The following is a 57,671-nucleotide window of genomic DNA, read 5'->3' on the forward strand; positions in this document are numbered from 1 at the left end:
GAGGTTTCCAAACTCCCAGTTTATCATCTTTTGAAGCCGAAATAAGATAAGCCGTTTGTGCGGTGGAAATAATTCTCACATTTGGAAAAGCTTTCTTAATAACATCCAATCCGAAATAAAAATCAGGGTCGCTGTGCGAAATAAAAACCGTTTTCAGATTCTTTCCTGTCGCTTTTATTTCCTTAACAAGTTCCTCAGCATATTTCTTTTGAAACTGAGCATCAATGAGAATTGCATCTTTATCTCCGTAAATTATTGTTGAGGTAATGGGAAAAATCGCTTTTGAACCCGGATTGTAAACTTTAATCTTTAAATTTCCAGCAAATACAATGCTTACAAAACCCAATAAGATTATTAATGATAATAATTTCTTTCCTAACATTATTGTTTTTTTAATTAATAAGCAGCTGTAAAACGTTCGCGAATATGGTTATTTTGCTCTAATTCATCAACCAAAACTACCGCAACATCTTCTACAGAAAGGATACTTCTTCCCTCTTCATTTAAAACGGGTGTTTCCAAAGAAGTTCTGTATTTACCTGTTCTTGATCCTACATTTGCCTGATTCATTTCAATAGCAGGGCTAAAGAATGTCCAGTCTAATGTATTATTTTCTTTGATTTTATTTAAATAATCTCTTGCTGCAGTTGCTCCCGGCTTGTATGCCTCAGGAAAATCCGGAGTATCAACAATCTGAACGCCATCTGCAATATAAAGACTTCCTGCGCCACCAACTGTAATAAATCTTTTAACGCCAGCTTTTTCAACCGCTTTCTCGATGTTTTCAGAACCTGTAAGGAAATCGTTGTAAAGATTTGGGTTCGTCCAACCTGCATTGAATGTGCTGATAACCGCATCGCTTCCTTTTAACGCTTCAGATAGTTCATCTATGTTATTTACATCGATACTTTTTGCAGACACTTTATCGTTTTGCTCTACTTTAGAAGCATCTCTCACGATAGCTTCTACCGCATATCCTCTGTTTGCTAATTCATTTACGACTTGAGTTCCTACAAATCCTGTTGCACCAATTACTGCTACTTTTTTCATAATATTTTATTTTAAATTAATTGTAATAAAACTTGTTACATTTATAGATAAAAAATTTTAATCGAACTGATCAGTGAATTGCTTCAATGATTTATCTCCTAAAAATTTTACTACTAATTGATCTGTTTCTACAAACAAATCATTCAGATGATTATTGATTTCACGGCCGACGCTACAAATGGGATTCGGATTATTATTCTTCTTCCCTAACACTTCAGAATTTTTCACTGCTGAATAAATTTCAGAAATCGTTATAGAATCTGCACCTTTTGAAAGCTGGCTTCCACCCTCTTTGCCCTGTCTGCTCGTTATTAAACCCGCTTCCCTAAGAACGCTGATCTCTTTACGAACAACCGCCGGATTTATATTGATACTACCCGCCATCCACTCAGAAGTTAACCACTCCTGCGGACTTTTGGCCAGTAAGGTCATAATATGTATCGCCGTAGCAAATCTTGTATTGTTCATCTTAATTTCATGGCAAAGATAGACAAATTTTTCAAATGTAACAAATTTTATTACAGTTAAATTTTTCTTAAAGAATTAATTTATCTAAATCCAGCAATAAATAATTGATATTCTGATTAATCGTTCGTGTGGCCGATTGCATTTGATTCAACATGGCAGCCCGATTATGAAGATCATCCGCTCGGTAATATCCGCCATCACTGAAAATAACCGACTGATCAGCTTCTGTTTTACTGTCATCAAACTGATAATGCAACCATCTTTCTTTCATACTCTGAATAATAGAATGTGTTTCTTTATTCGAAAACTTTTTCTCAGTGTACATGTACCAAATGAATGGCGGAAAGTTCGGAGATTCCAATTTTTCTTTCCAAATATCTCTTAAAAGGTTTCTTGAATGTACGAATTCAACCTTTTTACCTTTCGGATTTAATGTTGCTAAACCAAAACCTGCTCCCAAAGCTCCACCACCAATATCAATTGCACTGCTCCATGCGTCATCCTTTACAATTCCTCCAGCGATAGATGCGGCCGCACCGGCAACAATTGAATATAAAATCAGTTTATTACTTTTTGAATCATTAAGATTATCAACATAATTTCCAATTTGGGCAACGCGCTCTCCTTCGCAGTCGAATTCTGCGGCTACAGCATCCAATTCGGTCAGCGAGATGGTTATTTTGCTATTAATCCTTGTTTTAAGCTGTAAAACTTTAACCTGAGAACTCAAAGAAGAATCTTTTTTAAGTTCCATAATTTGATGTACCTCATCAAGATTATCCAACGCATTTAAAATCAAAATACTTTGATCAGAAAACATAGGTTTAAGATCTTTATTCGCTAATAAAATAGAATCTGAATTATATGAAGGTAATTTATTAGGATAGTTATATTGAAAAGGAGCCTTGCAATAGCTGTCTTTCAAGGTAAGAATATTCTGCTTTATAGCCTGATTTTTCTTGGAAACACAGGAGGTGATTACACTAAGAACGGTTAAAAGGTAAAATATTTTTTTCATTCAGATTTGTTTTATTTGTGTAAAGGTTAGAATCACCTTTAATTGATTAACTCAATACGAATATAACAAAATAAAAAAATTTACCCGAAGTTCAGGTAAATTTTTAATTTATATGTAAGCTAGATTACTTAATTCCTAACAATTCTACAACAAAAACAAGGGTACTGTTTGGTCCAATCTCTTTGCTAACTTCTTGCTCTCCATACGCCAAATGTGCAGGAATAATCAATCTCCACTTGCTTCCTACAGGCATTAATTGTAATGCTTCCGTCCAACCCTTAATTACTTTGTTCAAAGGAAAAGAAGCTGGTGTTCCTCTTTTTACAGAGCTATCGAAAACTTTTCCGCCAATTGTAGTTCCGTGGTAGTGGCATTTTACCATAGATTTAGGCCCTGGCTTTGCACCGTCTCCTTCGGTAATGATCTCATATTGCAAACCACTTGGCAATTGCACTACGCTTTCTCTTTTACCGTATTCTTCCATGTATTCCTTACCATCGTTAAGGTTTTTCTCTGCTAATTCTTTTTTACGCTTAAATAACAAATCTGCTACTCCCATAATTTAATTTTTTACAAAGATAAGATTTTGGAGCGGGAAGAATGAAGCTGGAGGATGGAAGTTTTGGAAGCTCGTAATTACCTCAATTCTAAACATCTCCAAAAATTCAAATAAGATTAATATTATCTTAACGTATATCTCGAAACTTGGCGTTATAATTGGATTTTAAAACTAAATGCCAGATCCACTAAAATATAACAAGAAATTTGACCAATTGTCGGACGAGGAAAAAGAACTCCTCGAAATCAATAAAAAAAGCATTACCGATTTTGTTGAGCAGTCTCCATCAGTAAGCGATGTTGATTATGCTACCCGAAATGCTCACGCAAAAACCTATGCTGTTGCAAAAGGTGAATTTTTAATTGACCCCAATATTCCAAATGAACTGAAACAGTTTTTTGATAAAGAAAAATTTGATTTAACGATACGATTTTCCAATGCTCATTTAAAGGTTAAAAATAACAAAAAAGATATTCCGGCTTATGGATTTTCCGTGAAAATAAAAGATGAAAACGGACAGTTGCTTGCCAATTATCCTTTGGTGAATTTTCCGTTATTTCCTATTAATTCTGTAAGTACTTTTTTGAAATTATTTACTTCAGTTAATCGGTTTTTCATTAAAAAATGGAGTTCATTTTCATTAATGATACAAATATTGAAAGTGATTCCGTCTACTTTTACAGGCTCATTTTTAAAGAATATCATTAAGCTTTTACTTCATAAAAATGATTTTTTCCTTTCCTTCGATTATCATTCTGTGGGAGCTTACCGATTGGGAGAAAATATGATTAAAATAAAGCTGAGTCCAAGATATGTTGATAAAAATTTCGGAAAGAAATTAAAGGTTAAAGATGCTATTGAAAGTTATTTTAAATCTAACGAATTTGCAGCTGATATTTTAATTCAAATTTGTTATAATCTGGAGGATCAACCTATCAATAAACTCAATATTGAATGGAAAAATTCACCATTTATAAAAATTGGGGAAGTAAAAATTGAAAAAAATACTCTGCTTGATCCGCGTTCCTGTGAAAACGAAATGCTTTCTTTTAATCCTTTTGAAAGTAAAGCCTTCTTTCAGCCTGTCGGAAAAATACAGAAACTTCGGGATGAAGCCTATAAGGTTTCAATGCAGACGAGACTTAAGATTAATAAGTTATTGAAATATAAGTAGGTAAAGGGTAATTATGAATAGTAGGCATAGTATTTGTCATAGAAATCAGAATGACAAAATTTATGGATATTTTCAAATATTGAAAATAATGACTTCCACCCTAGCCCCGATTGTAACGACATCCTTTTTTGTTGCGGCGGAGCGAAGCGGAGCCGTAGCCAAAAAGATACAGTGGAAAGCGGGATTAAGCTTCTAAAAAAATTCAAATAAAAAAGGCTCTACAATTTGTAAAGCCTTTCTATTTTTAAATTTTAATTGATATTATTCTTCAATTTTATCTTTTTCCTCGTCTTTATCAGGGAATATGATTGATAAAAGAACCGAGATCACCAATACTCCACCCACAATTCCTAATGAAACTGGTGATGAAATGTGAATCCATGGTGCAATTAGCATTTTAACTCCAATGAAAGATAGGATAATTGCCAAACCATAAGGTAATTTGCTGAACATATGAATAAAATTCGCCAACAGGAAATACAATGATCTAAGACCTAAAATTGCAAAGATATTCGATGTATAAAGGATAAACGGATCATTTGAGATCGCAAAGATCGCAGGAATTGAATCCACTGCGAAAAGTACATCCGTAAACTCAATAACCGCAACTACAACCAAAAGTGGTGTTGCCATTTTGATTCCGTTTTGAACAGTGAAGAACTTGTCTTTGTCGTAATTATCAGAAACTTTCCAGAAGCTTTTGATCAATTTTGCACCTGCAGAATCGCCAAAATCTTCATCGTCTCCGTCATCTCCTCCACCCCAGGATTTTATTCCTGCGTAAATTAGGAAGATTCCAAAAAGGGTCATTACAACATTAATAGTTACCGCCTGACCAAAAATCGTCATCTCCGGTAAATACGTTAAGTTGATCAATCCAACACCTGCAAAAATGAAAATCGCCCTGAATATCAACGCTCCGATAATTCCCCAAAACAATACTTTATGATGAAGGTGTTTTGGAACTTTAAAGAATCCAAAAACAAGGATAAATACAAATAAATTATCTACCGACAAGGCTTTTTCAACCCAATAAGCGGCTTGATATTGTGTAAATTTTTCTACTGCTAATGCATGGCTCACCGGAGTTCCGTCTGTATTGAAAACCCAATACACCACTCCCGAGAAGATCATTGATAATGAAATCCACACTACAGACCAAATCGTAGCTTCTTTCGAAGAAACTTCATGGCTTTTTTTGTTGAAAACTCCTAAATCCAGAAGTAACATGATAACAACCGTTATCGCAAACCCCCACACCAAACCAGGGTGCAGTTCTAAAATACTTTGATGTTGTTCCACTATGTATGTGTTATTATATGATAAAAGCAATAACTGTATGATGTACAATTATTGCTAATAATTAATTTTAATATGTATAATTAATTTCTGCTCAATTAATAAGTTTTGGCTAAAGCCAAATTTGAAACTTATTTGTTGTAAACGGGCTAAAGCCCGTTCCTATTGAACTAAAACCAATAATTTATTTACAAATATTTCTGCTGAACAGTTTTAATAGTTTCTTCTAATTTTCTGTCTGCTGTAGGATCTCCGATTGCGTTGAATTTCCATTCTCCGTTTCTCTTGTAGAAAACTCCCATTACCATGGCAACGTGACCTTTGAAAGAAGCATCATTCGCGATATCATATTTAGCAAAAACTTCTCTTACATTGGTTGGAGTTCCTTCGTAAATTCTGATTGAAGCAAAAGGAATTGTTCCGAAATCCTGACCTCTATAACTGTTCAAAACCAATGCAACGTGCTCTACACTAGCATCTAACTGACTGAAATCAATAGTAATAACTTCGTTATCAAGACCATCGTCTCCATTTACGTCACCTGTTAAATCATCACCGCTGTGCTTTACAGAACCGTTTTTAGATTTTAGGTTTCCGAAATAAATTACTTCAGTAGAATTTTTATTAGAATCGTATAAAATACAGCTTCCGTCTAAGTCTACCGCCTCTCTTGTAACTCCTCCGAAGAACCCTTTTTTCTCAATTGCACCCCAGTTGATCCCAACACAAGCCTGCGTAAGAGCTGTACCGTTTTCCTTCGTAAGGTTTATTCTTTGACCTTTTTGTAAGTTAATAGCCATCTTTTTATGTTTAGTTGTTTATTATTTGTTTGGGCAAATTTTGCCTTAGCTTTTCAGCTTTTTATTAATTATTTAAATTTAAATTCAACATCGCGCGAAGAATATTTGTTTCTTCATTAATGTCGAATATTTTGCTCATAATATCTACACTTTCGAGATTTCGGAGATAGTCTTTCAAAACGTTTGTTACCGCCTCAGGTAATACACGCTTTCTTTCATTGATCGTATCTTCCAACTGTTCGTTTTTTCTTCTCAACTGATTAATAATTGAGCTTTGGTTTGATTCATTAGGCGTAACATCTATCTTTTCAAGTATTTTAGAATCAATCATATACATTTTCTTTTCTTCAATATTAAAAATGAAATGATCATCCGACTGAAAAACCTTAAAAAGTTCATACTCATTACCCGTAACAATGTAACCGCATATAAAACGAACTTTAAAACCTTGAATATTAAGCCTTCCCAGCAGTTTTCTTTCGATTGAATAATCCAAATACTGATACGATGGAACTATATTACATTTTAACAGCTCTTCATCAACACTGGATCTGTAAAACTCTGTTGCATATTTTTTATAAAAATACAGAACATTGTCCCACTGCACCCGAAATTTATCTTCCGTAAGATCTTTATAAAGGCTTTTTAACTGATTGGAAAATACACCGCTGTACATTTTCCTGTCGGTTTCAAAACTATCTGCTCTGCCCTCTTCAAAACCCGAAATATATTTATTATTAACATCAATTTCATTAATTACCGTTAACAGATCATTTTCTTTCTGACGTTTGATTTTTGTCAGCAATTCTATTAAACTGTCTGTATATTGGAGATGAAAAAGCTCAAGTTTACTATAATCCAATCCCTTATTTTCCCGAAATAGATTGTCGATAATATCTGTTTTAATATAAATCGATATGATATCAATATTTTCAAAAAAATTCGAAAGAAGTTTAAGCTTTGTTAATCTTCTTTTACTCTGAGATAATATGGTTATAGCTTCATCATCCACCTTTATACGGTATTAATTATCCTCTGACGTTTGCTTTTAGTTCGTGTTCCAATGTCTGTAGATCCTGATCCAGCTTTCTTCTGCCTTCTGCACCTTGCTTTTGGATTTGTTTCACCTCGTTCAAAGTACCGATAAGTTTCGCAGTTGTTTCTCTCAATGTTTCTACAGAAACGATCGTTTGCTCGTTTGCTCTTGCAACGTTTACTGAATTCTGACCCAGACGTTCTGCATTTTTTCTTAAAATTTCTTCTGTTGTAGCAGAAACTTTCTGTTGAATCTCAATATTCTGCTGCTGTCTGTACATCGCAACCGCCAATGAAAGTTGATTTTTCCAAAGTGGCAACGTTGTCGTCAAAATAGTTTGTGCTTTTTCAGCAATAGAAACGTTGTTATTCTGAACCAATCTGATCTGTGGAAGAGACTGCATCATAATCAAACGAACCACTTTAAGATCCGCCAATCTTCTATCTAATCTCGCGATAAAATCTCTCTTATCAGCAATTTGATAATCCTGATAAGTTTGTGGAGCAGCTTCCATTTGAGCTAATTCAACTCCAGCTTTTTCCATTCTCAGATTTCCGACGATTACCAATTCTTCGATTTGCTTGATGGCATTCACATTACTTTCAAAAATAGTCTGCAAAACAGCATTATCCTTTGTAGAAGTAATGATTCCGGCATTTACTTTATAAGCGATCTGATCGATATTATTAACGATCTTGTCATATTTTGTAAATAAATTCTCGATCTGCGCCACGATACTCTTCATGAACGGCAGTTTGCTTAAAAAGCTCTTGAATTTATTTTGATTTAATTCATCTACATCTACATAATTAAGCTCCAACAATAGATTATTGATAAGCTCTCCTACTTCTCCGGAATTTGATCTTCTTACATTTCCTAAGAAACTATCACTCTGATTAGAAAGTGTTCTTTGAAGGTCAGCCCCAAAATTGACGATAGATCCAGGGTTAGATTCATCGATAGAATCTGCAAGAGTCTCGTATTTTTTACGTTCTTCAATCTGTAACTGAGTCAAGTTTACATTTCCGTCTCTGTCTACAAGCGGAGCCGGAGGCATGCTTGGAGCTGCCGGCTGAACCGGTGTCGGAGGAGCCATTGGAGTAGGTTCGAATGTCTTTAGAGGTTCAATAGATCCAAGTGGATCAATCGGTTGATTTTCTTGATTATCCATGGTAAATTATTGATAGATTGATACAAACTTATCCAGACCGTCTCTTTGTCCGCTTCCTACAGCTTCAAATTTCCATTCTCCGTTTCTGTTGTAGATTCTTCCGAATTCTACGGCTGTTTCGATTGAGAAATCTTCGTCTAATTCATATTTTAAGATTTCTTCATTCGTTTCTGTGTTAAAAATTCTGATGAAAGAATTTCTTACTTGTCCGAAGTTTTGTTTTCTGGATTCAGCTTCGTGAATCGTTACGACTACTGTAATTTCTTTTACAGCATCATCAATTTTAGTTAAATCGATTTTAATTTGCTCATCATCCCCATTTCCGTCACCCGTCAAATTATCACCAGAGTGAATCACCGCTTTGTCCGGAGATTCAAGGTTGTTGTAAAAAATAAAATGATTATCAGAAACTAACTTTTTGTTCTCGTCCAATAAAAATAAAGACGCATCTAAGTCGAATCCTGTTCCGGTAGATGTATTATTGGTGTCCCAACCTAAACCTACAGTAAATTTAGGTGCGTTTATGTTTTCTCTTTGTCCTTTTTGTAAGTTAATAGCCATAATATAATTCAGTTTGCGTTAAAGTGTTTATATTGTTTTCGTATTCTTTTATTAAATGATAATTATTGCTGATCGCAAGTTCCAGCAGGTTATCCATATGTTCTTTTGTTACTTTAGACGTAAGATACTCAAAATTACTTGAATCCAGTCCTAAAATATATTTCACGATCCTTGTATTGAACTGGAAACTTGGCTTCACCATTACTTCTGCAACATGTTTTACATCTTTCACAGCGTAGTAATTGAAGAAGTTTTCAATTTTTGGATCTAACTCAAAATTCATCAATTCAGCATAATACATGAATAAAAAATCTGCTTTCACATCAAATTCATCCAAAATTTTATTCACTGTAAATTCATGACTTCCTGTAATTTTTATATCGTCTATAAAAATACAAAGTTTTCCTCTTAAAAAATCTTTATCAAGATAATAAGTATCATTGGCAATCAGATTTTTACGGTCTTCAAAACTTAAATTTCCGTAATCTGTTGTATAGGTATGATTTCTATTGATTTTTGATAAAATACTCGACTTTTTTCCTTTCTGAAATAAATAAAAATCAAGATATTTTTTGAAGTAAAAACATAAAAAATTAGAAGCCGTCGGAATTGCCATGTAAGGACTTGGCAACACCACGATTTCTTTATCTGTATTTAAAATTTCTTCGTGTGCAGAAAGAAATCCGTCAAATAATTCTTTTGCAAATTTTTCAGCATACGATTTATCGCCATACTTGAAATAGCTGTATTCTGCAGGCGAAAAAGTAAACTCATCCGCCGAATGAATGTGGTGTAAACTATACCTTTTATTCATTTCTATTAGTTTTTTAATAAATATGCATTAAATCCAAAATCCTTTGCTCCCTTGTAATCTGCAATCGGATTATCTCCGATATGCAAAATCTGATCCATCGGCAGATTCTGATTTTTAACTCTATTTTTTACCTCCTGAAAAATAAGAGGATTCGGTTTAGAAATATTCAGTTCATCAGAATAAATATGGAAATCAATGTACTGATCCAAATTTTCATTGATAAGAAATTTTCTCATCGTTTTTCCTTTGATAAATCCTGTATTGCTTAAAACATTAATCGTTTTTCCCTGATTTTTAATTTCGTCAAAAAACTGATGTAAATTTTCGAAAATAATAACAGGTTTATATTCTAAAAACAACTCTTCGCTTTTCAGATAAAAGTCATTTAGTTTTTCTTTATTTATCTGTTTTAAATCAATATTCAAAGATCCTAAGATCAATAAATAAATTTCAAAAGTATCAATATTCCCACCCAATACTTCATTGATATTATTACAAAGATCATCATAATATTTTACGACTTTCGCAACTTCTTCAATGGGTTTATTTACGTTAAAAAATGAGGAGAACAGCTCAACTCTTTTTGCTTTAAATTCAGGGTGAGATTTTATTAAGGTAAGCCACAAATCAAAAGAAAAATGTGAGTGATTGTGGATGTCTATATCTGTTTTCAAAATGGTTTAAGTTAAAAGTTTTTATTTAGCTTTTCTTGAAAAAGATGTTTTAAATGGTTACTATTTGCTGTCATCAATTCGTGTTTAAAATTTTCAGTTTTCCCAAAGATAGAATTTTTCTTATTAATGGATAAATGTACTTCTATGTTTTAAGATATTTTTATGATTTCCCGTAATTTGAATTTAATATTTGATCTAAGAAAATTCCTTTTTTTAACGCTATGATCGCTAGGTTTCGTTTAATTCTTTGAAAATATTTTTCGTTCGCAAAGGCACTTCGTTCAGCAAATGATAGCAGAACGGCTTGGCTGAGTGAAACGCCTTTGCGAACGAAAAATATTTTCAATCATTTCAAAAAAATCTTTGTGAGCTTTGCGTTAAAAATAATTTAACAAACCAAGCATTTTATTTCTTCAATTTTCTGTCGTTTGAAAAAAATTAAAAAAAGTTTTTGTGATTTAAATATTTTTTATAATTTCGCAACCGATTAACAATCAACAATGTCAACAAAAATGATAAATATTATAACTTTAAACAATCCTATCAGAGCTGTGTTCTTTGGTAGCACTGAATATTTATCTGAATAGTATCGACCTTTATAAAATCAAAATATAATTAAAGGCCTGTCTATCCAGATAGGTCTTTTTTGCTACCCAATTTCCAGCTTTCGAAAATTCAAGTTGGTCGTCTTAAATTTTTTAACGAAAAGAAAAATTTTCTTACTAAATAAAATGGTAAGACTAATAAATATTTACGTTTAAAATTCAAGTATAACCTTAAAAATCAACAATTTAAATTTAACAAAATGAAATACAACACACGAAATATAGGGATAATAGCGCACGTCGATGCCGGAAAAACAACACTCACGGAAAGATTGCTTTATTACACAGGAATGATCCACAAAATAGGAAACGTAGACGAAGGAAATACAACGATGGATAAAGATATTCAGGAAAAAAACCGAGGAATTACCATTTCATCTGCTGCCATTTCCACACAATGGAAAAAGGATGATACCATTTTTAATATCAACATCATTGATACTCCCGGACACATTGATTTCGCAGTGGAAGTTGAACGTTCTTTACGAGTTCTGGATAGCGTTGTCGCTGTTTTCTGTGCTTCTTCGGGAGTTCAGCCACAAACTGAGAATGTTTGGTTCCAGGCGGAGAAACATGGAATTTCTAAAATCTGTTTTATCAATAAAATGGATAGAATTGGAGCTGATTTCTTTGCTGTTTTAAACGAAATCAAGACTAAATTGAATGCAGCTCCCTTGGCCTTACAAATTCCAATTGGTTCTGAAGACAATTTTGAAGGAGTGATTGATTTAATCAAGCAAAAAGCTTTGTATTGGATGGATGAAAATGGTGAAACGATTATTGAAAAAGAAATTCCTGAAAATTATAAAGTAGAAGCTGATGAATTCAGATTAAAATTAATGGAAACATTGGTCGAATCTGACGAAACGTTCTTTGAAACTTTCATGAATTCTGAAACTCAAATTTCTGAGAACATGATGATTGAAGCGATAAAAAGGGCTTGTCAAACAAGAGCAATTGTTCCTGTTTTATGCGGTTCTGCTTTTAAGAATAAAGGAGTTCAGCCTTTACTCGATGCAATTGTAAGTTATCTTCCCGCTCCCAATCAATTGACTTCAATTAAAGGAAAAAATCCTGCAACAGAAGAAACTATTGAATTGGAAAGAAATGAAGAAGAAACTTTTTCAGGATTGGTGTTCAAGGTTGTGATTGATAAACATATGGGAAAACTAGCGATGGTAAGAATCTATTCAGGAAAGATAAAATCTGGTGATACTGTCCTCAATGTGAGAACTGATGAAAATTTCAGAATATCTAGGATTTTGCAAATGCAGTCGAATAAAACGTTAACCATTGAAGAAGCGAAAGATGGTGATATCATCGCTTTAACAGGAATAAAAGATGCTAAAACAGGAGATTCTTTATCTTCTCTTCAAAGGCCTGTAGTTTTGGAAGCGATCACGATTCCAGCTCCAGTTATCCGAGTTTCAATTGAACCTAAAACGAATGCTGACGAGAAATCTTTCGGTTTGGTTTTAGCTAAAATTCAGGAAGAGGATCCTTCGTTGGTTGTTGAAAGAGACAAACAAACTGGTGAAACTTTATTGAGTGGTTTGGGCGAATTACATCTTGAGGTTACTTTAGAAAAGATCAGATTGAATCACGGAATTGAGATCAATCAAGGAAAACCTAAAGTTTCGTACAAGGAAATTTTAACCGAAACTAGAATTCACAGAGAAAAATTAGTGAAACAAAACGGAGGAAACGGACAATTTGCGGATATTACTTTTGAAATCGGACCTAGAGATCATAATGAAATCGGGTTAGAATTCATTAATAAAATTAAAGGCGGAGTTATTCCTAGTGAATTTATTCCTTCCGTAGAAAAAGGTTTCAGAGAAGCAATGGAAAACGGAGCCATAAATGGATATCCTTTGGAAAGCATGAAAATTACACTTCTTGACGGTTCCACTCACTCCGAAGATTCGGGTGCTTATGATTTTGAAATTTCTGCAAGAGACGGTTTCAGAGCAATTGCAAAACAGTGCAAACCAAAATTATTGGAACCCATCATGCAAGTTGAGATTCAAAGTATTGAAGAATATACTGGGGCCGTGACTGCTGACATCAATAAAAGAAGAGGAATTATTACTTCAATTGATGAAAGATCAGGTAGAAAAATTTTCACTGCGGAAGTTCCTTTGGCTTCTACTTTCGGATATATTTCTGATCTGAGAACGCTGACGAGCGGTAGAGCTTCGATTAGTATGAAATTGTCGCACTATGCTTTAGTGCCTGATTTTATTTCAAATACATTAATAACTTAAAAAGCGAGGGCTGTGAATTTATTTTGCAGTCCTTGTTTGGGTTATAAAGTGAATGGTGAATTGTGAATTGTGAATTTTTTCTCTCGCGGATTTTGCTGATTACGCAGATTTTTTTCTTACGACAAATATATCTTTATTATATTCATAGATCGCATTTCATACGATCCTTTCCTAAGCCGTCCCTTCGGGACTACCCGCTCCAAAACTCTAAAAACACTCCCATTCTCAAACTCTAAAACCCTCAAACTCTACAACCCTCCTACTTCTCAGGCATTACCTTATAAGTCGGGTCATCCTGGATGTTGACTTCAATGATTGCTTCTGCGTTTTTCAGCATTTTTCTGCAGTCTTCGCTTAGGTATTTTAAATGTAATTTTTTGTTTTGCTGGGCGTATCTTTTCGATAATTTATCTAAAGCATCGAGGGCACTCATATCAACAATTCGACTTTCTTTGAAATCTATAATCACTTCATCAGGATCATTTGCGGGATCAAATTTATCCGTAAATGCTGTTACAGAACCGAAAAATAATGGTCCATATATTTCGTAATATTTTACTCCTTTTTCATCAACATATTTTTTTGCTTTGATTCTTTTCGCATTATCCCAAGCAAAAACTAAGGCAGAAATGATAACTCCAACCAGAACTGCTAACGCAAGATTATGTAAAACAATGGTTATTAAAGCAACCGTAATTCCTACAAAAATATCAGACTTTGGCATTTTATTGACGATTCTAATCGAAACCCATTGAAAAGTACTGATCGCAACCATCATCATTACTCCAACTAAAGCTGCCATTGGAATTTTTTCGATAAACGGAGCGCCAACTAAAATGATAATTAAAATAGTAATTGATGCAATAATTCCTGATAATCTCGCCCTTGAGCCTGCATTTAAATTGACTAAAGTCTGCGCTACCATTGCACAACCGCCCATTCCACCGAAAAATCCGTTGGTAATATTAGCGATACCCTGCGCAACCGATTCGCGGTTTGTACTTCCTTTGGAATCTGTGATCTCATCAACCATTGATAAGGTAAGAAGAGATTCAATCAACCCAACTCCTGCCATAATCATCGCATAGGGAAAGATAATTTCTAACGTTTTTAATGAAAAAGGAATCTGCGGAATATGAAAACTGGGAAGACTTCCGCTGATGCTGGCAATGTCTGCAACCGTTTTTGTATGAATATTAAAACCTAAAACTAATGCAAAAACAATTAAAATTGCGACCAGAGAAGCCGGAATAATCTTTGTGATTTTAGGAAAAATGTAAACAATGGCAATCGTTAAAGCAGTCAAACCCGCCATAATATATAAGGATGTACCTTGAAGCCAACCTACCACTCCGTTGCTGTCTGTGATTTTAAACTGTTCGATCTGAGCCATAAAAATAATGACTGCCAAACCATTCAGAAAGCCATACATTACAGGTTGTGGAATTAATCTTACAAATTTTCCGAGTTTGAAAACACCTACCAATAATTGAAAAATACCAGCGAGAACGACCGTTGCAAAAAGATATTCTATCCCATGAGTTTTAATTAAAGCAATCAAAACCACAATTGTTGCGCCTGCTCCGCCAGACACCATACCAGGGCGACCACCTAAAATTGCAGTTACCAATCCCATCATAAAAGCTGCGTATAAACCCGTCAATGGAGAAAGGCCTGCCAAAATTGCAAACGAAAGAGATTCCGGAATCATGGTCATGGCCACTGTAAAACCAGCCAATAACTCATTTTTGTAGTTTATTTTCTTTGAAAAATCGAAAATGTTGAGATAACTATTCATTTCGGTACAAAGGTATGAACTTGAAATAATTTATACAATTATAAAACTTTTACGCCACAACTTTATGTTAAAATATTCAATAATAATGGCGAAAAAATGGTATTATTTCACCAATAAGTGTATTTATTGAGTTTCTTTTTAATTGAATTTAAATTTTTAACAATATTTATTAATTCATTTTTTGGTTTGATTCTTAATTTTTATATATTTGAATACAAACTAATTGATCAATTTCTAAGAGTTATTATAGGAGTTATCCAACATATTTTTTTTGGAAAAAGGCCGAATAAATCAGGGAAAATCAAAGGTTTAAACTAGATAAATAAAATTGCATGAAAGAGCTTTAATAGGTGATATATTATTCATACTTATAAAAAAAAGGAAGTTTGAAATAGGTATATACGGTTTTTATTAAGCAAATGGAGTGAGAATTAAAAAAGAATCGTTGTACAAACTTTAAAGTACAAAGAATTCTTTACTATAAAAACTACCTGAAAACAAAAAATCATTAGCCAATAAATAATGATTTTAAGCAAACCATATATTAATTATATTTAATTTTTGTATTAGATAAAGCCCAAGTTGGTTTTATGTTATTTCACATAAATTATATTCAAATTGTTCTTCATTTTATAAATTTCAAGAAAGAAACAGAATGTAAAAATCTCTTTTCTGAAGAAAATAATAGACGCCTATTCATTCTTTTAATGCACATGTTTAATAAAGAAATATTTATTTAAATAAATGTTATACAAAGAGATACATATAGGAAAATTCATCAAAGAAAGAGTTATAGAAAAAGAAATTGCAATAGAGAGAATCTGTAATTTCTTGAACAAAGATGAAGATTTTGTTGAAGCCATCTACACAAGCAAGTCTGTGGATACGGATCTTCTTTTAAGATGGTGTAAATTATTGGAGTATGATTTTTTCAGGCTCTACAGCTCACACCTTATCTTATACGCTCCCCCATCTGCAGTAAATAAAAATGCTAATAAATCTGAAAAAATACCTTATTTCAGGAAAAACATTTATACTCAGGAGATTAAAGAATTTATTATTAAAAGAATTCTTTCCGGAGAAATGACTCAAAGTGAGGTAATTAGAGAATACTCAATTCCTAAGAGCACCCTTCACAGATGGTTACAGAAAAGTGATGATACTAACGAATAAAAAAGCCTGATGCGCCCAAATTACACAAAAATATACCAGGATATGCTAAGGCTTGAGCATCCTGAAAAGCTAAAAGATCCAAAAATACAACAGCTTATTAAAAATCTTAATACGAGTGAAGATGTATTAAATTTTAATGAAAGATTGTTTGAACAATCCAAAGAAGCTCAGAAAAATAATCAGAAATTAAAAACTTATGATAAGAAAACAATGCTGAAACTTTTGCAATATCAAAAGAAGCACGGTTTTTCTACCAGCTATATGTCTCGTAAATATAAAATAAGCAGAACCACATTAGCTAAATGGAAAATAACTTTTGAAGAAGAGTTTGAAGCTTTAAAATAAAAAAAACGGATGGATTAAATTTCATCCGTTTTTTATTTATTATTCATTATTTATTTCATTATAAGCATTTTAATAGTAAAAAATTTAAATCAAATGAAACATCAGTTATTATTATCTACACACAACAAACTATTCTTTACATAATAATCATAAAAATGGTAGTACTTTTGCTTCATTGAGAGTTTTAGTTTTAATAATTATAGACTTATAAAACCCGAAGTTAAAAACATCCCCCAATGATTAGTTTCATTAAGAAAAACATTTTATTATCCATACTCTTAATTTCAAGTTTAATAGCCTGCCAGAAAAAGGAGTTCCAAGAAATCGACGAATTATTTAAAGCCGCAGAAAAAAGCAATCTAGCATACAAAGATCTAGAAACATTTAAGTATTCAAAGAAGGCAAATATTTTAGCACTAAAAACCGGAGATTCTAAAATAATTGCAGAAAGTTACTATAAATTGGCACTTTCACTATCCAGTTTAGAACTGCAAAAAGAAAGTTTAACTTACATACAAAAAGCTTATACACAGGAATCTATAGAAAATAATATTCTTTTACAATCAAAATTAAAAGAACTAAAGTCCTATGATTATATTTCCTTAGGACTAAAGTCTGAGGGTTTACAGGAATTATTTGAAGCCAGACAAATTATTGAGAAACGGAATGATCCAGAATCTATAAAATTACTGGCAAGAATCTACGGACAAATCGGAAATTATTACTATTATGAAAATAATATAGACTCTGCTTTTGTTTATTATAGACTAAAATCTGATCAATTAAAAAAAATACCCGAAAAAGATATTTTTAAGAACAAAGCCTATCTCTACAACTATATAGCAAAAGCATTTTTGAAGAAAAAAAATGCAGACTCTTCTTTATATTATATTCAAAAAAGTTTCGATTTAAAGCAAAAATATAAAGATCCTTTACTTTTTGCAGAATATATTTCATTGGGAGACTATTATTCTGAACAAAAAAATTATCAAAAAGCACTGGAGTTCTATTTAAAATCAATTCAAAATATGAAGGAACACTCTGTTCTTCGTACATATTCCCCAGACATTTATAAAAAGATATCAGAAATGTATCATATGATGGGAAAAGAGACCCAGTATAAAGAATATGAGAAAATATTTTCTGAAAAAGAAAGTAAAATGCTTACTGAAAGAAATAAAAACACAGAATATGCGCTGAATATTATTTTAAAAGATAAAGCTGATGAATATAAGAAAGCCCAAGAAAAAAATTACGTATACATTTCTATTGTTATACTTTCATTACTTATTTTCTTTTTCTTCCTTTATAAATTACTTAATAAAGACATAAAACTGAAAGAAAGTCTAATCTCCGAAGCGACGAGTAGTTTGCAGAATAAAGAGGAAATTATTACCCAAAAAGATCACGAGACAAAACAACTTCAGCTAAAAGTAAATGATTCCTATCAAGAAGTAACATATTTAGCGAAAAACAATGATCCTTCATTTTATTTTCGTTTTCAGGAAGTATATCCGGAGTTTCAGAAAAAAATATTGGAAATCAATCCAAACTTTAGAACGACGGAACTTATACTTTGCGCTTATACATTTTTAGGATTCAATATTAAGGATATTGCCGATTATACATTTAAGTCTGTGAACACAGTTCGTAACCGAAAACAGAATTTAAGGAAAAAATTCAATTTACAAACAGAAGAAGATATGGGGATTTGGTTAAGAAATTTAATTGACCCAAATCCATAAATAAATTTAACACATTCATTATCAGTAAATTAAACGAAAGTAGTATACAAATGGTATACTACTTTTTTTGCTTTTTCATGAATTTTGTTTCTATTTGCATCAGTAAATCAATAGAGAGTACGATTAAAAAAAACTACAACACAAATGATGAAAAATAATTTTAAAAATTTAATCACATCAATCTAAGGATCTACTAAAAAGTAAAAATGAAAAAAAACTTATCGTATTAAGCCTCAAATAAAAACGGTAAGTATTAAAAACACAAATGATGAAAAAACGTATCAGTAAAATGCCCCTAATTTTTCTGATACAAAACAAAAACACACAATGATGAAAATTAATAGCTGAGAAAGGGTAATATTTCTCATCCAAGTATTTACCCTTCTGCTATTAATTTTCTTTTTTTTAACCTAAACTATTTAAATTCAGCTAAAATTTATCTTAACTCATTAATACTATTTCACAATTATTAAAAATATAATTAAAATGATTAAATTTTAATTATTATTCAAAATATCTATCTATTTTTGCCTTAATAAATAATAATCACACATTTTAAGGGCAAAAGTGACATGATCAAAGAAAAATCTTTCATAAAAAACAGTATACTTATTTTTTTTATTCTATTTTCGAATTTGGCAGCATGTCAGGATAGCCAATTAATAAAAATTGATAAATTACTAAAAAAAGCTCAGAAAAATCATACTGAATATCGTGATTTTGAAGAACTAAAATTAGCTAAAGAGGCTAATATTCTTGCAGAAAAAACCAATAATTCTAAACTGATATCTGAAAGTAGTTACGTACTAGCCCGTGCATTATGCTCTCTAGAACTACAAAAAGAGAGCTTATATTATATAGAAAAAGCTTCAAAACAAAAGTTTACGAAACAAACACCCGTTCTTCAAGCTAAACTAAACGAATTAAAATCATATAATTATTACGTTTTATCATTAAAATCTCAAGGCTCAGCGGAACTTTATAAAATTCTGGAACTTTTAAAAGGAAATAATGATTCTCCTTCTATTAAAATAATATCTAGAACATATGATAATATTGCCAATCACTACTTCGACGAAAACAAGATAGATTCCGCATTCATATATTACAGATTATCGGCCAAAGAATTAGAAAGATTACCTGTATCTAAATTCCACAATGCATTTTGTGAGCATTACATAAGCCTAGGAAATGCTTTCCTGAAAAAGGAAAATGCAGATTCTACATTGTACTATTTCAAAAAAAGCTATGAATTAAAACTAAAATACAAAGATCCAATACTCTTTACACAATATATGGTATTTGGAAGCTATTATGAAAACCAAAAACAATACGAAAAAGCTTTAGAATTATATCTAAAAGCAATTGAGAATATGAAAGAATATTCGGTAAACCAAATACCCTTTAATTATATAAACAAAAAAATCTCTGACTTATATGGTATTTTAGATAACAAAAAAAAGCAAGATGAGTTTGCAGAGATTTATTCCAAAAAGGAAAATCAACTTAGTTTGGAAAAGAGCAGAAACGTTGATTATGCATTAAACATCATTTTAATTGATAAAAAAAATGAATATAATTCTGCGCAAGAGAAAAAATACGCATGGATATTTATCGGAACTTCGATCTTTATAATCATATCATTATATGTTTATATTCTAATGAGAAAAAATTTAAAATATAAAGAATCTGCAATCTCAGAATTCACAAATACTTTACAGCGAAAAGAGGAAATAATTTCAAAAAAGAATGTTGAAGCAGAAGAACTTCAACAAAAAGTAAATAACGCCTATACTGAAATAATAGAACTCGCTAAAAATAATAGTCCTTCTTTTTATTTTCGCTTTCTGGAAGTGTATCCTGAATTTCAAAAAAAGTTATTAGAATATAGTCAAAACTTAAGGACAACCGAACTCATACTTTGCGCCTATACATTTCTAGGTTTTACAACTAAAGACATTGCAGAGTATACATTTAAATCTGTGAACACAATTCGTAACAGAAAACAAAACCTAAGAAAAAAATTCAGCATACAAACTGAAGAAGATATGGGGATTTGGTTAAGAAATTTAATAAGTGAAAAATTGTAAAATAAATTTAAAATGCTAATAGTCAAAATATTATACAAAAGTAGTATATAAATGGTATACTACTTTTTTTGCTTTTTCATGGATTTTGTTTCTATTTGCATCAGTAAATCAATTGGAAAGTTTGATTAAAAAAACTTTAAAACACAAATGATGAAAAAAACACAAACACAAAGAAAATTAATCTTATTAATCAAAAGATTTACTAGAAAGTAAAAATGAAAGAAAGATTACCGGATTGATCCCAAGCCAAGACGGTAATCTTAAAAACACACAAATGATGGAAAAAAAGTATCAGTAAAATGCCCCAATTTTTTCTGATGCAAACCAAAAACACACAATGATGAAAATTAATAGCAGATAAAGGATAATATTTCTCATCCAAATACTTATCCTTTTGCTATTAATTTTTTATTTTCAAGACCTTCTAAACTCCTCAAATATTCTAATTCATAGAATTTCATCCATCAGTTAAAAAAAATAATTAAAAAAAATATTATTTAATATATTTTCAATATAATTGTTTTATTTTTGCAATAATCCCAAAAATAATTATACAACTTTAGGGGGCGAAAGTTAGTATGATCAATAAAAATACTTTTATAAAAAACAGTATAGCATTTGTTGTTATCCTTATTTCAAATTTCATGTTCTGCCAAAATCAGTTCAAGGAAATAGATCAGTTATTACAACAAGCAGAGCAAAGTAGAAAAGAATTTAACAATCTGGATCAATTAAAATACGCTAAACAAGCCAGTATTTTAGCAGAACAAACAGAAGATTCGCAAAAAATAGCAGAGAGCTATTATAATATTGCGCGTGCTTTATCCTTTTTGGAACTGCAAAAAGAAAGTTTCTCTTATATAAATAAAGCATCTCAGCAGCCTTATACAAAAAAAAGCAAGCTCATACAGGCTCAGCTCAAGGAAATAAAAGCCTTTAATTATTACAGTTTAGGATTAAATTCGCAGTTTAATAAAGAATTGCCAGGCATTGTCAAACTTCTGAAAAATCAAAATAACAAAGACGCTATTATTTTACTCCAAAGAACTTACTTGAATATTGGCTCAACAAAGCCCGATTCTGCTAAATATTATTCTGAATTATGTTTTAAAGAGTTAAAAAAATTACCTGAAAAAGATACCCATTTAGAATTAGCCGATTTTTACAGATATAAAGGCACAGAATTTCAGGAGAAAATACCGGATTCTGCTCTTTATTATTATCAAAAAAGCATTCAGATAACTCAAAAATATCACGATCCCGTACTTTTCTTTAATTACACGGCATTTGGTGATTACTACTCTAGTCAAAAAAAATATAATTTAGCAATAGATTTTTATGATAAAGCGATTCAAAATATAAAAGAGCAAAATATCACTCCCTATCATTTCGTAAACAATGATCTTTATAACAAAATTTCAGACCTTTACGGGAAATTAGGAGACAAGGAAAAGCAGCATGAATATCTGGCCATCTATTCTGATCTTCAAAAAAAATTATTAACTGAAAGGAATAAAAATGTAGAATCTGCACTTAATATTCTTTTAAAAGACAAAGAAGAAGAATATAAATCTTCTGAACTTCAAAAATATATACTAATCTCCATTGGTATTTTAGCACTTCTTATCTTATTCTTTTTTATTTATAGGGTTTTAAGAAAAAACCTTAAGCATAAAGATACAATTATTCAAGAAGCCGCCACCACTTTACAAAATAAGGAAGAAATAATTGATCAGAAAAATTCTGAGACCCAAGAGCTGCAGCTAAAAATAAATGATGCTTATACCGATGTAGTAGAATTGGCAAAAAAGAATGACCCATCTTTCTATTTCCGTTTTCAGGAAGTCTATCCTGAATTTCAAAGAAAGTTATTAGAAACAAATCCAACTTTAAGAACTTCCGAACTTATACTTTGCGCTTATACATTTTTAGGGTTCAGTATTAAGGATATTGCAGAATATACTTTCAAATCTATCAACACAATACGCAACAGAAGACAAAATTTAAGGAAAAAATTCGGTATGCAAACTGAAGAAGATATGGGAATGTGGTTAAGAAATTTAACTTCCAAGCAAGAACAATAAAATTATACAGCTAACCTTCAAATAGTTAAGTGAAAATAGTATACAAATGGTATACTATTTTTTTTATGTTTTCATGATTTTTGCTTCTATTTGCATCAGTAAAATCAATCGGAGATCTGATCATAAAAACTTCCGAACACAAATGATGAAAAAATACTCCAAGTAAAATTGATGAGATCTAACCGATAGAAATTAACACAAATGAAAAAAACTACCGTATTAAAATTCCCAAGCTAAAACGGTAGATTAAACACACAATGATGAAAATCAATAGCTGAGAAAGGGTAATATTCTCATTTTATATTGCCCTTATGCTATTAAAAAATGAAAACTAGTATATCATAATAAGGTTTTGACAATAAGGTTCTAAATTATTTATTTAGAGCCTTTTTTATAATTAATATATCTACAGGTTATAAATTCGATCAGAAAAAAGAGTACAAACAAAAAGATTTATTTTTTTTAATTCTTACATAAAACATATATTTTATTTACTGTTCAATAAAGTTTATAAAATACATAATACCAATCAAATTAAAGAATACTCAATTACTTATGAATAATTTATTAAACTGATTACCAATACCATAACCTAAAATAGTATATAAATGGTATATCGATTTTTTTGATATTGAAGAAAATTTACTTCTATTTGCATCAGTAAAATTAATCAGACAGCAATAGTAAGATTTATTTAAAAAATACAAATGATGAAAAATTTATATCAATAGATAATGCCCCCATATTCTGTGATATAATTCAAAAAAAGATTAGTCGTAACAATTATTAAAAAACTCTGATTTTATTTTACTAAAACACAAGATGAAAAAACATTAGATGGAAAAGGGCAATATAAAACATATTGCCTTTTTATTTTCTTTTTCATTAATTACATTTGAAACATTCAATTTTTAATATATTTTCAAAAAAAACCGATAAAATAATTATTATCGGGTTTTTGTATTAAAAGGTAATTATCAAGAAAAGTACGGGGCATTCGTTTGCCGGAATCGAACCGGATAACCTTGTTGGATTTACCAACTTCGTTATTCCTCCCCTTTAAATGGTACGATGGAACTTTTCTCTACGACACTTTTATTTTAGAAAAAACAAGGCGATAAGCAAAAAGCGTAGTCGTGCTCTAACCAACTGAGCTACTCTTCCTATTTAGATTGTGTGTTTTAGATTGTGGAAGAGACGGGATTGTTCATTCTTTCTTATTTTTATTTTTGTATTCACGAATGCCTTGCATTTCGAACCCGTGACCCCATCGTAATGAGTGAAGTAACACTATTCTACGGCACTTGTTTTTATTTTTAAATTAAAAAAGAGGCAAAATACAAGAAAACTATAAAAATATAAACCATTTTCAGGTTTATTCTGGAGTCGAACCAAATTAACCGAAGTAAGTTTTCTCTAACGGCACTCTTTATTTTTAAATCAAGGTAATAATTGCAGAATCTTTCAGTTCATTTGCTCTACCAACTGAGCTACATTTCGTTTACAACAGAAAAGGCAGGAATCGAACCTGCGACCAAATGATTAAATATCGAAGTATGATTCCAAGACGACACTTGATTTGTATTTGTATGCTTTAATTTTAAAATCGAGCAAAAATTTGAAAGAGTTTTAAATTCAATGAAAAGTCGAAGGAACTCTTTCTTACGGCATCGACTATTTTTTTAAGTAAGGTAAAAAATCAAACAGAAACTTACTGACAGAGCGATACCATTTACGCCATCCCGAATTTTCGAGAACAGGATTCGAACCTGTATTGCTGTCCCTTAAACGAAGAAATTCTGTTTTACGACACTTACTTTTTATTTTTCCATTGGGTTTTTCTGTATTTTTTCCAATTTCTTTGAAACTTATCCTGCTTAGAATTTATGGTTTCAAAGCCATGTGGAAAACACCACGAGCACCCCATTTCATTTCCATTTAAAATTCTGGAAACCTGTACATTTGAAATTTTATTCGGGAAATCAATTAATCCATATTCATTGATTCCGAAAGATTGTCTTAATGCTTTTAATTTTTTCATAAGTATTGAGTATTAACCTCAATACACTGCTTCTTTAAGACATTTTTTATAATAATTCATGGTTATTGTTTTTTGTTGTTGCAAAGATATTGCTGTAATGCGCATTCTTTTTACGCAGTTAAAATTTCTTTTAAAATGTTTATAACTCTATTATTGAAATTTATTTGTCGTTCTTTCATTTTATTAATTTCAGTTTTTAAATCTGATTCATCAACTTCAAAAACAGATTCTATATTTTCCAATTCACTCAACATATACTCGGTATAATCTGAAAATTGAATTTTCCCATTTTCTTTTTTATAGAATATCCACGGATGCCCGATCCATAATTTTGACCATTCTGATGAATTATTTTCAAAAATATATTGCCAATCTTTTAAATTTTCAAGATCACTGCAGCAAGTAGGTTCAATTAAAACTTCATCGTTTTCCGTTAAAATAAGACCTCTATTAAATGAAGCTAGAAAATCATTTCCCTCTATCTCAATATCTTCAAAAATTACTTTTAAAATAATTTTTAAATTTTCATCATCTACAGTTTCAATATCCACAAAATAAGAACCTCTTTTAATTGGATTCAAGTCTAGATTCAATGTTGCAATAGCTTTTTGCCATCTTTCATATAAATCTTCAGAGCTTCGAGGATCTACTAGTTCTGGTAATTCATACTCTTCCTTCGAGTATTTAAAAGGACAGATTTCGATTACGTTAAAAAGTTTTATCATTTTATACAGTTTTTATTCCTAGCCCCGATTGCAACGACATCCTTTTGTGTAGCGAAGCGTAACAAAAGATACAGTGAAAAGCGGGATTAAGCTTCTAAAAAAATTGGTTATTAGTTTTTTATTTTTAAAAGCAGTGCCTTTTACAGCACTACTTTTTTTATCATTGCTACCGCTGATTTTCGGTCTTCCAAAGCATTCAATACATCGAAAATTTTGTCGGACCAACCTGCGATAAGGTATACATCATTTTTTCTGATATCCAGCGGTTGTTTTCCGTAACCTGCCAAATCAAAAATATACAATTTTGCATTTGGATTGAAACTTTTGTATTGATTCCATGAGTTTTCAAAGGAATTTCTACCACCGTTACTATCCCACAGCTGAGTATCCGTTAACAACATTACTTTATCTACTTTTTCTCTTTTTCTGATCAAATCTTCGATCACAAGATAACCGTTTGTAGAGTAACCAACCTCACCTTCTCGCTTATAGAATGTATCTACGTTTCTCAGGATACCATTTTTAGGCATCGGAACTCTCTTCCAAGTGTCACCAAACATACCTGAAACAACATTTTTGCACTGTGACTGCAACATCATCGACATCAACAAACCGATATCGTACAACAATACTTTAGATTTCGGAGAAACAGGTTGTTGCATCGAACCAGACACGTCTGCTGCGATCACCACCGAAGTATCGAAACCAAAACCTTTGATGTTTTTTGCACTTATCACCACCGCATCTTCCAATGCTTCCAAAATTGATGACAAGTAGGGTGAATCGATCATTTTCAATTCTCTATACGCTGACAGAAATCTAAATGGCAATTGTTTTGAATTTCTCACTGCTTTTTCATCCGACAAATAATTGCACACTTTGTACATTGCGTCTGATGAAACGTTCGCTTCTAGGATATTTCGCAAGTTTCTCAACGTTGCCATATAACCCAATTTGTTACTGAAAATCAATTCTTCCCATTTGTTTTTGAAAGCTGACTTTCTTTCTGCATCACTACTAAATTTTGTCTGACCCAACACCGAAAGTTCAACTTCCCAAGTATATGGAGCTTCCAACGAATCGTTAACAATTTTATTGAAAATTGCCTGTTGATTTTCGTCTTTTGCTTTTGGGTGAACCAAGAACAAAGCATCTTTCAAAGTAACTTCCGCTTTTCTGTTGTATTTTGCAAATTGGTATTCATCAAATTTATTGAAAGATTTTACCAAACCTTTTTGAATTTGTTTTGAAAGTTTGTTCAGCTTTTTAATATCCGTTCTTTCGTTGGCTAATTGGTAATAAGCCAACAATTCTGTGATTTCATCCGCTCTTTGGATAACTCCGTCAACGGTTCTGCTTACCAAGTCTGTACCTGAAGTCTGCTTCGCCAATTCGGTTGTCAAAACCAATGGAATTGAACGCAAATACATATCTTTTCTTGCATAAACCGCCAATTTTGCAACGAATTCCGGATCATTTTTCAGAATCAAAGCTTGGATTCTTGCCAATCTGTCATTTCCTTTTTCATAGGTTGCGTTTGATAATCCTGTTGTAACAACAGCACTGTATAGTTCTTCTGCAGGTGTCATTGTATAAGCTTTTGCACCTTCGTAGTTCATCACTACTCTATTCTCTTTTCTTAAAAAATTAAATTTCATGGTTACTGTTTTTTTTGTTAAACATTTGGAAGATTATCACTTCCTCTCTGATTTCTTATGCAAAGTAAGGGTTGTATTACGCAGTATTTTTGCGTAGTATAAGTTTTTGTGAAAAAGTTTTCATTTTTTTTGATTTAAACACTAATAACACAAATTTTTTGCACTAAAAACACGAATATTTGATTGTGATATTTGTGAAAATATTAGTGTGATTTGTGTTTAGATAAAATCTATCATTCGTTTTACATAAAGGAGTTGCTAATTTGGAGTTTTTGGAAATACGTTGTCTAGCTTTGTATACATTAAAATGTAAGCTATGATAAAAGGATTATATGAAACTCACGTACAGGTTAGCAGTTTAGAAAACTCGATAAAATTTTATACTGAAGTTTTAGGTTTGGAATTTGCTCATCATGATGGAAACCGTCCGATTGCATTTTTATGGATTGGAAAAAATAAAGAAGCCATGCTTGGTTTGTGGGAGCAAAAAGAAAATTTGCAGACAAGGCACTTTGCTTTTTCTGCCGATAAAGAAGATATTTTGAATTACTCTGTTGAGTTTTTAAAAAATAAAAATTTAAAGCCTTACAATTTCTTAAAAGACGGAATTGATGAACCAATGGTTTTCGCATGGATGCCGGCTTTGGCTATTTATTTTAATGATCCGGATGGAAATCAATTAGAATTTATTTCAATTTTGGAAGGTGATGGAAAACCAGAACTGGGTGTGATTTCTTATGAAGAATGGTTAGAAAACAAATAAAAACGACAAATCTAAAATTTAGATTTGTCATTTTTTTTGTAACCTTGATGAGATTCGAACTCACATTCCATATTGGCATTGCGGCTGTAAATACGCTTCCCTACTTCTCCGAAGATTTTCGGTGCTTCTGTAAACTCTACCCATTAGTCCGCGCAGGTCTAACCGGAATATACGCAAACTCTACGGTAAGCAATATTTTGCCGTAGGCTTTTCCCTTTAAGCTACAAGGCTGTTTGTAAAGCAGGCTTCTTTTTACAGAAACCCGCCTTTATAAAAATGGTTATTAGTTTTATTTTGCAAAGATCTCTTTCAGCTGAGAAAGAATATTACTGTTTCCGGAAACGGTAATATCTCCAATTTTGTCGGCGATTTTCTCCATATATTCCATTTCTTTCAGCTTCCATAGAACTTCGTTTTCTTCCATCAGTTTTGCGGTGTTGAGCAAACTTCTTGTGGAAGCGGTTTCTTCACGACGCATGATGCTGTTGGCCTGTGCTTTTTTCTCAGCGATCAAAACCTGATTCATAATTTCTTTCATTTCTCCGGTCAGGATTACGTCACGGATTCCGGCATCAGAGGCTTTCAAACCTAGATCTTCTGCTTTGTTTCCAAGATTTTCAAGGATTTCTTTTCCTACAGCATCTTTTTTTACCAGCAATTCATCCAATGTCAAAGCTCCAACGAACTCACGTAAAGCCAATTGCATCAAAATATATAATTGCTTATCATATTCTTTGTTTTCCATCAACGCTTTCTCGATGTTTTCCACCTGAAAACGTACATAGAAGTTGATACGAAGCATCGCTTTATCTTTCGTTAAAAGTTCCTGACCTGCAATTTCCATTTGTTGCATACGCGTATCAATGGCTTTTACCTCAACAGAAATTTCGTTGTTCCAGAAATAGTAAGTTCCGGCTTCCAAAACTTTGGTTAATTTTCCGTCAATCAACAATAATCCTTTATATTGATTCGTCACAACAAACTTTCTTGTGAAATTTTTCAACTTCATATTTTCCAGGATTGTTTTAGAGATTTTCTCTGTGATCTCAACTTTTGTTAAGTCAATTTTTTGAAATTCTCTGTTCAAAACACCTTTCCAGAAGGCATATTGACCAACATTCAAAACTTCCTTAAAGATTCCGTTTTCTTGTACCAAAACGATTTCGCCATCTTTCACGTCAATAACTTCCAACATTGAATTTAAACCTTCATTTTTCAATAAAAGATTCAGATCTTCAGTTGTTTTAAATGGATTTTTCATTTCATGAATTTCCACGGATTTATTTCCGAAAATCCAATGATTACCTTCTTTTAAGATCTCAATTAAGTTTCGGTTTTTGAAGACCAAACCAACCTGATACGCTTTAATTTGTACATTTTTAAACATCATATTTTATTTTAAGTGTTATTAATTTTAATTAAAAAAGGAAAAATTCGAGATTCTCTCTTCCAAAAATGGCGGAAGGAAAGTTTTTCATGAAATTCCATTCAATTCAGAATATTATTTTCAAACCTATTTTCTAATTAATCAGATCTTGGGCGTGTCCCTTGCCATCGCTGAAAGCAACAACTCGGGTCGCTACGTTCACTTCTATCTTTTTTGCGAACAAAAAAGGATATCCGTTACCATCGCTCACGCGGAAAATCGTCCTTCTTAGAAAATTCAGTCCAATCATTGACTATTCATCAACCGAATTTCATTTTCAGAAATTTTTTTTTTCTTACAAGCTTTTTCAAAATGTTGATTCAACAACTGAAAAAAACTCAAATTTTCCCGTTACAAAATGTTTTTTTAGTGAGAAACATTCAAAACTCTAATAAAAAATAGATTTTGAGTCTATTTTCAAACTACAGTGACAGTGTAGTGCTCTAACCAACTGAGCTACTTCACCCGAAGTGAAGACAGGATTCGAACCCGTGCATCCAAAAAAGCTATTACTCTAACCGAACTGAGTTATATTCCCTTACGGAAATAGAAGGATTCGAACCTTCGACCCATAGCGCATGGTAGAAGTTTTTTGGCAAACTTCTGAAACCTTCAAGTCAAGTTGAACAGAAAAAAATAATGTTTCTCAACAAAATCCTCTGCAATGGTGCTATACAGAAACACTCAACAAGACTTGCCTGATATTTTGACTAAAATCTGTTTTTCAAAATTTTAGTGTTGTTTTGTTTTGATGATGCAAAGTAAAGGGTGTATTGCGCAATGTTTCTGCGTAGAGTATTTTTAATATATTTTTTTAAATTTTCTTTTGTCTTGAAACAAAAGAAACAAAAGTTCAAGACTTGGAAACTTCCGCTAAAAATTAAAATTTAATCCTAAAATTCCCAAAACTCGCGCGAATTGATTATTTGTTCTTCAATTCAAAATTCGCCTCGCGCTTCAAACAGTGGGAATTTCTTAACGGATTAATTTTTAATTTTCTTAACGCTACATTTTCCTATGTCAATAAAAAAGCTCCCTTTATCAAAGGAAGCCAATATTAAATTGTCATATTTTACAATTACTATTGTTGTAAACACCAATGCAAAATCTTTGCAATATTTTTCGCATCATCCACACCTCTGTGATGTGTGCCTTCAAGCTTCAAATTCAATTCGCCTAAAGCTCTTGCCATACCGACACTTTTTCTGACGGTCGGATGTAATTCTCCGAATAACGTTTTCACATTAATATGATCATCACTCAAAGGATAATCGACATTGAATCTTCTTGCCTGATTTTGAAGCATATTCAAATCGTAGTTTCCATAACTTGCCCAAGTCAGGTCTTCAGAATCGTATTCCGCTCTCAGAATATCTAATGCATCTTCGAGTAAAATACCTTCTTCATCAAGCATTTTCTGAGTAATGGAAGTCAGTGCCGTACAAAACGGACTTACTTTTGAAAATTGAGGTTTCACTAAGATTCCCTCATTTTGCGAAATCTTTCCGGTTTTTGCATCCATGATACAAACGCCAATTTCTATGATCTCACTTTCCTGACCTCTCGGCGGGCGGTCATCCCAACACGTGGCTTCGAGGTCTATAATTAATATGTTGTCTGTTGTTTTCACTTTTTTAAATGTTTTAAAAGGTTGGAAGTTTGAAGTTGGGGGCTGGAAGTGAATTACGCATTGCAAAAAACTTCCAGCTTCCTACTCCCATCTTCCTTACCAAAATTATTATTCCAAAATTTTTCTTAGAATTCTGGCTGCATTGTAAGCATCGTCTGCTCCGCTGTGATGATTTCCTTCAAAATCCATGTTGAAAAACTTCAGGGCTCTTTTTAAACCCATCATTTTATGAAGTCCATGATAATTTTTGAATTGATTCATCACATTTAAGTAATTTTCAGAAAAAGGATTTTCAATTCCGAGATAATCACACTGTTCCATAATCTGCTCTTTATCAAAATTTCCAAAGCCCGCCCAAGTAAGCGAAGTTGAATCGTATTCATCCCTTATTTTCTCACAAGCTTCTTCGAAATGAATTCCTTTTTCTTTTATTAATTGTGGAGTAATTCCTGTAAGATCCGTACAAAATTTATTGATTTTAGACCTTTCGGGAATGACGTAAATGCTTTGTTTCTTGGAAATTGCTTTTGTTGTTACGTTTAATTCGCAAATTCCTATTTCTATAATATCGACTTTTTGACCAGGTGGAATTCTGTCGTTTTCCCAACAGGTGGCTTCTAAATCGACGATTAATATTGTGTTTGTTGTTTTCATAATTAATTTAATAAATGATAATTGGCAAATGATAAATGATTTTTACATTACTCATTACCAATTATTTATTACTCATATTAGCTTCTTGGCACAAACGGTGGTGTCCATTTTTTCTTCTTCATCAATTCCTTAACTTCCTCGTAAGAGATTGGGCAAAAATTGTGACAATCTACTCCAACATCAATACTTAAAGCCATTTCGTCATCTGACAATGTTCCGTGTGAATGCCCGTAAAGTTGCCAAACTCCACGATGTGAACCGTTCCAAGTGCGCATGGCGTAATGAAAAAGAATGATTTTTTGTTTGCCATTGTCGTTTTCAGGTTCATCAATTTTCAGTTCATGATAATCTCGAATAGAAGCGAATCGTTTAGGGTAAGTCAATGCTGCACCTTCATGGTTGCCTTTTATTAAGTGGATATTACCGTTTAATTGATCTAAAATTTCTTTGGTAAAATCAGGTTTTCCTAAACTCATATCGCCTAAATGATAGACAGTATCACCATCTGTAATTCTTTCATTCCATCTTTTGATGAGTTCTTCATTCATCTGTTCCAAAGACTCAAAAGGTCTTTCGGAGAATTTTATAATATTTTCGTGACCAAAATGATGGTCTGCTGTAAAAAATATATTGGGTTTCATTTTTTGTCTTGTTTAAATTTTTAATTAATTTTCTCGAAATGCTTTATAAAAAGCAGTTTCAATTTCTAGTTTATCATTTTCCGTATATCTTCTGGAAAAGTGAATCGGGATGGCTTCTTTCACCTCAAATTCATTCATAATTTTTCCTGATGCAGATGCAAAGCTGTGATAATTGGTCTTTGCAAATTCCTGATCTTCATCTTTGTAAAATGTTTCGATGTAAACCAAATCCGCTTCTTTGAAAATCGTTTTGATTTTTTCATAATTATTTTCACAGACGGCATGATCCATAATTACTCCTAATTTGTAACCTTCACTTTTTGTCAAAAGATGAAATAGATCAGAAGCTTTGTAAACTGTTTCTTCAATCCGGATTTCTTTGTTTGAATCGTTGTTTTCAAAAGCTGTTTTTAATTCGCTGATCCATTTTCCTTTTTTAAATTCGGAAGCATATTCATTAAAAGTGACTGAATCTTTTTCTTTAAACAGATATGCAATCGAATCTGTTTTGTGATCAAGAATTGCGAAATCAACATTCACGTATTCATCTTCAAAAAGGAAATTCTGAGTTGTTCCCAATTCAAGATCCCAATGTGGCGGACGAATTTTATAGACATTGATTTCTTCTTTTGAAACAATTTCCCGAATTTCATATTCGATAGCGCTTTCATCAACTAAATTCCAAGTGTAAGACTTTAATCTTGCTTCAACTTGATGATGAATATTTTTCGGTCCGCAAATCACAATTTTTTCTCCGCTTCCAATCTGATGTCTGAAAATTCCATCAAAATTTGAAAAATGATCAATATGAGTATGACTAATGAATATCGCTGAAACCGACTGTATTTCTTTCACTGTCAGTAAACTCGCTTCCCCGCAATCACACAAATAGTGTTTTCCTGAATTGGGAATTTTTATTAATATACTTATGTCTTCTCTTAAAAGACTTTTTATTTCTGCCTGTAACATTTTTTTAATTTTTTTAACTACTTTTCGCCTTTCAACTGTTTAGATTCCTGCGGAATGACAAACAAGCTGGAAAGTTTTTGCAATTTAATTAAACACATAAAAAAGTTTCGATAATAAATTACCGAAACTAAACTTTAAGAGTCATCAACTCTTCTTTTATAAAGTCGATTACTAAAGAATTCAATTTTTTGTTGATTCTTTTCTGTTCGTCTTTTTCTATAATTGTGAAAACTTTCGGGAAATCTTTTTCAAAATCTTCCAAAATATCCTGTGAGAAAAAACCAATGACTTTCCCAATCATTTTGGGTTCAAATTCACCAATCTTGCTAACAACATTATTCAACCTGTTTACAGTTGCGTATTTTTGGATTTCTTCCCAAATTTCCTGAGCCTTTTCACTGAAATGAACTTCTTTTTGAGTCGGTTTATCTTTTCTAACCATTTTAGATTTTTCGACCCATTTTTCATTTTTATTTTTTAAAATGACCCTTGAACCGTTTCCAAAATATTTGGTTTTCAAAGTTTTAACAATAGTTCCTTCACACATATTATTCTCGATTTCCGATAATCCCAACCAAGCCGGAATTTTAGAATCGAAAACATTAGAGAACTTCAAAGCCTCATCTAAAGTACCTTGAAACAAAATTTTCGCATAGAAAAATCCGGTTTCCTCGAAAATTTGGTTGACCAAATCTGTATCTAAATAAGTTGTTCCATTCAATTTAATATCGAATGCATAAAATTCATTGTAAGGCGCATATTCAACACCTTTTTGAACTTTTATTGCATCTTTTACGGGCTCAACTTCTTTGTGCTTGTAACCACCACCGAACAATTCACCGTAAATAACAACGGTTTCTAAATCAGGGTAAATAGTTTTCACTTTTTCGAAGACATCAATTACGTTTTTTCTGTAACGTTCTAAAATTTGATGTGCATTGTAAAATTTTTCATCCTTTTCGATGAAAGCGGTTCTTTTAGCGATCTTAATTTCCTTTCCATCGGTAAAGAAAGAGAAATTAGCGCCGTGAACCTTTTCCTGTACAATGAAAACCTCATCCCCAAAACCCTGCAAGTTGATCTGATCGATCACGCGGGTTTGGTAAGCATTTTCTATAGAGTTATATGTTTTGAAAATCATTTTTTTTAATTTTTAATTATTTTAACCACAAAAGAGACAAAAGATTTAACACTTTAAAACACTTAAGTTTTTAAAGCTTAACACTTTGAAAAACATCAAGTACACATAAGAGAAAATTCAAGATTTCATTTGTAGTTTAACTTATTTCTAATTCGTTATTCTTCATTTGAATAACGTGTCTTTGAGCGTGAAGTGAAAGGAAATAAATGTATTCATACACATTGATTTTTCCCAGTTCGTTCACCGTCATTGTTGTTTTACAGAGGAGACCTTCACCGTTTTTCATCAAGTCTAAATAATTTAAACATTGATGATATTGCTGAGAAATTAAACTTCTGATTTCATTTAAATTTAATTCTCCTTTCGGCTCCATATGTTCTGGTCTTATCCATTCAAAAGCTCCATACTCGCCTACCTTATCGAACTTTTCTTTATCGAAACTGTAATGTTGCATTTCAAGATTTAAATCAAGATTAAGATAATTTCTCATTGCTTTCTTTGAGCCTTTTTCAATAAGAATCAACAAGTAAAAGTTCGTCAGATAAATGTGTTCTAAAATCTGCTGAACTGTCCAACCTCCATTTGAAGGCGGATAATTCAACGTAGCTTTATCTTTATCAAACCATCTCTCAACCTCATCAAAACTGAGTTTCAAATGCTTTTTTATATCTTGAATTAATCTAAAAATATCCATTATAATTTTTTAAAGTTGTTCAAAAGACCTTCAATATTTGCCTTTCCAACAGGATTCATTGAGTGGGAGTAGAATTTTGGTAAGTCCAGATAGTTATCCATACAATATTCTACCAACCATTTTGCACAATCGTAACCTGTTTTTTCAACAAATCCCTTAGAATCTGGTTCTAAATAATGTTCATCTGCAAGGTCGTGGTCAAAAGAAATCATTTCCGGAAGTCCTTTTTCCAAAATCCTATTGACAAACTGCTCGTAATTACGAACGATATGCCAATCTTTTCTGAGGAAAATATTCTGTTTTGTATAATGATAAGCCTCAATCGGATATCTTATATCGTCCAGAAACAATAATCTTTTTGTTATTTCCATTGTTCTATTTTTTTAATTTGAAAAGTAAATATTCAAAGCTTTGATAATACTTTTCACGTTCGTATTTGGATAAAATCCCGAGCTGTTGATACAATTTATTTCAACAATTTTCCAGCCTTCATCGATTAAACAAATATCCATGACAAAAGCTTCTTCAAGATTGAAAAGTTGGATCATTTCATTAGCGAAGCTCAATCCGTCTTCTGAAACATTTTCTTCGAAAGGCGCATTATCATTAAATTTATAATATCCTGCATCGATAATTTGTCCTCCAACAATCCAAAGTCTTGCTTCTTTTATTGTTCGTTTTGCTTCAGAAATCTGAACCAAAGAATCTTCTGTAATTCTGTTAGATTTATTTTCCAATCCTTCAAAAACAAAATCTTTCCATTCTGTTTCGTTGAAAACTTTTCCTGTAAAAATTTTCGCTTCGTTGTAAGGTTTAATGAATTTTATTTCATCTTTTTTCCAAATCAATTCTTCTGAAATTTTATGAACGGAAACGTTATGATTGAGAAGATTTTCACCATAATATTGAGAATACACTTCATACAGGTGATTGCCTCCGTAAAAAGAACCTGGAAACCAATCGGTATTTTGTTTTGCCAATCTTGCAATTGTCACCGAGCCATACACGAAAATATCTTTTCTATCTGTTTCGAAGTCTATTCTTTCTACAGTTGGAGGAATATTAATTACATGATAATCAATATTTAATTCTTCCAAAGCATCAAAAATTTTGTAATGATCGGGATCTAAATATACATTAGCCTGAACTAAAAAATACATGGTTATTAGTTTTTAAGGTTCTTATTATTTACTTTTTACAATACTTGATAATTCCAATTTTGCATCTTCAGGGAATCCTGAAAGACCGGGAATATCGTTGTATTCTAAAATCACTTCTTCTCCGTTTTCTGTTTCTAGAACATCAATGGCAACAATATCTGCTTTGATATCTTCTTGTAACTGTTTTACTTTTTCTATCCATCCTTTTTCCGGCTCACTGATTTGATATTCCTGAGTTAAAGAATTGGCTTTCCAATATTTGCCTTTTCTTCTCATTGCCCAAACTTTATCATTTATAGCCAAATAACGAATGTCATATTTATAGTTAATAAATTTCTCTGTTGTCACATAATCCTGATGGATAAACAGTAAATCTTTTAATTCTTCCCATTGTTCTTTGGTCGAAACCATACTTTTTCCGTATCCACCGTGATGGTTTCCAACTTTAACCACAAATGGAAACTGCATTTCCAGATTTTTCAATTGAGTTACATTGGTTGCTACATTAAAATCAATAACAGGTAATCCGAGTCTTTTCAATCTATTTAACATTGATAATCTTTCGTATCCCATTAATAATGTTGAAGCTGAATTCACACAAGGAATTCCTGAATATTCAATTAATTCTAAAATATTTCTGTGTTTCGCTTTAGGATTTACAGCCCCCAATCTCCAAAAAATAATATCCGGTTTGCAGACTCCATCTGCATCAATAACATACAGTTCAGCATCTTTTACAATAAATTCTGAGGTCTGAACTTTCTTCTGAACCACATTAAATCCTGCAAAGTAATCTTTACAATATTTTTCTCCATTGATGATTAAAATTGTTTTCATTTTTTTATTTTTTAAGATTATACCATCATATCAGCACAATTGGAACTTGCAAATGCGTAAGGTTTTGCCTTAAACACATATCCCATTCCCAAAATATATCCCATTGCGTCTTTCAAAGCAACGTTAGATTTAAAATCCGGATCGGTGTTAATGTCTGCGTGTACCTCCATTTCCACATCATAAGTTTCCAGAATAGAGCAAATTGCATAGGCGATTTCTACGGATTTGTTGACCTCGTTCAACATTCGCTCTTTGATACTGATATTCTGTATTTCTCTTTCTTTTCTGATAAAGGTAAACGCTCCTTTTCCCTCACGAATAAAGACAACTGCCGTAGCATAATTAATGGCGTCACCATAAACGTGAGAGTCTGATCCCACACACACTTTCAGTCGGTGTCCATTTGCCTGTTCGCGGATGATGGCTTCTTCTACCAGTTGTGTGATAGAGTGTTGGAAAAATTTTCCAGTCATATTTTGCCATGTTTGTTGTTGCGTTTCCATTTTTTCTACATGTTTTGTTTAAATATTAAATTGTTAAATATGTGAATTGTGAATAGTCAATTTTTAAATTCATTATTAACTATTCACTTTTCTGTTGATTCATCAGGACTCGAACCTGAACAACAAGAGTCAAAGTCTTGTGTGCTGACCAATTACACTATGAATCAGTTTCGCGGAACAGACAGGAATCGAACCTGTACCTTTAGTTTTTCAGACTAACGCGCAGACCTTCTACACCACTCTTCCAAGTTTGCTAATTACTTTTTGTACGGAAAGAGGGATTCGAACCCCCAAAACCTTGAGCCTAAATCAAGTGTGTCTACCATTTCCACCATTCCCGCAAATTTTCATGAGTAATCAGTAATGTGTAATTAATAATATAAATTCATACTTAATAATTTATACTAGCAATAATTACTCATTGCACATTACCATTACTCATATTTTGTACTCCATAAGGGAATCGAACCCTTGCTTTCTGCTCGAAAGGCAGGCGTCCTAACCGTTAGACGAATGGAGCGTTAAAAAAAATCAACCAACCAGGAATCGAACCTAAACAACAAGAGTACATTTCCTGCATGCTGCCGTTACATTATCAGCTGATTTTTATAGTGGAAGTAGTAGGATTCGAACCTACTCAGCAATGAAGCAACAGATTTACAGTCTGCCCCGACTCTCCAACTTCGGCGTACTTCCGGATTTTGGTGCTAGTTGATTGTTGTTGGTTGATAGTTTTCAGATAATGCAATATCTCTAACTTCTAATCTCTAGCATCTAACTTCTTTTTTGTGAAGAAAAATAAAGCTTGTCATTATTTTTTTAGTTTGATATATGAACTTCTTCGCTCGACAAACTTTTTATTTTCTTCGGAACTAATCTCATTTTAGTTATTTGAGATGGTGATGGGATTCAAACCCACTCAGTTTTCACAACGGTTTTGCAGACCGCCCCGACTCTTCCACTTCGGCGAACCATCATTTTTTATGAGTGATAAGAAATTGGTAATGAGTAATTTTTCCAATTAACTTTTAACTCTAATTTTTTTTGAAAAAAAACAAAGCCTGTCTTAATTTTTTGTTTGATATAAGAACTTCTTCGCTCGACAAACTTTTATTTTTTCTTCGGAACTAATCTCATTTTAGTTATTTGAGATGGTGATGGGATTCAAACCCACTCAGTTTTCACAACGGTTTTGCAGACCGCCCCGACTCTTCCACTTCGGCGAACCATCATTTTTTATGAGTAATAAATAATTGATAATGAGTAATTTTTCCAATTAACTTTTAACTCTAATTTTTTTTGAAGAAAAACAAAGCCTGTCTTAATTTTTTGTTTGATATAAGAACTTCTTCGCTCGACAAACTTTTATTCTCTTCTTTGAAACAATTAACATTTAGTTAGTTGCGATTCTGGAAAGATTCGAACTTTCAACTTCCGGTTTAACAGACCGGCGCTCTACCATTGAGCTACAAAATCATTTTTTGTAATTTCGGAAGGACTCGAACCTTCAACCTTCGGCTTATGAAACCGATACTCTAACCTATTGAGCTACGAAATCTTTTATGTGAACTGCCAATTATCAATTCCCTTTGCTATCAATTTTCAAATTCACTTACGAAGTGAAATTCATTATTGATCATTCACATTATTGCACTCCATAAGAGAATCGAACTCTTATTTACTGCTCGAAAGGCAGCTGTCCTAAACCATTAGACGAATGGAGCAAATTGTCTGGAAAGCAAGATTCGAACTTGCGACCTCCCGCGTCCAAGACGGGTAAACAACCACCGTTATCTTTCCAGTTTTGCAGATTCACTTCAAAATTCTTTTCCGAGAGACAGTCGGATCGGAAATTATCCATGAATCTTTGCGGTCTATGCGAGAATCGAACTCGCAGTGCCTGAGCGACAGTCAGGCAGGTTAGCCATTACCTCAATAGACCTTTTTTGTGATTCCGACAGAACTCGAACCTGTAACCCCGGGTTTAGAAAACCCATGCTCTATCCAATTGAGCCACGGAACCTTAGTTAATATGAATAGTGAATTCTCAATTCGCTTTGCTTGTCAATCTTAAATTCACTTACGAAGTAAAATTCACCATTGACCATTCACTTTTTAGTAACCCCAGAAAGATTTGAACTTTCAACCCCCGGTTTAAAAGACCGGTGCTCTAACCATTTGAGCTATGAGATTATTTTTGTAATCGCAGAAGGACTCGAACCTTCAACCTTCGGCGTATCAGACCGATGCTCCAACCAATTGAGCTATGCGATTATTTTTTAAACTTGTGAATTGTTAATTGTCAATCACTTCGCTTGTCAATTTTAATTCACTTATGAAATAAAATTTACTATTGACCATTCACATTTTTGGGTTTCTCCGGGGATCGAACCCTGTTCTCCGGTGCCACAGACCGACGCTTTACCAAATAAGCTAAAGAAACCATAAAAAAAGCGCCTCTTTTTGGGAGGCGCTCTATATTTTGACGTATCAGTTCATTAACTGACGCATTTATATAAGCACCTTTTATCCACAAATTCACTATCAAGAATACATGCACATCCCATCGGCTCTTGTCCGTGTAGTCTTGAATACTGATTAGATATGTTATGTAATTGTTTCATTATATTCTTGTTATGTTAAAAAGTTTTTGAAATGTTGAAACTCTGTTGCTTTCAATTTTCGGTTGCAAAGTAAATGTGATTTTTTTTAACTCGCAAATTTATTTTTATTTCAACTAATTGAAAATCAATTAATTAAACTTGATATTTGGAGTGGAGAATTTCTGTCCGTAATATTTTACAGATATTTTAATTACCTAAATGACTGTCTCTCATCGGGTTTACCTATCACGCTTATTTATCGTATTAAATGTTCATTGTTGATTAAATAATTTTCACTTTTATGGTTATTTTTTTTCATTCTAAATAATTTCTGACCTAAAAACACAAAAAACGCCTCGATTGTTGAAGCGTTTTTGTGGTATTTTGATTAAATTTTTACGAGTTTACAGTAAATAATTTCCAAAGCAAGCACATTTCGCTTCATTCGATAACATCCATTCATATCCAAACGATCCCTTTATTGACGGGCGATCGCATAGATTTAAACTGATATGTGCTCTTTGTTTTGTCATAATTTTGTTGTCGCAAAGATAAATCTTTTTATTAATTTGTTAGTTATTTTGTTATTGTGAGAAGCAAAGCGCAGAAGTAATCTCAGGTTATTTTGATTTAGATTGCTTCACCTTCGGTTCGCAATGACGGGAATTTTTTATTTGATGATCATCAATTTCTAAACATTTTATTCCTCCCAGTTTTAAACCTGGAAATATCTTTCAATATAATCTCATCTTTTGGATTGAAATGTTTCAGTTCATTGACAATTTCAGAATGGGTATTCACTTTTTCTGCTATAATTTCGTAAGCTATATTTCTTGTTGTTGATTGCAGTTTTTCATCTTTTTTAAATTCATACTTCAAGGCTTCCAGATAGATATTCTTTTTATCAGATGGAGTTTTCTTATATAAATTTTGAATTTCGTTTTCTAATTTTTTCACATCAAAAATATTGGCGAAATAATTATTAAGACAATTAAAAGCATCTTTATTTTCCTCCCAACCCTTTAATAAAATTTGTTGAGCAGCTTCCGGTGTTTCCATTTTTTTGCGATAAATTAAAGACGCTTTTACCATTTGATTGTTGTTTACATAATCATCAACTACCATTTGATAATAGGCATGGGCATTTTTGATATCATGAATTTCAATGTATAAATCCCCAACTTTTTCTTTTTGTTCCAGTTCTTTATAAAGATCAATCGCTTTTCTATATTGTTTTGCTTTTTCATAACAGCTTGCAGCTTCCGATTTGTTTTTCAATTTTTTAAGATAAATTACTGCTGCTTCATTATAAAAACCGCCGTCCTCTAATGTCTTTGCTCCACGATAGTTATCTTGAAGCAAATTCATATAAACCTTTGCCGCTTTTAGGTAGTCTTTTTCATCGACATATTTTTGAGCAAGTTCTTCATATTTACTTCTGATCCTATCAAAAAGTGAATTTTCTAAATAGAAAGTTCCACCTCCTCCTGAAGCCTTTCTTCCAGAATTTTTCGCATCCTTCTCTTTATCTTTTAAACCAATAATCACAAAAAATACAATAAAAGCAATAATCAGAAACAAAAATAAAGTCCCGACAACGCTCCAAAAGCTTTGATGGAAAAGTTGAGCGAATATTCCAATGATCTTGAGGACAGCCAAAATTAAAAGGCATCTCAAAAATTTATCTATAAACTTCTGCCTATTCATTTTCGTCTGATTTTAAAATTGATTTATCTTCTGCAAACAAACGGTAAAGCAGAAGAATGACACTGATAATAAGAATCCAGACAAACCAATTGTACCCAAAAGATTCTATCAGAGGATAAAAAATATACATCAACATGGCAAGAAGAACAATCATCAAAAAAACTTTAATGCCTGTGGGTAGATTTCCACCACCTATGTTCATTGATTTTTTCTTTAGAACAAATGAATAAAGCCCTACAGCGCCTGTCATAAAAATAATCAGCCAAATAATTTCTACAAAAGAAACATCTTTTTTGGCATCATTTTCTTTGGAGGAAACGTCCGTGGTTGTTTCTAATGCATGACGCATTGGAGGGAAATCAAGAGTCCCGTAAAGACGGCCTAAAGAATCTGCCATCAATACTTTTTTCTTATGCCAAATACTTCGTACAATTCCTTCATTGGCAGGTTTTCCTGAACCAACTTTTTTTAATGAATCTGAAATTTTTCGTTTAATATTTTCAGACCTGCTTTCAATATGTTTTGTAATCTTTTTACTGTAAATTGTTTTAAGAGAATCTCTTGCTGTATTTTGTTTCGTATTAAATTTCTTTATATCTTTTTCAATATCGGGTAACCATTTTTTTGCTGAAGGTTTTGAAATAGCCTCCTTATAACTATTCATTAATCTCACCCTTTCTCTTCCATACATAGAATCAACTTTCATATCAATTTCCGTGACTCCGGATTCAAAGGCAACGGTATTTTCAGGAAGTTTATTCATTACTTTCCCGGCACTTTGTCCATCAACTACATATTTTTCTTTATTAGAGTTAAAAGTAGATCTTGCAATTGCGGTTACGATCAAAAACACCCAAATTATCCACTGATAATTTTTTCCAGATCTGGTTGAAGATTCATCATTTTTTCCGAATAATCTTCCAAACCAATTATCACCGAATTTAAATTTCCCAAATCCATTTCCTCTAGAAGTTCCCATAATATCTAAAGGAACTCCAAGTTCAACAGCTCTCTCAGGATATTTTTCAATGTATAATAAATACTTTTCAATTTCCTTTTTATTCCCTGCCATTACTTTCTTCATATCAAAAGGCAGATTTTTCATCCACTCCTCTTCTGTCTGAGGCTTTTGAAGAGCTTCCAGAATTTTTTCATCATCCATTTCTACGGTATAGCTCTCAATTTTCTGAGGAATTTTTACACCATTTGATGGTTTTCGGACAGCAATATTTGGTTTTTCAGTATCTTGAATTAATGAGATCCAATCGATTTGTTCTGATAACTTGACCAAACCAAATTCCGGATGCATGATAAGATATTCAGCATCTATATTTTGCCAGTCTTCAGGATTTATTTTAGGATAGAAAATCGTGTTTTCAGGAATGAATAATTTATTATCAAAACATTGGAAATAAGAATTTTTTCCAATTTCGGTTGGTATATTTTGATCAAAAATTAAAAAACAGCCATACAAAATATTCGGTTCGTTGGAAGGAATCGGAAATGATTGAATTTGGTTTAAATCAATTCCTAAAATTTCCATCTCGTGAAGCCATATAAATGGGGAAGAACCTTTTATTAAAAGTCCTTTTTTCGGATAACTATTTTTCGGAAAAGGTTTAATTCTAAGCTCCATATTCCAAAATTTGATTAATAAATTTCTCCAGATAATCAGAATACATATCCTCCATTTTTTTCACTTTCAACAACGTATTTTCTGGCAGATAATATTCTGACCCTCCAAATTCTACATTGGTCGACAATGACAGGAAGCCCTGTTCTGTAGAAGGTATATAAAATGTTGGAATATTTCCGTTACTGCTTTTAAAGGTCAACATTCCGCGGGAATCTGTAATGATCTCGCTTCCATCAGGAAAAGTAAATTTATTTTTGTTTTGTTCAGCGAAAATTTTAATATCAAACTTGTTTTTGATGAAATTTATTGAATTTTCATAATTCTTATTTAATTCATTTCCGGAAACAACTAAATTATCCTTTGTATTAATTCCAATTTTGCTGAAATTACCTACTATTTTAATTCCATTATAATTTAATCTTGAAGCTTCTGCCGATGCTTTTGTATCATTTTTTTGAATTTCAGCATCGTTTTTTACGGATTCAATAGAGATATTTCCATCGATATTTATTTTGAAAATTGAAGACATTTCTGCATTGAATAAGTAAAACCCTCTGCCAAAATAAATCAGTCTTGAATCTGCAGGAATGTTTTGCCCTGTCAAATTCTGCTCCGAATATTCTTTTGTATTTAAATTTAATTTAGAAATCAACTTCTTATCTGGTTGATATTGACAGAGAATAAATTGCTGCTGTTTATTTTTCGCTAAAGCAAACTGTCCTTTAGGTTTTACAGAAATATCTTCAATTAGAACTTCACTTCCATGATAGGTCTTGTAATAGTCATAATAATCTCTACTGTAATAATTATCAGAAAGATAAGTCTTTAACAATTGCTTTTTATTGCTTAAAATAAAAAATTCACCTTCATATAAAAATTGAGCAATTTTATGAGTCGGCATTGGAAATAAAATCGGATAATTGAGTGGAAGATCCGTTCTTTTACCGCTGGACGAAATATCATTCTCTCTATTCTTTCTCCTCTGTGGTGGGTTTGCCCATAATTCCTTTAAAGGAAGAAGTACTTTTTGAATATGCTTTCTTGTTCCTTTATGATGTTTGTAGAAATTTAATTCTCCATCCGCCGAAGTGGTGACTAAAAATTTTAATCGGTCTCTATTTTCATGAATCGTTCGTTGAATATTTTCGTTAGCCAAGTTTTCCTGATGGGTAATGAAGAAAACCTCCAGGTCCTTTTCTTTATGTTCCTCCTGAAAAAATCTATCCAAAGCTGGTGAAACTTCTAAAACCGGACTAACCTGATTTAAATTATCAACCACTTCTTCCACTTTATCTAAAGAAATCGCCACATTTGTTTGCCCCAAAGCAAAAACTTTACATTCAGAATGTGCTTTCGGGTGTTTGATCACTGCGATAGCTGAAGCAAAAGCCAAAACCTTTGGTGATCCCCAATTTTTAAGGGAAGTATCAATTAAAATTATTCTTTCAAAAATATTTTCCTCAGGCGGAATTTCACGCTGAATGTACAAGGCTTCATTATTGGCAACCCGATTCATGAAAATCTCATCTTCATTAGCAAATTCAGATAAAAGCATTTTTGATAACTCGCCTTTGTTGGTCATATCAGAAATTCCTCCAATCGGTTGTTCACCAGGAGAAAGATGTCTCATTGGGATTTTAAGACCACTCCAAATTCTTTTAATTAAGCTCCCAACCTGAAACGTTTTTGGATCTTCAATTAATTCCTGAATAAAGTCTTTATTGGTTTCAATGGTGGTTTCATCTTGTATAACTTCTTCATCCAATTCGGGAAGATCTACCACATTAATCATTGCATCAATGATAGATTTTACCGTGGGAAATTTATTATGAAGTAATGCAAGCGTTGTAATATCTCGATTTACAACGTTTTTGGTCAAAAGCTTTTTATTTGCAGATTCACCGATAATAATTGGACTTCTTTCAAATTTTTTAATAATTAACTTAGAGTTAATCTGCGAAATTTTATTGTGACAGTCTTTAAAAATAGTATTTAAGAGATTTATTTTATTTTGACCTTTTTTGAGTACACTTTCTAAATTATTTAAATTTTCTAAAAAACTAATAGCAAGTTCTATATCATTAACTGAAACATCCTTTCCAAAAGGTTTCCCTTTTTGTCTTTTCAAATGATAATATACACCATCCATATTAAGATATCCATCTTGAATAGCGTATAAAATGAGAAGAAAAGAACCAAAAGGAGGAAATCCTTCTTGTTGCAATTCTTCCAAAATCTCAATAATATAAAGTCTATAAGCTATAACCCCTACATTCGGGATCGAAATAAGATTGTTTTCATTATATCCAGTATTATCAGGAACATCTTCATCAGTTGTCCATTCCCAGAAATAATGCTCATATGACTGAAAATATTCTTTTACATCCATTCTTGCGTTTTTTCAGTGAGACGAAACGAGCTTACCGACAATTTTCGGAAATCATTTTTATTAATTGAAACATAACTTCCGTCTTCATTCCACACAAGCCATTGGCCTTCATTTTCATTATACTTTTTTTGAAGTAATGAACTTAAATTTTTAAATTCAAAATCAAAACCTGTTGGCAAAAGATGTCCGTCTTTCGTCCAATATGTTTTTCCTGGAAAACTTAATAAAGGAGTTCCGAGAAATAAGGCTTTATCTTCCATTACAATCCATTCAATTTTATCTAATTTGAATTTTGGAAAAGTAACAATCACTTTTTTTATTTCTGATATTGAGCTTAATAAAGCAATTGCGGGTTGCTCTTCTTCGCTTGTTTTTAATCTAACCACTACTTTTTCATCAATTCCAAAAAAGTTATGATTGGAAGGTGGAAAATTCAAACGTAAAGCTTTATCAATTGGTGACCACAGCAAAGCCGTTCTCACTTTCTTAGTTGGAACCAAAGCATCTTTTCGGAATAATAATCCGTCTCGCAATTCATATAATAAAAAGTTGGGCAATTGCTGAATTTCCGCAGAATCAGCTTGTTCATCGGAAAAATTTTTCAACCAGATTACATCTTCTTCCAAAGCAATCTGAACATTTTTCCAGTCACGAATGGATCCCAAAAAATCTTCATCAGCTCGGGGAAGTTCTGCCCAAAATTCTTTTATACGGTTTGAAGAATCTTCTGCCATAGACTTTCAATTTCTTTTTGAATGTATTGTTTTTGCTCAGGATTTCTGATCCAGTCGCATCGGGTTTGAAGGTATCTTAATTTATCTTTAATAACATTTTGCTCTTCAAAACTTAAAGTACCGCCATCCCATTTATCAATTAAGATTTTTACATCTTTCATGACTTCCTCAGGATTCGGCGTTTTGTTTTGCAAAGCCTGTGGATGAGATTTAGGATCTTCATCTTTTTCAATTGTTCTGTTGATGATTCCTTCAAGAATCTCTATCTGTTCTTCGGTGTCCCAAATGTGTTTCAACACCCAAAGATCAGAAAGAATAGCTTCATTTCTTCCACAAATTAAAGCACTTGCTGCAATTAAATTTTGCAGTTTTACCGCTCGACGGTCAGAAATTGCAATCCCAGTATTTCTAAGGCTGATAATTGTATTTAGGTACACTTCATAAATAGGTTTCAAATCAATATTTCTACATAAACTCTGAAGTTCTCTGATCTCATCTGAAAGAATTTCAGGTGTTTCGGTGTCAATGTTATTCTCCAGTTTTCTTCCGGCTAAAAGTACCTGTTGGAGAAGATCCGGATGTACATAATCGACATTAATTCTGATCAAAAAACGGTCAAACAACGCATTCAAAGCTTCATCCTCAGGAAGAACATTACTTGCTCCCACAAACATTAGCGCAGGAAGATTTTTTGTTTCTTTTCCTCTTTTGAAAATCTTTTCATTCAAGGCCGTCAAAAGTGAGTTCAGAATTGCAGAATTAGCATTGAAAATCTCATCAAGAAAAACCATTGACGCTTCCGGCATCATGCCTTCTGTATTGGTTAAAAGTTCGCCATCTTTTAATTTTCTGATATCAAAAGGTCCGAAAATTTCATTCGGTTCTGTAAAACGAGTTAATAAATATTCAAAGTTTTTACCGTCTTTCACAGTTTTTGCCAAGGTTCTTACAATAGCAGATTTTGCCGTTCCCGGAGGGCCGTACAAAAAAGCATTTTCTCTTGCCAACATACAGATTCCCAGTAAATCGACTACGTCGTTTTTGCCGACGAAGGTGTCTTTTACATAATTAAGAACTGTGTTTAATTTATTTATATTTTGAGTCATTGATTTCTCAGTTTTTATATTTTTTTTCTAATGTAAAGAGTGCTTTCTTTCCTGAATAATGCTTTTTTTAACGCAAAGCACCCAAAGGTTTTTTGACTATTAACTGTTTTTAAGTTCACAAAGGCGTTTCACTCAGCAAAGAACACAGAGGTTTGTTCAATTATGTCAATTTTCTTTAACTGTTTACATTTTTTAATTCTCTCCAAAAAGTATCTTTATGCAGTCCAAATTCTGCAATCAATAATTTGTTAATAAACGGAATTTCCGCCAATTTATATGCTTTCTTTTCTACAATTCTTTCGAGATATAGTTTTCGGTAGGTTTTGTCTTTTAATTCTTCTTCCCAATTTATTTTTTCTATATCAATATCAGATCCGATTGCTGAATAATGAAATTCTGATAAAATACTTTCCAACATTTTAATCAAAGGATCTTCTGCATCTGCAGTCTGTAATCCTTCAACAATTTGCGGTAAAAATCTTAATGATAAATCCGCAGATAGTATGGAAGAAATGTCTCTTGTTCCTTTATATGATGGAATTAATTCATTTAAATCCTTTGCTGTATCTCTACGAATTAAATACAATTGAGCACTGTGATATAATACTTTTCCTGCCCAAACTGCTGTTTCTTTGTTGCAGTTTATTTCATCAGATAAAAATTCCAGTCTTTCTTTTTCAAATTCCGTTTCAAAATAATCGGATGCGTCTTGCTCTTCCTTTTTTGAGATTTCTTTTATATCTGCAAAAATCGTGATGCATTCATCTTTTCGAAGAAGAAATAAGGTGTCTAAAAATGGGGAGGTATTTTCCATCATCTAACAAAAATAAAAATATTATTTGTGAATTGTGAATTTTGCGTCGCAAGTTAATTGTTAATTAATTTCAGTTCGGGATAAGAAACCTAACAGGTTTTGAAAACCTGTTAGGTTTGATTTAAGCAGCTTTTTTTACAATACTTTAGCCCCGATTGGAACGACATCCTTTTTTGTTGCGGCCGGAGCGAAGCGGAGGCCGTAACAAAAAAGATATAGTGGAAAGCGGGAAATAGCTCCAAAAAATGAGTAATGATAAAAATTATCTTACGATTTCTTTACTTCCATAAGTTTACTACAGACTCCTTCCACCCTTCGAAATATTTTAATTTATGATCTCAACAATATTATTTTCCGGATCAAGAATTACACTTTCGTAATAACCATCGCCGGATGTGCGAGGTTCTCCGACAATTTCGTAGCCGTCATTTCTCAATGTTTCTGTAATTGCGTCAACTTTTTCGTTGCTTCCTGTTGAAAATGCAAGATGCACAATTCCAAATTTCTGAGCGTCGTATGAATTGTTTCCTTCCTGAATATCTGGTCTTGTCATGATCTCCAATCGTGAACCATTTTCAAAGCTTAAGAAATATGACTCAAAGTTTTTCACAGGATTATGGTACTTTTCATTGGAAGTTGCACCAAAATATTTTTGATAAAATTCCTTCATTTTTTCTAAATCTCTAACCCAAATAGCAATATGCTCTATCTTCATTTTTTTAATTTTACATAAAGATAATAATTGTCTTTTATAAATTGACAAGTAGCACAAATTGACAATTCACTTTTCACAGATTTGCTATCTTTGTGCCATTCAAAATAAAATTATGAGTATCCACATTAGTGCAAAAAAGGGAGAAATTGCTAAAGTTGTATTGCAGCCGGGGGATCCGCTTCGCGCACAGTATATTGCAGAAAACTTTTTAGAAAACGCAAAATTAGTAAGTAAAACAAGAGGTATTTTTTATTATACCGGTCTTTATAAAGGTAAAGAAATCACTGTAGGAGCCAGCGGAATGGGATTTCCAAGCATTGGAATTTATTCTTTTGAGCTGTACACAGAATATGAAGTGGAGACAATCATCAGAATCGGAACTTGTGGAGCGTATACAACAGATTTGAAAACTTTTGATATTTTAAATGTTGAAAATGCAGCAAGTGAAAGCACCTACGCAAAATATGCATGGGAAATTGAAGATGAAATTCTTTCTCATCAAGGAAATATTTTTGACACGATTAACGCAACTGCGGAAGAATTAGCTTTAAAAACAAAAGCCATCAACGTTCACAGTAGTGATATTTTCTACAGAAAAGATCAGGCTGTTCCGGCAATTGCAGCGAAATATAACTGTCCGGCTGTTGAAATGGAAGCCTTTGGATTGTACGCTAATGCAAAACATTTAGGAAAAAATGCAGCGACGATTCTTACCGTAACTGATATTATTCCGACTCACGAAAATATTTCGGCTGATCAAAGAGAAACTGCTTTGAAACCGATGATCGAACTTGCTTTGGAAGCTGCTTGGAAAAGCATCTAAACAAAAAGCAATGCTATAAAATAAAAAGAGCTTTACATTAATTTGTAGAGCTCTTTTCTATATTCTGAAAAATTTTCTGGCGACTTCCGTCGTTTCATCCGCAACTTCGGAAATACTTACTTTCTTTAATTTTGCAATTGTTTGTGCAACATAAGGCAAATAGGATGGTTCGTTTCGGCGGTTTTGTGTTCTCGGCATATTTTTCGGCAGCATGAATGGTGCATCTGTTTCGATCATCATTCGGTCAAGAGGAACATATTTAATGACATCTTCCAAATGTTTAAATCTTTTATCATCGCTGATCGCTCCTGTAAATCCTAAATAAAATCCTTTATCTAAATAAATCTTTGCTTCATTCAAAGTTCCTGTGAAACAATGAACAACCGCTTCGGGAAGTTTTGAAAGATATTCATCGATAATTTCGTTAAATCTTTTAAACGCAGATCTTTCGTGAAGAAAAAGAGGTTTGTCAACTTCAATGGCCAATTCGAGTTGAGCGCGATAACATCTTTCCTGAGTGGGTCTTGGTGAAAAATCGCGGTCAAAATCCAGTCCGCATTCTCCGACCGATATGACTTGGTCTTGTTTTAATAATTTTCGAAGTTCGTTGATGCTTTCATTGTTAAAAGATTTTGCATCATGAGGATGAATTCCTGCGGTTGAAAATAAAATTTCAGGATAATCTTCTGCAATCTCTGCTGATTCTTTGCTTCCGCGGACGCTTGTTCCTGTGAGAATCATTTGCTCTACTCCATTATCCAACGCTCGGTTGATAATTTCTTCGTGTTCGTTGTGGAATTGTTTATTGGTCAGGTTAATGCCAATATCGATGTAAGTGTTCATATTTTAAAATTTTAGCTGACAAAGCTAAAGCACAAGTACGCAATCTTTTTACGCAGTAAAAAATATTTTTATTCATTAATAAAAATTTCCAGAAAACCAATCAATTGAGTTCCGCCATGGCTCCAACGAATTCCGTGACCGTCTTTTTCTCTTATCTCAAAAACCAATTCATGTTTGTAGTGAAAAAAAACATTCCACCACGTTTGATTGTTGATGATATAATTAATTTTCTCCATTACTTTTTGTTGTTTTTGTTGATTATTTCCTTTCACTTCACCCCAAAACAGATCATCCATTCTTCCGACATGCTTTTCCCAAGCGCGTTGGGCAATGGTGATTTCATCATTAAAAGATTTCATACAACTTTCAATCAAAGCATCTTTAGAAGGAGGAATTGCATGTTCATCCCGAATACTTGCTGAAGTTAGTCTTTGACCTAAAATATCCAGCCAATATTCGAACGGAATTTCCTGTAATTGTTGAGCGATAATCTCATCTGAATCATCAGTTTCAAGAATATTGATGAATGTAGAAAAACTTTTATCACGGTCTATTTTTATTTCTTCATTAAAATAAGGCAAATCCCAATCTATAGTTTTGTCTTTATATTTCTGAATATTTTTTGATAAAATTTCCAGATGCTCTGACGATAAAATCGGATAGTATTTTTCTTTCCAAGATGTTGAAAGGAATGGAATATATTTTTCAAACAGATTCATTTTAAAACATTTTAATCAGATTAACAGAAAGTTTTTCCTCCTGAATTAAATAATCAATTACATTGAACCATTTTTTGCAGTGATCCAAAATCCATGCATCGGAAGAAGCTATGATTTCGGCATTTTCTGCTAAAAATTTATCGGGATTGAATTGTAGATCAACTTCCCAATTGAGGTTGTTTTCCTGAGCAAATTCGAGAATAATTTGTTTAATTCTTCCGCTGTTGGAGACGGGCTTATCGAAAATCCAGACTAATTTTTGAAGTTTTGTCTTTTGAAAAAACTGAGAAACCAATTCTATACTTTTTTGAGTCTGATTAACTCTTTTATAGGTTCCATGAACACCGGAAAGGTCGCGATAACAACCATCAAGACCTCTAAAAATATAGGCTTGCGAAAGTAAACTTTCCAACAAAATTAAAATATTAAAGCCATCCAAATAAATGATTTTATCTTTTAAATCTGATGCTTCAATCTGTTTTAATTTTCTATTTTGAATCTGTTTTTCCGATGCAGAAGCACCACGAAGCGCCTGAATTTGCCTGGTTTTTAATTTATAGCGATTTCCAACCAATTCTGAACTCGCTCTTTCAGCATAATCTCTGCTTAAAAGATAATTCATATCGTGAACGGCCAATTTTAATTTGTCAATTTGCTTTTCTGCTCCGAATAGTGTGTCGTCGCCTGTGTTTTTGCCGCGGTTTCTGTTGTTCATGGTCAAATGTAAAAAGATTTATTTAGAATTTGAACTATGAATTTTTGATAAAGATTATTGTGTTCTATTTTGCTTTAAAATAAAAAATGAAAGAATATTTAATAAAAAAAATACAGGAGCACAAAAATAATATATTGGAGTTGCTAACTTTGTTAGGAACTCCATTCGGGGATTTCTATAGTATCTAACCATTCATTAAAACTCCTTACTTCTTTTGAGAATAAAACTAAATCCTCAGAATCAATATAATCTTTCTTTACAATATCAACGGCATAGTTTAAAATAAATACAAATTGTTTTCTAACTGTTAATAAATTTTCTGTTATCATAAATCACCAATTTACTTTGAATCTTTTTTCGGTTAATTTATCATCTTTAGAAAATGCTTTAATAATAATACTATCATTTTTCTTATTTAAGTCATACTTAATTTTTTTTATGATAGGTTCGTTTTCCTGAATTATAATCGAGTCACCTCTTTTAAGTGAATTAAATAATATCAACTGCTCTCCGCTTAAGTCATTTTTTGAAACAGGAAGGTAATTAAAAATTATTTTAAATTTTAAATCTTTATCTAATTTACTTTTTTGAAAATTATAAATTACTTTATTATTTTCATCTAAAATTAAATAATCATTAAATTGAGATTGTAATTTATTATCAATTTTTGCTTGTATTAATAAAAAATCAACCTCAGGATTTTTTTTTATTATGAACTCTAAAGGATAGCGCACTAAAACTTTATCACTTTCTAGCTCTTTGTAATTTTCACTGATTGAAAGTATACTATTTGTACTTATTTGCTTTACAATAAATTGATCATTACTTTTACATTCAAATAGAGATATACAAATAATAATCAATAAACTAACGTATCTTTTTTTCATATTATTTTATAAAAATGGTTTCAATAATAGCAACTCTATCATTAATCTTTTCATCATCTTCCCAACGATAAAGTATGAGATATTTATTTGAAGAAATGTATGGTTTAGTTTGTGCCTTAGTCCACTCATTTCTATCCGATTTTTCTTGCAAAACTACTGCTTTATTTAATTGTTCATATTTTCTAATTTTCCCAGATAATAATTTTTCTAAAATATCTTGACTTACATTAATAACTTCATATTTTTTCACTTTATTATCCTGTACATTTCCTGTAGAAAAAGACAAATCATTAGCATTAAGTCCTATAAACTCTTCTATCCCTCTTATCCCAAGATTTTTTGCAGTATCTAGAGTTTTCGCAATGGCTTCGTCAGTCATACTCTTAATCTGCTCTTTTGTATCCTCAATCATTAAACCTATAATAAAGTCTAGTGCAGGAATAGGACCTGGTAATTGACCTTGCTCTCCATTTCCTGATATGAATTTTGCTAAATCAAGAAACGCTATACATTCTAAAACTTCAAGACCTATTTTTGCAACTTTACTATAAATATTAGTTTCTCTAAAATAATCTAACTGACTAATTCCTTTTGACGTAACAACTTCTCCAGTTGCTCGATTTTTAAATCCGTAATTTGAAGCTCGTTGTACAGTATATTCTTCTCCTGCATTATCAAATCCTGTATAAGTATAGAGTTTGCTCCTTGTTCTTACAACTCCATCATTGAAAGCTAGTTTTTTCATTTTAAGCTGGTGAACGGCAATTGCATTTCTACTTTTCCGTCTCGCTAATAAAATGAAAAACTATTCCTGCTAGAAAAGATTTCATAATATTAAATAAAGATTATTCTTGAGAGTTTAAAAAAAATTTTATTAAAAAAAGCGACTGCAATTAATTGAAAATGTTAATTTCTTTCAGGATATTTATATCTCAAATTATAATTTTCTTAAAAATATTGAATCTTGCTTATATAAGTCATTTGCACCACCAGAGGTCTCAATTGTATCGGTTAAATATCCATTCTTTTTTAAAAAAAATAAATTTGCTAAATTATGAGTTTCCATTCCAAAGCTTAATTTGGTTGATCTTGTTACTTTAAAATAACCTTTTGCAGAAGTTTTAGCAACAATAACATTTTCACCATCTAATTGCTGGGTAATCTCTACATCTTCAACAGGTTTTTTTGTAGTGGAATCATAAACGTAACATTCCATAGCGACTCTTTGTGTATCTTTTGCACACGATAAAATAATAAATATTAGTAATAAAATTAATTTTTTCATTTTATTTTTAGTTTAGTTAACCAAAGTAATCCTAGAACATCTTTTTCAGCAGCTACCATTCTAGTTCTATCTTTAATCCTTGGTTCTTTATTATAATATTTCATAACATCAATTTCACCAGATAAAGGATAATCTTCTCCATCTGTTTTCATTTCATTCCAATGTGACACTTTGTCCCATACTGTTTCATTTCCTTTTGTAGGTTTAGTATCTTGAGGTAAATAATAAGAGCTTCCTTTATGTTGCCAAGAATAAACCGTTCCTCCATAAGCTTGTAGAAGCTCATGCCCAATTTCATGATCTGTAGTTTCTTTAAACTCTTCGTTTTCAACACTTATATCTTGATATTCCCATGTTTTAAGATAATGATATTCATGTTTTTTTCCGCCGTAAAAGTGATATCATTCGGCGCATTCACATTAATATTCCCCGTTCCATCCATCAAATACGTATTTCCAGTCGGATCTTCTATGAAAACAGAACTTTTCTGCATCATTCAAAATAATCTTCGTTCCTGAGCGCGTATGAATTACTTTTTTATCATTTCCAGATGTATGATAAGAGTTTCTGAACCATTGTAATCCATTCCCGACACAAAAGGTTTTTCAGCATAAATGAGGTTGAGATTCAAAATCACAGATATTTCTTTACTGGTTTTAAAATTATTTTTTCAAAAATTTAAAATAATATGTAAGAATTAACAAAGGAAAAAATGATAAAAATAAGCGAGTAATAATTCCTAGTTTAAATAAATTATATTCACCTGGATCAATAAGCAAAAATTCAAAAATAATTATAATTGCAAATGAAATAGCTGGAATGACAAAATAGTTTTTGGTTTTATCTTTAAATAAATAAATGAATAAAGTAGATATGTTTAATATAATATAAAAAATAGTCATCAAAACCATCGATAGAATATCCAGCTTACCATTGAAGCTAAAAAATTTTAAGCTAGACAAAAGCATTAAAAGTATTCCACCGATAAAAAAATTAGTTATAAAATGTAATTTATATTTAATCCATAAAAATAAAATAACCGTAATAATTAAAATTAAAATTACGATTTGCGAAAAATTTATTATCATTTTATTTAAATTTTATTATAAAATAATCTTCATCATACTTTTCAAATTCATAAAAATTCCCATTAGGTTTCTTATGAATCTTTATATTACCATGGTGAACCTCTTTTCCATCATTTAAAATAATCATATTATTTTCTTTAATATATTTTTTAGTATTTTCTACAACAGCGTATGCATTCGCCAAATAATCAGTATTAACTATTGCATCAGCTGAAGCAAGTATTCTATCCATTCTAGAATAAAATACAGGAATATATACCTCTTGTTTTTTTCTAATCTTTGCTATTTCAAAATCAATAATTCCTTTCATAGAGCATTTATTATTCTTTGCAAACTCAACCATATGCTCAAATAGTTTTATGTTTAATTTATTATGTTCTAATTTAAATCGAACTGAAATAATCCAAGCTAAATTTTTTACATAGCAAAGATACCATTCAGGTCTCATATATATAAGATCTGGATATCCTGCATCTGTTATGAGGTGTTCTCTAGTAAAAAAACCTAATCTAGTTCCGTACATTATATATTTATCCTCTGGATTTTGTAAATAAATAATCAAAAGATATTGCTTTAATGTCCTACCATTCATTGACTCTCTCTGATAAGTCTCATTTGTTAAAAAAGAATAGCCATATTTAGTAACATTATAATTAATAAATTTAATCCAAGGTTCTATATCCTTACTAAGCTCTTTTCCAGCTTTACCTTTCCAACTTTCTATTGCTTTTTCAACATTTTCAGGTTTATTGGCCAAATCATATTTAGCTAAATCAGATGGCTTGATATTATCAAATTTTGTATGCGCATAAGTATCTCCAAATCTATGAAGTAATTCTCCTAATTTATTGATAGTTTCTTGTTCATTACCTATACTTTTTAAATAGATAAATTTTAATGCAGTTAATAACTCTTCAATTCCATGAAAACCTCCTGTTAATGAATGTATTTCTTTTTGGCTTCCTGGATATCCCCAAGTTTCATCAAGTTGAAAATCAGTTTCACTATGTACATCTGTATCTGGATTCTCAGTTGCGATAGCTAATTCCTCTGCTTTATCCTCGGGCATTCCTAGCATTAAACAAACCAAATAAACAGTACTGTAATGTCCATCAGTTTCATAAAAAGCAGATTTTTCTTTATTTTTTTCTTTATTTAAATTTGAATTATAGTTTTTATGAAAAACACCATTTTCTTCTCCTTGAATGATTACTTTTTTATCAGATATTAATCTTAGATTATCCTTTTTAGAATCTATATTTATTTCTTCTGAAGAAATTTTATAATTTTTAGATATTTCTAAAAAATTACCTTTTTTTTCCATATTACTAAGAATTATGTGATTTTTCTCCACTATGAGTTTGAACTGATTTGCTAGACTTTATTTGAATATTTTCTTTAGATGCATACATTTCAATCTTTTCAGAATTTTTACTGTAGTTTTTTGATTCTTTTGTTATATTTTCTTTTGCAACATTGGTAATATTAGCCGCCATCAAAGAATAATCTGCAACAGCATTTTGCATCATCATACCTCCTGCAAAACTACTATGATTAGCGCCTGCTGTTTCAGAAATATTCATTCCTGCATTAGATGTAATATTCATTCCCGCAGTAATTGTAACATTTTCCCCCGCAGTAAACGTCATATTCTTCGGCGCATTCACATTAATATTTCCCGCTCCATCCATCAAATATGTATTTCCACTCGGATCTTCTATGAAAACAGAACCCTCCGCATCATTCAAAATAATCTTTGTTCCTGATCGCGTATGAATTACTTTTTTATCATTTCCACTCGTGTGATAAGAACTTGTTTCACTTCCATTGTAATGGGCTCCCGCCACAAAAGGTTTTTCTGCATTCTGAGATTCAAAATCAACTAAGACTTCTTCACCAATTTCTGGTATAAAATGAAAACCTTTTCCACTTCCTGAATGGGGTTGTATCAATCTTATCCAAGGTGTTTGCAAATTTTTCTTTTCCTGCCATGGGAACTGAACTCTTACTCTGCCCATTTCCATCGGATCATTG

At 31.9% G+C, this 57,671-nt stretch carries 55 protein-coding genes and 16 tRNA genes (2 of these 71 only partly in view); 9 read left to right on the plus strand and 62 right to left on the minus strand.

Annotation, left to right across the window (positions count from 1 at the left end; translation table 11 throughout):
• The 5 genes from A0O34_RS04540 to A0O34_RS04560 form a co-directional block, all read right to left on the minus strand.
• Positions 1-382, minus strand: the 5' portion of a protein-coding gene (locus A0O34_RS04540) for an MBL fold metallo-hydrolase (protein WP_066751783.1). Its footprint begins 794 nt before the window's first position; 382 of the gene's 1,176 nt are visible here — the first part of the coding sequence; it begins with the start codon at positions 380-382; its stop codon lies off the left edge, out of view.
• A gap of 14 nt (positions 383-396) precedes the next feature.
• A complete protein-coding gene (locus A0O34_RS04545; protein ID WP_066751786.1) occupies positions 397-1,050 on the minus strand; it encodes an NAD(P)-dependent oxidoreductase in 654 nt (217 codons plus the stop codon).
• 57 nt (positions 1,051-1,107) lie between these two features.
• Positions 1,108-1,518 carry an Rrf2 family transcriptional regulator gene (locus A0O34_RS04550; RefSeq protein WP_066751789.1) on the minus strand — a complete coding sequence of 137 codons (411 nt, stop codon included), beginning with the start codon at positions 1,516-1,518 and terminating at the stop codon, positions 1,108-1,110.
• A 67-nt stretch (positions 1,519-1,585) separates the two neighbouring features.
• The gene (locus A0O34_RS04555) at positions 1,586-2,536 is read right to left on the minus strand and encodes a hypothetical protein (RefSeq protein ID WP_066751792.1); all 951 of its coding nucleotides are present in this window, start codon (positions 2,534-2,536) and stop codon (positions 1,586-1,588) included.
• 124 nt (positions 2,537-2,660) lie between these two features.
• Entirely contained in the window at positions 2,661-3,095 is a 435-nt protein-coding gene (locus A0O34_RS04560; protein WP_066751795.1) for an FKBP-type peptidyl-prolyl cis-trans isomerase, read from the minus strand.
• Between the two features lie 175 nt (positions 3,096-3,270).
• Here A0O34_RS04560 and A0O34_RS04565 point away from each other — a divergent pair, with 175 nt between their 5' ends.
• The gene (locus tag A0O34_RS04565; protein ID WP_066751798.1) at positions 3,271-4,269 is read left to right on the plus strand and encodes a catalase family protein; all 999 of its coding nucleotides are present in this window, start codon (positions 3,271-3,273) and stop codon (positions 4,267-4,269) included.
• Positions 4,270-4,530: 261 nt separating this feature from the next.
• Here A0O34_RS04565 and A0O34_RS04570 read toward each other — a convergent pair whose 3' ends face one another.
• From A0O34_RS04570 to A0O34_RS04600, 7 genes are all read right to left on the minus strand, one after another.
• On the minus strand, positions 4,531-5,571 hold the full coding sequence (locus A0O34_RS04570) for a TerC/Alx family metal homeostasis membrane protein (RefSeq protein WP_066751801.1): 1,041 nt from the start codon (positions 5,569-5,571) through the stop codon (positions 4,531-4,533).
• Between the two features lie 185 nt (positions 5,572-5,756).
• Positions 5,757-6,368 (minus strand): TerD family protein, encoded by a 612-nt coding sequence (locus A0O34_RS04575; protein ID WP_066751804.1) that lies wholly within the window; start codon positions 6,366-6,368, stop codon positions 5,757-5,759.
• A gap of 64 nt (positions 6,369-6,432) precedes the next feature.
• On the minus strand, positions 6,433-7,380 hold the full coding sequence (locus A0O34_RS04580) for a hypothetical protein (protein ID WP_066751807.1): 948 nt from the start codon (positions 7,378-7,380) through the stop codon (positions 6,433-6,435).
• Between the two features lie 16 nt (positions 7,381-7,396).
• Positions 7,397-8,575: a toxic anion resistance protein gene (locus tag A0O34_RS04585; protein ID WP_082891095.1), complete on the minus strand. Its 1,179-nt coding sequence runs from the start codon at positions 8,573-8,575 to the stop codon at positions 7,397-7,399.
• 6 nt (positions 8,576-8,581) lie between these two features.
• Positions 8,582-9,136, minus strand: coding sequence for a TerD family protein (locus tag A0O34_RS04590; protein ID WP_066751810.1), 555 nt, complete (start codon positions 9,134-9,136; stop codon positions 8,582-8,584).
• Positions 9,126-9,950, minus strand: a complete 825-nt coding sequence (locus A0O34_RS04595; RefSeq protein ID WP_066751813.1) for a phosphoribosyltransferase family protein — start codon at positions 9,948-9,950, stop codon at positions 9,126-9,128. The genes A0O34_RS04590 and A0O34_RS04595 overlap by 11 nt, the downstream gene beginning before the upstream one ends.
• Positions 9,951-9,955: 5 nt before the next feature.
• The gene (locus A0O34_RS04600; protein ID WP_066751816.1) at positions 9,956-10,624 is read right to left on the minus strand and encodes an HAD family hydrolase; all 669 of its coding nucleotides are present in this window, start codon (positions 10,622-10,624) and stop codon (positions 9,956-9,958) included.
• An 805-nt stretch (positions 10,625-11,429) separates the two neighbouring features.
• Here A0O34_RS04600 and fusA point away from each other — a divergent pair.
• Complete coding sequence (fusA, locus tag A0O34_RS04605) at positions 11,430-13,496, plus strand: elongation factor G (protein WP_066751818.1); 2,067 nt, start codon at positions 11,430-11,432, stop codon at positions 13,494-13,496.
• A 259-nt stretch (positions 13,497-13,755) separates the two neighbouring features.
• On the opposite strand, the gene A0O34_RS04610 is transcribed toward fusA, so the two are convergent.
• On the minus strand, positions 13,756-15,294 hold the full coding sequence (locus A0O34_RS04610) for a SulP family inorganic anion transporter (RefSeq protein ID WP_066751820.1): 1,539 nt from the start codon (positions 15,292-15,294) through the stop codon (positions 13,756-13,758).
• A gap of 744 nt (positions 15,295-16,038) precedes the next feature.
• Here A0O34_RS04610 and A0O34_RS04615 point away from each other — a divergent pair.
• From A0O34_RS04615 to A0O34_RS04635, 5 genes are all read left to right on the plus strand, one after another.
• Complete coding sequence (locus tag A0O34_RS04615) at positions 16,039-16,467, plus strand: helix-turn-helix domain-containing protein (RefSeq protein ID WP_066751822.1); 429 nt, start codon at positions 16,039-16,041, stop codon at positions 16,465-16,467.
• A 9-nt stretch (positions 16,468-16,476) separates the two neighbouring features.
• Positions 16,477-16,812, plus strand: coding sequence for a hypothetical protein (locus A0O34_RS04620; protein ID WP_066751825.1), 336 nt, complete (start codon positions 16,477-16,479; stop codon positions 16,810-16,812).
• A gap of 236 nt (positions 16,813-17,048) precedes the next feature.
• Positions 17,049-18,557, plus strand: a complete 1,509-nt coding sequence (locus tag A0O34_RS04625) for a tetratricopeptide repeat protein (RefSeq protein WP_066751827.1) — start codon at positions 17,049-17,051, stop codon at positions 18,555-18,557.
• A gap of 572 nt (positions 18,558-19,129) precedes the next feature.
• Entirely contained in the window at positions 19,130-20,647 is a 1,518-nt protein-coding gene (locus tag A0O34_RS04630) for a helix-turn-helix transcriptional regulator (RefSeq protein WP_066751829.1), read from the plus strand.
• Positions 20,648-21,225: 578 nt separating this feature from the next.
• On the plus strand, positions 21,226-22,731 hold the full coding sequence (locus A0O34_RS04635) for a helix-turn-helix transcriptional regulator (RefSeq protein WP_066751831.1): 1,506 nt from the start codon (positions 21,226-21,228) through the stop codon (positions 22,729-22,731).
• Between the two features lie 1,813 nt (positions 22,732-24,544).
• Here A0O34_RS04635 and A0O34_RS04640 read toward each other — a convergent pair.
• From A0O34_RS04640 to A0O34_RS04650, 3 genes are all read right to left on the minus strand, one after another.
• Positions 24,545-24,772 carry a phosphate ABC transporter substrate-binding protein gene (locus tag A0O34_RS04640; protein ID WP_066751833.1) on the minus strand — a complete coding sequence of 76 codons (228 nt, stop codon included), beginning with the start codon at positions 24,770-24,772 and terminating at the stop codon, positions 24,545-24,547.
• 110 nt (positions 24,773-24,882) lie between these two features.
• On the minus strand, positions 24,883-25,497 hold the full coding sequence (locus A0O34_RS04645; protein ID WP_066751836.1) for a hypothetical protein: 615 nt from the start codon (positions 25,495-25,497) through the stop codon (positions 24,883-24,885).
• A gap of 140 nt (positions 25,498-25,637) precedes the next feature.
• Complete coding sequence (locus A0O34_RS04650) at positions 25,638-27,155, minus strand: TROVE domain-containing protein (protein WP_066751838.1); 1,518 nt, start codon at positions 27,153-27,155, stop codon at positions 25,638-25,640.
• A gap of 316 nt (positions 27,156-27,471) precedes the next feature.
• On the opposite strand from A0O34_RS04650, the gene A0O34_RS04655 reads away from it, so the two are divergent.
• Positions 27,472-27,918: a VOC family protein gene (locus A0O34_RS04655; protein ID WP_066751840.1), complete on the plus strand. Its 447-nt coding sequence runs from the start codon at positions 27,472-27,474 to the stop codon at positions 27,916-27,918.
• 289 nt (positions 27,919-28,207) lie between these two features.
• On the opposite strand, the gene A0O34_RS04660 is transcribed toward A0O34_RS04655, so the two are convergent.
• From A0O34_RS04660 to A0O34_RS04800, 34 genes are all read right to left on the minus strand, one after another.
• Complete coding sequence (locus A0O34_RS04660) at positions 28,208-29,305, minus strand: slipin family protein (RefSeq protein WP_066751842.1); 1,098 nt, start codon at positions 29,303-29,305, stop codon at positions 28,208-28,210.
• Between the two features lie 1,120 nt (positions 29,306-30,425).
• Positions 30,426-30,974 (minus strand): 3'-5' exonuclease, encoded by a 549-nt coding sequence (locus A0O34_RS04665; protein ID WP_066751845.1) that lies wholly within the window; start codon positions 30,972-30,974, stop codon positions 30,426-30,428.
• Positions 30,975-31,082: 108 nt separating this feature from the next.
• Positions 31,083-31,628 (minus strand): 3'-5' exonuclease, encoded by a 546-nt coding sequence (locus A0O34_RS04670; protein WP_066751848.1) that lies wholly within the window; start codon positions 31,626-31,628, stop codon positions 31,083-31,085.
• Between the two features lie 77 nt (positions 31,629-31,705).
• The gene (locus tag A0O34_RS04675; RefSeq protein ID WP_066751850.1) at positions 31,706-32,269 is read right to left on the minus strand and encodes a metallophosphoesterase family protein; all 564 of its coding nucleotides are present in this window, start codon (positions 32,267-32,269) and stop codon (positions 31,706-31,708) included.
• 24 nt (positions 32,270-32,293) lie between these two features.
• Positions 32,294-33,238 (minus strand): MBL fold metallo-hydrolase, encoded by a 945-nt coding sequence (locus tag A0O34_RS04680; protein ID WP_066751853.1) that lies wholly within the window; start codon positions 33,236-33,238, stop codon positions 32,294-32,296.
• Between the two features lie 127 nt (positions 33,239-33,365).
• A complete protein-coding gene (locus A0O34_RS04685) occupies positions 33,366-34,379 on the minus strand; it encodes an RNA ligase, Rnl2 family (protein WP_066751856.1) in 1,014 nt (337 codons plus the stop codon).
• Between the two features lie 136 nt (positions 34,380-34,515).
• A complete protein-coding gene (locus A0O34_RS04690) occupies positions 34,516-35,073 on the minus strand; it encodes a DinB family protein (RefSeq protein ID WP_066751858.1) in 558 nt (185 codons plus the stop codon).
• On the minus strand, positions 35,073-35,444 hold the full coding sequence (locus tag A0O34_RS04695) for a cyclic-phosphate processing receiver domain-containing protein (protein WP_082891096.1): 372 nt from the start codon (positions 35,442-35,444) through the stop codon (positions 35,073-35,075). The genes A0O34_RS04690 and A0O34_RS04695 overlap by 1 nt, the downstream gene beginning before the upstream one ends.
• Before the next feature lie 12 nt (positions 35,445-35,456).
• Complete coding sequence (locus tag A0O34_RS04700) at positions 35,457-36,233, minus strand: ATP-grasp domain-containing protein (RefSeq protein WP_066751860.1); 777 nt, start codon at positions 36,231-36,233, stop codon at positions 35,457-35,459.
• A 24-nt stretch (positions 36,234-36,257) separates the two neighbouring features.
• Positions 36,258-37,070 (minus strand): ATP-grasp domain-containing protein, encoded by an 813-nt coding sequence (locus A0O34_RS04705; protein ID WP_066751862.1) that lies wholly within the window; start codon positions 37,068-37,070, stop codon positions 36,258-36,260.
• A gap of 17 nt (positions 37,071-37,087) precedes the next feature.
• On the minus strand, positions 37,088-37,573 hold the full coding sequence (locus A0O34_RS04710) for a ribonuclease H-like YkuK family protein (protein WP_066751873.1): 486 nt from the start codon (positions 37,571-37,573) through the stop codon (positions 37,088-37,090).
• Positions 37,574-37,667: 94 nt separating this feature from the next.
• Positions 37,668-37,740 (minus strand) — tRNA-Gln (locus A0O34_RS04715).
• 6 nt (positions 37,741-37,746) lie between these two features.
• Positions 37,747-37,819: transfer RNA gene (locus tag A0O34_RS04720), tRNA-Phe, on the minus strand.
• A gap of 21 nt (positions 37,820-37,840) precedes the next feature.
• A tRNA-Leu gene (locus tag A0O34_RS04725) sits at positions 37,841-37,914 on the minus strand.
• Positions 37,915-38,021: 107 nt separating this feature from the next.
• Positions 38,022-38,093 (minus strand) — tRNA-Glu (locus A0O34_RS04730).
• 92 nt (positions 38,094-38,185) lie between these two features.
• Positions 38,186-38,269: transfer RNA gene (locus A0O34_RS22270), tRNA-Tyr, on the minus strand.
• Between the two features lie 198 nt (positions 38,270-38,467).
• Positions 38,468-38,549, minus strand: a tRNA-Cys gene (locus A0O34_RS22275).
• 173 nt (positions 38,550-38,722) lie between these two features.
• Positions 38,723-38,804 (minus strand) — tRNA-Cys (locus A0O34_RS22280).
• A gap of 173 nt (positions 38,805-38,977) precedes the next feature.
• A tRNA-Asn gene (locus A0O34_RS04735) sits at positions 38,978-39,049 on the minus strand.
• 8 nt (positions 39,050-39,057) lie between these two features.
• Positions 39,058-39,131 (minus strand) — tRNA-Met (locus A0O34_RS04740).
• Positions 39,132-39,224: 93 nt separating this feature from the next.
• Positions 39,225-39,297, minus strand: a tRNA-Glu gene (locus tag A0O34_RS04745).
• Between the two features lie 6 nt (positions 39,298-39,303).
• Positions 39,304-39,375 (minus strand) — tRNA-Pro (locus A0O34_RS22285).
• Positions 39,376-39,443: 68 nt separating this feature from the next.
• A tRNA-Asp gene (locus tag A0O34_RS22290) sits at positions 39,444-39,515 on the minus strand.
• 7 nt (positions 39,516-39,522) lie between these two features.
• Positions 39,523-39,596, minus strand: a tRNA-Arg gene (locus A0O34_RS04750).
• 96 nt (positions 39,597-39,692) lie between these two features.
• A tRNA-Lys gene (locus A0O34_RS04755) sits at positions 39,693-39,766 on the minus strand.
• Positions 39,767-39,773: 7 nt separating this feature from the next.
• Positions 39,774-39,847: transfer RNA gene (locus A0O34_RS04760), tRNA-Ile, on the minus strand.
• A 97-nt stretch (positions 39,848-39,944) separates the two neighbouring features.
• A tRNA-His gene (locus A0O34_RS04765) sits at positions 39,945-40,017 on the minus strand.
• An 843-nt stretch (positions 40,018-40,860) separates the two neighbouring features.
• Positions 40,861-41,883: a tetratricopeptide repeat protein gene (locus A0O34_RS04770; protein WP_066751876.1), complete on the minus strand. Its 1,023-nt coding sequence runs from the start codon at positions 41,881-41,883 to the stop codon at positions 40,861-40,863.
• Positions 41,876-43,519, minus strand: coding sequence for a hypothetical protein (locus tag A0O34_RS04775; protein ID WP_066751879.1), 1,644 nt, complete (start codon positions 43,517-43,519; stop codon positions 41,876-41,878). The genes A0O34_RS04770 and A0O34_RS04775 overlap by 8 nt, the downstream gene beginning before the upstream one ends.
• Complete coding sequence (locus tag A0O34_RS04780; protein ID WP_066751882.1) at positions 43,509-45,908, minus strand: hypothetical protein; 2,400 nt, start codon at positions 45,906-45,908, stop codon at positions 43,509-43,511. Before A0O34_RS04780 ends, A0O34_RS04775 begins: the two co-directional genes overlap by 11 nt.
• The gene (locus A0O34_RS04785; protein WP_066751885.1) at positions 45,899-46,642 is read right to left on the minus strand and encodes a hypothetical protein; all 744 of its coding nucleotides are present in this window, start codon (positions 46,640-46,642) and stop codon (positions 45,899-45,901) included. Before A0O34_RS04785 ends, A0O34_RS04780 begins: the two co-directional genes overlap by 10 nt.
• Positions 46,615-47,748 carry an AAA family ATPase gene (locus A0O34_RS04790; protein ID WP_066751890.1) on the minus strand — a complete coding sequence of 378 codons (1,134 nt, stop codon included), beginning with the start codon at positions 47,746-47,748 and terminating at the stop codon, positions 46,615-46,617. Before A0O34_RS04790 ends, A0O34_RS04785 begins: the two co-directional genes overlap by 28 nt.
• 175 nt (positions 47,749-47,923) lie before the next feature.
• A complete protein-coding gene (locus A0O34_RS04795; protein ID WP_228394352.1) occupies positions 47,924-48,565 on the minus strand; it encodes a hypothetical protein in 642 nt (213 codons plus the stop codon).
• Between the two features lie 322 nt (positions 48,566-48,887).
• On the minus strand, positions 48,888-49,277 hold the full coding sequence (locus A0O34_RS04800) for a VOC family protein (protein ID WP_066751893.1): 390 nt from the start codon (positions 49,275-49,277) through the stop codon (positions 48,888-48,890).
• A 112-nt stretch (positions 49,278-49,389) separates the two neighbouring features.
• Between A0O34_RS04800 and deoD the strand changes: the two genes are divergently transcribed.
• A complete protein-coding gene (deoD, locus tag A0O34_RS04805; RefSeq protein ID WP_066751897.1) occupies positions 49,390-50,100 on the plus strand; it encodes a purine-nucleoside phosphorylase in 711 nt (236 codons plus the stop codon).
• 57 nt (positions 50,101-50,157) lie between these two features.
• Here the strand turns inward: deoD and A0O34_RS04810 are convergent, their stop codons facing one another.
• The 12 genes from A0O34_RS04810 to A0O34_RS04850 form a co-directional block, all read right to left on the minus strand.
• Complete coding sequence (locus tag A0O34_RS04810) at positions 50,158-50,943, minus strand: TatD family hydrolase (RefSeq protein ID WP_066751900.1); 786 nt, start codon at positions 50,941-50,943, stop codon at positions 50,158-50,160.
• Between the two features lie 68 nt (positions 50,944-51,011).
• The gene (locus A0O34_RS04815) at positions 51,012-51,662 is read right to left on the minus strand and encodes a hypothetical protein (RefSeq protein WP_066751903.1); all 651 of its coding nucleotides are present in this window, start codon (positions 51,660-51,662) and stop codon (positions 51,012-51,014) included.
• Between the two features lies 1 nt (position 51,663).
• Positions 51,664-52,377, minus strand: a complete 714-nt coding sequence (locus A0O34_RS04820; RefSeq protein WP_066751906.1) for a DUF434 domain-containing protein — start codon at positions 52,375-52,377, stop codon at positions 51,664-51,666.
• A gap of 152 nt (positions 52,378-52,529) precedes the next feature.
• Positions 52,530-52,706 (minus strand): hypothetical protein, encoded by a 177-nt coding sequence (locus tag A0O34_RS22295; RefSeq protein ID WP_157885950.1) that lies wholly within the window; start codon positions 52,704-52,706, stop codon positions 52,530-52,532.
• Between the two features lie 3 nt (positions 52,707-52,709).
• Positions 52,710-53,264, minus strand: a complete 555-nt coding sequence (locus A0O34_RS04825) for a hypothetical protein (RefSeq protein WP_066751915.1) — start codon at positions 53,262-53,264, stop codon at positions 52,710-52,712.
• Position 53,265: 1 nt separating this feature from the next.
• Positions 53,266-54,009 carry a hypothetical protein gene (locus tag A0O34_RS04830; RefSeq protein WP_066751918.1) on the minus strand — a complete coding sequence of 248 codons (744 nt, stop codon included), beginning with the start codon at positions 54,007-54,009 and terminating at the stop codon, positions 53,266-53,268.
• A 192-nt stretch (positions 54,010-54,201) separates the two neighbouring features.
• Positions 54,202-54,549 carry a hypothetical protein gene (locus tag A0O34_RS04835; RefSeq protein ID WP_066751921.1) on the minus strand — a complete coding sequence of 116 codons (348 nt, stop codon included), beginning with the start codon at positions 54,547-54,549 and terminating at the stop codon, positions 54,202-54,204.
• A complete protein-coding gene (locus A0O34_RS22300) occupies positions 54,546-54,701 on the minus strand; it encodes a hypothetical protein (protein WP_157885951.1) in 156 nt (51 codons plus the stop codon). Before A0O34_RS22300 ends, A0O34_RS04835 begins: the two co-directional genes overlap by 4 nt.
• A gap of 182 nt (positions 54,702-54,883) precedes the next feature.
• Positions 54,884-55,045, minus strand: a complete 162-nt coding sequence (locus A0O34_RS22565) for a hypothetical protein (RefSeq protein ID WP_228394353.1) — start codon at positions 55,043-55,045, stop codon at positions 54,884-54,886.
• Positions 55,046-55,211: 166 nt separating this feature from the next.
• Positions 55,212-55,637 (minus strand): hypothetical protein, encoded by a 426-nt coding sequence (locus A0O34_RS04840; protein WP_066751924.1) that lies wholly within the window; start codon positions 55,635-55,637, stop codon positions 55,212-55,214.
• A 1-nt stretch (position 55,638) separates the two neighbouring features.
• Entirely contained in the window at positions 55,639-56,961 is a 1,323-nt protein-coding gene (locus tag A0O34_RS04845) for a hypothetical protein (protein WP_066751927.1), read from the minus strand.
• 4 nt (positions 56,962-56,965) lie between these two features.
• Positions 56,966-57,671: the end of a type VI secretion system Vgr family protein gene (locus A0O34_RS04850; RefSeq protein WP_066751929.1), read on the minus strand. Its footprint extends 1,217 nt past the window's final position; only the last 706 of its 1,923 coding nucleotides appear in the window; its start codon lies beyond the right edge, outside the window — the gene reads right to left on this strand; the stop codon is at positions 56,966-56,968.

It is taken from the genome of Chryseobacterium glaciei, from assembly GCF_001648155.1.
In the GTDB taxonomy this organism is placed as follows: Bacteria; Bacteroidota; Bacteroidia; order Flavobacteriales; family Weeksellaceae; genus Chryseobacterium; species Chryseobacterium glaciei.

Coding starts and splice junctions, on each gene's coding strand:
- fusA (WP_066751818.1), top strand. CDS start 11,430: ATGAAATACAACACACGAAATATAGGGATAATAGCGCACGTCGATGCC.
- A0O34_RS04555 (WP_066751792.1), bottom strand. CDS start 2,536: ATGAAAAAAATATTTTACCTTTTAACCGTTCTTAGTGTAATCACCTCC.
- A0O34_RS04835 (WP_066751921.1), bottom strand. CDS start 54,549: ATGAAAAAATTAATTTTATTACTAATATTTATTATTTTATCGTGTGCA.
- A0O34_RS04565 (WP_066751798.1), top strand. CDS start 3,271: ATGCCAGATCCACTAAAATATAACAAGAAATTTGACCAATTGTCGGAC.
- A0O34_RS22300 (WP_157885951.1), bottom strand. CDS start 54,701: ATGAAAACAGATGGAGAAGATTATCCTTTATCTGGTGAAATTGATGTT.
- A0O34_RS04635 (WP_066751831.1), top strand. CDS start 21,226: ATGATCAATAAAAATACTTTTATAAAAAACAGTATAGCATTTGTTGTT.
- A0O34_RS04585 (WP_082891095.1), bottom strand. CDS start 8,575: ATGGATAATCAAGAAAATCAACCGATTGATCCACTTGGATCTATTGAA.
- A0O34_RS04675 (WP_066751850.1), bottom strand. CDS start 32,269: ATGAAACCCAATATATTTTTTACAGCAGACCATCATTTTGGTCACGAA.
- A0O34_RS04795 (WP_228394352.1), bottom strand. CDS start 48,565: ATGATGGAAAATACCTCCCCATTTTTAGACACCTTATTTCTTCTTCGA.
- A0O34_RS22295 (WP_157885950.1), bottom strand. CDS start 52,706: ATGATAACAGAAAATTTATTAACAGTTAGAAAACAATTTGTATTTATT.
- A0O34_RS22565 (WP_228394353.1), bottom strand. CDS start 55,045: ATGATGCAGAAAAGTTCTGTTTTCATAGAAGATCCGACTGGAAATACG.
- A0O34_RS04655 (WP_066751840.1), top strand. CDS start 27,472: ATGATAAAAGGATTATATGAAACTCACGTACAGGTTAGCAGTTTAGAA.
- A0O34_RS04610 (WP_066751820.1), bottom strand. CDS start 15,294: ATGAATAGTTATCTCAACATTTTCGATTTTTCAAAGAAAATAAACTAC.
- A0O34_RS04845 (WP_066751927.1), bottom strand. CDS start 56,961: ATGGAAAAAAAAGGTAATTTTTTAGAAATATCTAAAAATTATAAAATT.
- deoD (WP_066751897.1), top strand. CDS start 49,390: ATGAGTATCCACATTAGTGCAAAAAAGGGAGAAATTGCTAAAGTTGTA.
- A0O34_RS04620 (WP_066751825.1), top strand. CDS start 16,477: ATGCGCCCAAATTACACAAAAATATACCAGGATATGCTAAGGCTTGAG.
- A0O34_RS04815 (WP_066751903.1), bottom strand. CDS start 51,662: ATGAATCTGTTTGAAAAATATATTCCATTCCTTTCAACATCTTGGAAA.
- A0O34_RS04630 (WP_066751829.1), top strand. CDS start 19,130: ATGATCAAAGAAAAATCTTTCATAAAAAACAGTATACTTATTTTTTTT.
- A0O34_RS04820 (WP_066751906.1), bottom strand. CDS start 52,377: ATGAACAACAGAAACCGCGGCAAAAACACAGGCGACGACACACTATTC.
- A0O34_RS04660 (WP_066751842.1), bottom strand. CDS start 29,305: ATGTTTAAAAATGTACAAATTAAAGCGTATCAGGTTGGTTTGGTCTTC.
- A0O34_RS04780 (WP_066751882.1), bottom strand. CDS start 45,908: ATGGATGTAAAAGAATATTTTCAGTCATATGAGCATTATTTCTGGGAA.
- A0O34_RS04550 (WP_066751789.1), bottom strand. CDS start 1,518: ATGAACAATACAAGATTTGCTACGGCGATACATATTATGACCTTACTG.
- A0O34_RS04840 (WP_066751924.1), bottom strand. CDS start 55,637: ATGATAATAAATTTTTCGCAAATCGTAATTTTAATTTTAATTATTACG.
- A0O34_RS04670 (WP_066751848.1), bottom strand. CDS start 31,628: ATGAAAACAACAAACACAATATTAATCGTCGATTTAGAAGCCACCTGT.
- A0O34_RS04800 (WP_066751893.1), bottom strand. CDS start 49,277: ATGAAGATAGAGCATATTGCTATTTGGGTTAGAGATTTAGAAAAAATG.
- A0O34_RS04640 (WP_066751833.1), bottom strand. CDS start 24,772: ATGAAAAAATTAAAAGCATTAAGACAATCTTTCGGAATCAATGAATAT.
- A0O34_RS04545 (WP_066751786.1), bottom strand. CDS start 1,050: ATGAAAAAAGTAGCAGTAATTGGTGCAACAGGATTTGTAGGAACTCAA.
- A0O34_RS04790 (WP_066751890.1), bottom strand. CDS start 47,748: ATGACTCAAAATATAAATAAATTAAACACAGTTCTTAATTATGTAAAA.
- A0O34_RS04680 (WP_066751853.1), bottom strand. CDS start 33,238: ATGTTACAGGCAGAAATAAAAAGTCTTTTAAGAGAAGACATAAGTATA.
- A0O34_RS04560 (WP_066751795.1), bottom strand. CDS start 3,095: ATGGGAGTAGCAGATTTGTTATTTAAGCGTAAAAAAGAATTAGCAGAG.
- A0O34_RS04695 (WP_082891096.1), bottom strand. CDS start 35,444: ATGGAAATAACAAAAAGATTATTGTTTCTGGACGATATAAGATATCCG.
- A0O34_RS04825 (WP_066751915.1), bottom strand. CDS start 53,264: ATGAAAAAAAGATACGTTAGTTTATTGATTATTATTTGTATATCTCTA.
- A0O34_RS04650 (WP_066751838.1), bottom strand. CDS start 27,155: ATGAAATTTAATTTTTTAAGAAAAGAGAATAGAGTAGTGATGAACTAC.
- A0O34_RS04770 (WP_066751876.1), bottom strand. CDS start 41,883: ATGAATAGGCAGAAGTTTATAGATAAATTTTTGAGATGCCTTTTAATT.
- A0O34_RS04810 (WP_066751900.1), bottom strand. CDS start 50,943: ATGAACACTTACATCGATATTGGCATTAACCTGACCAATAAACAATTC.
- A0O34_RS04690 (WP_066751858.1), bottom strand. CDS start 35,073: ATGGATATTTTTAGATTAATTCAAGATATAAAAAAGCATTTGAAACTC.
- A0O34_RS04645 (WP_066751836.1), bottom strand. CDS start 25,497: ATGATAAAACTTTTTAACGTAATCGAAATCTGTCCTTTTAAATACTCG.
- A0O34_RS04700 (WP_066751860.1), bottom strand. CDS start 36,233: ATGTATTTTTTAGTTCAGGCTAATGTATATTTAGATCCCGATCATTAC.
- A0O34_RS04595 (WP_066751813.1), bottom strand. CDS start 9,950: ATGAATAAAAGGTATAGTTTACACCACATTCATTCGGCGGATGAGTTT.
- A0O34_RS04575 (WP_066751804.1), bottom strand. CDS start 6,368: ATGGCTATTAACTTACAAAAAGGTCAAAGAATAAACCTTACGAAGGAA.
- A0O34_RS04785 (WP_066751885.1), bottom strand. CDS start 46,642: ATGGCAGAAGATTCTTCAAACCGTATAAAAGAATTTTGGGCAGAACTT.
- A0O34_RS04685 (WP_066751856.1), bottom strand. CDS start 34,379: ATGATTTTCAAAACATATAACTCTATAGAAAATGCTTACCAAACCCGC.
- A0O34_RS04830 (WP_066751918.1), bottom strand. CDS start 54,009: ATGAAAAAACTAGCTTTCAATGATGGAGTTGTAAGAACAAGGAGCAAA.
- A0O34_RS04590 (WP_066751810.1), bottom strand. CDS start 9,136: ATGGCTATTAACTTACAAAAAGGACAAAGAGAAAACATAAACGCACCT.
- A0O34_RS04710 (WP_066751873.1), bottom strand. CDS start 37,573: ATGGAAACGCAACAACAAACATGGCAAAATATGACTGGAAAATTTTTC.
- A0O34_RS04775 (WP_066751879.1), bottom strand. CDS start 43,519: ATGGAGCTTAGAATTAAACCTTTTCCGAAAAATAGTTATCCGAAAAAA.
- A0O34_RS04705 (WP_066751862.1), bottom strand. CDS start 37,070: ATGAAAACAATTTTAATCATCAATGGAGAAAAATATTGTAAAGATTAC.
- A0O34_RS04625 (WP_066751827.1), top strand. CDS start 17,049: ATGATTAGTTTCATTAAGAAAAACATTTTATTATCCATACTCTTAATT.
- A0O34_RS04615 (WP_066751822.1), top strand. CDS start 16,039: ATGTTATACAAAGAGATACATATAGGAAAATTCATCAAAGAAAGAGTT.